Annotated in this window: 57 protein-coding genes, 3 tRNA genes and 1 riboswitch (1 of these 61 running past the window's edge); of the genes, 54 read left to right on the top strand and 6 right to left on the bottom strand. The window is 41.8% G+C overall.

Annotated elements, in window-relative coordinates:
- Positions 1–311 carry the 5' end (the start) of a CTP synthase gene (locus DWY37_RS07260; RefSeq protein ID WP_118172853.1) on the bottom strand. The gene continues 1,300 nt to the left of window position 1, outside the view, so only the first 311 of its 1,611 coding nucleotides appear in the window; its start codon is at positions 309–311; its stop codon lies beyond the left edge, outside the window.
- 251 nt (positions 312–562) lie between these two features.
- On the opposite strand from DWY37_RS07260, the gene ftsH reads away from it, so the two are divergent.
- From ftsH to fba, 11 genes are all read left to right on the top strand, one after another.
- Positions 563–2,527, top strand: coding sequence for an ATP-dependent zinc metalloprotease FtsH (gene ftsH / locus DWY37_RS07255; protein ID WP_117696656.1), 1,965 nt, complete (start codon positions 563–565; stop codon positions 2,525–2,527).
- Entirely contained in the window at positions 2,517–4,391 is a 1,875-nt protein-coding gene (uvrC, locus tag DWY37_RS07250; protein ID WP_243089447.1) for an excinuclease ABC subunit UvrC, read from the top strand. Before ftsH ends, uvrC begins: the two co-directional genes overlap by 11 nt.
- Before the next feature lie 20 nt (positions 4,392–4,411).
- On the top strand, positions 4,412–5,707 hold the full coding sequence (locus tag DWY37_RS07245) for a methyl-accepting chemotaxis protein (RefSeq protein WP_117696659.1): 1,296 nt from the start codon (positions 4,412–4,414) through the stop codon (positions 5,705–5,707).
- Between the two features lie 45 nt (positions 5,708–5,752).
- Positions 5,753–6,694 carry an HPr(Ser) kinase/phosphatase gene (gene hprK, locus DWY37_RS07240; protein WP_022243584.1) on the top strand — a complete coding sequence of 314 codons (942 nt, stop codon included), beginning with the start codon at positions 5,753–5,755 and terminating at the stop codon, positions 6,692–6,694.
- A gap of 16 nt (positions 6,695–6,710) precedes the next feature.
- Entirely contained in the window at positions 6,711–8,102 is a 1,392-nt protein-coding gene (locus tag DWY37_RS07235; RefSeq protein WP_118541984.1) for an aminopeptidase, read from the top strand.
- A 27-nt stretch (positions 8,103–8,129) separates the two neighbouring features.
- Entirely contained in the window at positions 8,130–9,041 is a 912-nt protein-coding gene (murB, locus tag DWY37_RS07230; protein ID WP_118172849.1) for a UDP-N-acetylmuramate dehydrogenase, read from the top strand.
- Complete coding sequence (gene rapZ / locus DWY37_RS07225) at positions 9,038–9,910, top strand: RNase adapter RapZ (protein WP_117696668.1); 873 nt, start codon at positions 9,038–9,040, stop codon at positions 9,908–9,910. The genes murB and rapZ overlap by 4 nt, the downstream gene beginning before the upstream one ends.
- 13 nt (positions 9,911–9,923) lie before the next feature.
- Entirely contained in the window at positions 9,924–10,841 is a 918-nt protein-coding gene (whiA, locus tag DWY37_RS07220) for a DNA-binding protein WhiA (RefSeq protein ID WP_022243580.1), read from the top strand.
- A gap of 21 nt (positions 10,842–10,862) precedes the next feature.
- Positions 10,863–11,117 (top strand): HPr family phosphocarrier protein, encoded by a 255-nt coding sequence (locus DWY37_RS07215; protein WP_022243579.1) that lies wholly within the window; start codon positions 10,863–10,865, stop codon positions 11,115–11,117.
- A 25-nt stretch (positions 11,118–11,142) separates the two neighbouring features.
- Positions 11,143–12,051 (top strand): diacylglycerol/lipid kinase family protein, encoded by a 909-nt coding sequence (locus DWY37_RS07210; protein ID WP_118541986.1) that lies wholly within the window; start codon positions 11,143–11,145, stop codon positions 12,049–12,051.
- A gap of 70 nt (positions 12,052–12,121) precedes the next feature.
- Positions 12,122–12,988 carry a class II fructose-1,6-bisphosphate aldolase gene (gene fba, locus DWY37_RS07205; RefSeq protein WP_022243577.1) on the top strand — a complete coding sequence of 289 codons (867 nt, stop codon included), beginning with the start codon at positions 12,122–12,124 and terminating at the stop codon, positions 12,986–12,988.
- A gap of 49 nt (positions 12,989–13,037) precedes the next feature.
- Here fba and DWY37_RS16480 read toward each other — a convergent pair whose 3' ends face one another.
- The gene (locus DWY37_RS16480) at positions 13,038–13,319 is read right to left on the bottom strand and encodes a DUF4368 domain-containing protein (RefSeq protein WP_242994275.1); all 282 of its coding nucleotides are present in this window, start codon (positions 13,317–13,319) and stop codon (positions 13,038–13,040) included.
- 435 nt (positions 13,320–13,754) lie between these two features.
- Here DWY37_RS16480 and DWY37_RS07195 point away from each other — a divergent pair, with 435 nt between their 5' ends.
- From DWY37_RS07195 to DWY37_RS07185, 3 genes are all read left to right on the top strand, one after another.
- Positions 13,755–15,875: a glutamine synthetase III family protein gene (locus DWY37_RS07195; protein WP_117842224.1), complete on the top strand. Its 2,121-nt coding sequence runs from the start codon at positions 13,755–13,757 to the stop codon at positions 15,873–15,875.
- Positions 15,876–16,120: 245 nt separating this feature from the next.
- On the top strand, positions 16,121–16,459 hold the full coding sequence (locus DWY37_RS07190; RefSeq protein ID WP_022243575.1) for a P-II family nitrogen regulator: 339 nt from the start codon (positions 16,121–16,123) through the stop codon (positions 16,457–16,459).
- A gap of 169 nt (positions 16,460–16,628) precedes the next feature.
- A complete protein-coding gene (locus DWY37_RS07185; protein ID WP_117842248.1) occupies positions 16,629–17,825 on the top strand; it encodes an ammonium transporter in 1,197 nt (398 codons plus the stop codon).
- A gap of 187 nt (positions 17,826–18,012) precedes the next feature.
- Here DWY37_RS07185 and DWY37_RS07180 read toward each other — a convergent pair whose 3' ends face one another.
- Positions 18,013–20,829, bottom strand: a complete 2,817-nt coding sequence (locus DWY37_RS07180; RefSeq protein WP_117842225.1) for a transglycosylase domain-containing protein — start codon at positions 20,827–20,829, stop codon at positions 18,013–18,015.
- 177 nt (positions 20,830–21,006) lie between these two features.
- Here DWY37_RS07180 and DWY37_RS07175 point away from each other — a divergent pair, with 177 nt between their 5' ends.
- The 5 genes from DWY37_RS07175 (at position 21,007) to DWY37_RS07155 (ending at position 24,051) form a co-directional block, all read left to right on the top strand.
- A complete protein-coding gene (locus DWY37_RS07175; RefSeq protein WP_022243572.1) occupies positions 21,007–21,663 on the top strand; it encodes a YigZ family protein in 657 nt (218 codons plus the stop codon).
- Between the two features lie 99 nt (positions 21,664–21,762).
- Positions 21,763–21,834: transfer RNA gene (locus DWY37_RS07170), tRNA-Gln, on the top strand.
- 192 nt (positions 21,835–22,026) lie between these two features.
- Positions 22,027–22,731 (top strand): acyl-[acyl-carrier-protein] thioesterase, encoded by a 705-nt coding sequence (locus tag DWY37_RS07165; RefSeq protein WP_117842227.1) that lies wholly within the window; start codon positions 22,027–22,029, stop codon positions 22,729–22,731.
- Between the two features lie 13 nt (positions 22,732–22,744).
- On the top strand, positions 22,745–23,581 hold the full coding sequence (locus DWY37_RS07160; protein WP_118541988.1) for a CvfB family protein: 837 nt from the start codon (positions 22,745–22,747) through the stop codon (positions 23,579–23,581).
- A 95-nt stretch (positions 23,582–23,676) separates the two neighbouring features.
- The gene (locus DWY37_RS07155; protein ID WP_022243569.1) at positions 23,677–24,051 is read left to right on the top strand and encodes a RidA family protein; all 375 of its coding nucleotides are present in this window, start codon (positions 23,677–23,679) and stop codon (positions 24,049–24,051) included.
- Positions 24,052–24,161: 110 nt separating this feature from the next.
- Here the strand turns inward: DWY37_RS07155 and DWY37_RS07150 are convergent, their stop codons facing one another.
- Positions 24,162–24,356: a YjfB family protein gene (locus DWY37_RS07150; RefSeq protein ID WP_022243568.1), complete on the bottom strand. Its 195-nt coding sequence runs from the start codon at positions 24,354–24,356 to the stop codon at positions 24,162–24,164.
- Positions 24,357–24,395: 39 nt separating this feature from the next.
- Between DWY37_RS07150 and trxB the strand changes: the two genes are divergently transcribed.
- The 20 genes from trxB to glpK all read left to right on the top strand — a co-directional run bounded on the left by trxB (position 24,396) and on the right by glpK (position 45,523).
- The gene (gene trxB, locus DWY37_RS07145) at positions 24,396–25,400 is read left to right on the top strand and encodes a thioredoxin-disulfide reductase (RefSeq protein WP_117696690.1); all 1,005 of its coding nucleotides are present in this window, start codon (positions 24,396–24,398) and stop codon (positions 25,398–25,400) included.
- Positions 25,401–25,525: 125 nt separating this feature from the next.
- Positions 25,526–26,767, top strand: coding sequence for a C40 family peptidase (locus DWY37_RS07140; protein WP_117696693.1), 1,242 nt, complete (start codon positions 25,526–25,528; stop codon positions 26,765–26,767).
- A 399-nt stretch (positions 26,768–27,166) separates the two neighbouring features.
- Complete coding sequence (locus tag DWY37_RS07135; RefSeq protein WP_117696696.1) at positions 27,167–28,162, top strand: aldo/keto reductase; 996 nt, start codon at positions 27,167–27,169, stop codon at positions 28,160–28,162.
- A gap of 641 nt (positions 28,163–28,803) precedes the next feature.
- Positions 28,804–29,475: a WecB/TagA/CpsF family glycosyltransferase gene (locus tag DWY37_RS07130; protein WP_117696699.1), complete on the top strand. Its 672-nt coding sequence runs from the start codon at positions 28,804–28,806 to the stop codon at positions 29,473–29,475.
- Positions 29,476–29,484: 9 nt separating this feature from the next.
- Entirely contained in the window at positions 29,485–30,357 is an 873-nt protein-coding gene (locus tag DWY37_RS07125) for a YitT family protein (protein ID WP_330417570.1), read from the top strand.
- Positions 30,358–30,507: 150 nt separating this feature from the next.
- Positions 30,508–31,596, top strand: coding sequence for a PucR family transcriptional regulator (locus DWY37_RS07120; protein WP_117696702.1), 1,089 nt, complete (start codon positions 30,508–30,510; stop codon positions 31,594–31,596).
- Positions 31,597–31,618: 22 nt separating this feature from the next.
- Positions 31,619–32,302: a cell division ATP-binding protein FtsE gene (ftsE, locus tag DWY37_RS07115; RefSeq protein ID WP_022243561.1), complete on the top strand. Its 684-nt coding sequence runs from the start codon at positions 31,619–31,621 to the stop codon at positions 32,300–32,302.
- The gene (gene ftsX / locus DWY37_RS07110) at positions 32,292–33,197 is read left to right on the top strand and encodes a permease-like cell division protein FtsX (RefSeq protein WP_117842235.1); all 906 of its coding nucleotides are present in this window, start codon (positions 32,292–32,294) and stop codon (positions 33,195–33,197) included. The genes ftsE and ftsX overlap by 11 nt, the downstream gene beginning before the upstream one ends.
- Before the next feature lie 79 nt (positions 33,198–33,276).
- A complete protein-coding gene (locus tag DWY37_RS07105) occupies positions 33,277–34,494 on the top strand; it encodes a murein hydrolase activator EnvC family protein (protein ID WP_117842236.1) in 1,218 nt (405 codons plus the stop codon).
- Positions 34,495–34,510: 16 nt separating this feature from the next.
- On the top strand, positions 34,511–35,809 hold the full coding sequence (locus DWY37_RS07100; RefSeq protein ID WP_117947719.1) for a S41 family peptidase: 1,299 nt from the start codon (positions 34,511–34,513) through the stop codon (positions 35,807–35,809).
- Positions 35,809–35,973: a hypothetical protein gene (locus tag DWY37_RS15800; RefSeq protein ID WP_022243557.1), complete on the top strand. Its 165-nt coding sequence runs from the start codon at positions 35,809–35,811 to the stop codon at positions 35,971–35,973. Before DWY37_RS07100 ends, DWY37_RS15800 begins: the two co-directional genes overlap by 1 nt.
- Entirely contained in the window at positions 35,966–36,667 is a 702-nt protein-coding gene (locus tag DWY37_RS07095; RefSeq protein ID WP_118541398.1) for a DNA alkylation repair protein, read from the top strand. Before DWY37_RS15800 ends, DWY37_RS07095 begins: the two co-directional genes overlap by 8 nt.
- A gap of 243 nt (positions 36,668–36,910) precedes the next feature.
- Positions 36,911–38,039, top strand: a protein-coding gene (prfB, locus tag DWY37_RS07090; protein WP_416906631.1) for a peptide chain release factor 2 whose coding sequence is annotated in 2 segments (ribosomal slippage) — positions 36,911–36,973 and positions 36,975–38,039 — 1,128 coding nt in all. Because the reading frame shifts where the segments join, the coding sequence is not laid out codon by codon here.
- A 1-nt stretch (position 38,040) separates the two neighbouring features.
- Positions 38,041–38,799 (top strand): TIM44-like domain-containing protein, encoded by a 759-nt coding sequence (locus DWY37_RS07085; RefSeq protein WP_117696722.1) that lies wholly within the window; start codon positions 38,041–38,043, stop codon positions 38,797–38,799.
- Positions 38,800–38,835: 36 nt separating this feature from the next.
- Positions 38,836–40,173 carry an SPFH domain-containing protein gene (locus DWY37_RS07080; RefSeq protein WP_118541396.1) on the top strand — a complete coding sequence of 446 codons (1,338 nt, stop codon included), beginning with the start codon at positions 38,836–38,838 and terminating at the stop codon, positions 40,171–40,173.
- An 18-nt stretch (positions 40,174–40,191) separates the two neighbouring features.
- Complete coding sequence (locus DWY37_RS07075) at positions 40,192–41,286, top strand: TFIIB-type zinc ribbon-containing protein (RefSeq protein ID WP_118541394.1); 1,095 nt, start codon at positions 40,192–40,194, stop codon at positions 41,284–41,286.
- The gene (locus DWY37_RS07070) at positions 41,280–42,104 is read left to right on the top strand and encodes a TPM domain-containing protein (protein ID WP_117696730.1); all 825 of its coding nucleotides are present in this window, start codon (positions 41,280–41,282) and stop codon (positions 42,102–42,104) included. Before DWY37_RS07075 ends, DWY37_RS07070 begins: the two co-directional genes overlap by 7 nt.
- A gap of 184 nt (positions 42,105–42,288) precedes the next feature.
- Positions 42,289–42,732 carry an ACT domain-containing protein gene (locus DWY37_RS07065; RefSeq protein WP_117947715.1) on the top strand — a complete coding sequence of 148 codons (444 nt, stop codon included), beginning with the start codon at positions 42,289–42,291 and terminating at the stop codon, positions 42,730–42,732.
- Positions 42,733–42,739: 7 nt separating this feature from the next.
- On the top strand, positions 42,740–43,939 hold the full coding sequence (locus DWY37_RS07060; protein WP_118541392.1) for a homoserine dehydrogenase: 1,200 nt from the start codon (positions 42,740–42,742) through the stop codon (positions 43,937–43,939).
- A gap of 69 nt (positions 43,940–44,008) precedes the next feature.
- Positions 44,009–45,523 carry a glycerol kinase GlpK gene (gene glpK / locus DWY37_RS07055; RefSeq protein WP_118541390.1) on the top strand — a complete coding sequence of 505 codons (1,515 nt, stop codon included), beginning with the start codon at positions 44,009–44,011 and terminating at the stop codon, positions 45,521–45,523.
- Between the two features lie 206 nt (positions 45,524–45,729).
- Here the strand turns inward: glpK and DWY37_RS07050 are convergent, their stop codons facing one another.
- Entirely contained in the window at positions 45,730–46,182 is a 453-nt protein-coding gene (locus DWY37_RS07050) for a DUF2752 domain-containing protein (RefSeq protein WP_118542326.1), read from the bottom strand.
- Between the two features lie 154 nt (positions 46,183–46,336).
- On the opposite strand from DWY37_RS07050, the gene DWY37_RS07045 reads away from it, so the two are divergent.
- Positions 46,337–46,807 (top strand): hypothetical protein, encoded by a 471-nt coding sequence (locus DWY37_RS07045; RefSeq protein WP_242995117.1) that lies wholly within the window; start codon positions 46,337–46,339, stop codon positions 46,805–46,807.
- Between the two features lie 18 nt (positions 46,808–46,825).
- Positions 46,826–47,647 carry a DUF975 family protein gene (locus tag DWY37_RS07040; RefSeq protein ID WP_117698933.1) on the top strand — a complete coding sequence of 274 codons (822 nt, stop codon included), beginning with the start codon at positions 46,826–46,828 and terminating at the stop codon, positions 47,645–47,647.
- Positions 47,648–47,712: 65 nt separating this feature from the next.
- Here the strand turns inward: DWY37_RS07040 and DWY37_RS07035 are convergent, their stop codons facing one another.
- Positions 47,713–48,135, bottom strand: coding sequence for a DUF4190 domain-containing protein (locus DWY37_RS07035; RefSeq protein WP_118542328.1), 423 nt, complete (start codon positions 48,133–48,135; stop codon positions 47,713–47,715).
- 142 nt (positions 48,136–48,277) lie between these two features.
- On the opposite strand from DWY37_RS07035, the gene DWY37_RS07030 reads away from it, so the two are divergent.
- From DWY37_RS07030 to DWY37_RS06970, 13 genes are all read left to right on the top strand, one after another.
- Entirely contained in the window at positions 48,278–50,419 is a 2,142-nt protein-coding gene (locus DWY37_RS07030; RefSeq protein WP_118542330.1) for a Tex family protein, read from the top strand.
- Positions 50,420–50,495: 76 nt separating this feature from the next.
- A riboswitch (FMN riboswitch) is annotated at positions 50,496–50,644 on the top strand.
- A gap of 119 nt (positions 50,645–50,763) precedes the next feature.
- Complete coding sequence (locus DWY37_RS07025) at positions 50,764–51,408, top strand: ECF transporter S component (RefSeq protein WP_022243542.1); 645 nt, start codon at positions 50,764–50,766, stop codon at positions 51,406–51,408.
- 98 nt (positions 51,409–51,506) lie between these two features.
- Positions 51,507–52,010 (top strand): YcxB family protein, encoded by a 504-nt coding sequence (locus tag DWY37_RS07020; protein ID WP_117947710.1) that lies wholly within the window; start codon positions 51,507–51,509, stop codon positions 52,008–52,010.
- Between the two features lie 12 nt (positions 52,011–52,022).
- Positions 52,023–52,454 (top strand): tRNA (adenosine(37)-N6)-threonylcarbamoyltransferase complex ATPase subunit type 1 TsaE, encoded by a 432-nt coding sequence (tsaE, locus tag DWY37_RS07015; protein ID WP_022243540.1) that lies wholly within the window; start codon positions 52,023–52,025, stop codon positions 52,452–52,454.
- Complete coding sequence (gene tsaB, locus DWY37_RS07010) at positions 52,451–53,158, top strand: tRNA (adenosine(37)-N6)-threonylcarbamoyltransferase complex dimerization subunit type 1 TsaB (protein WP_118542332.1); 708 nt, start codon at positions 52,451–52,453, stop codon at positions 53,156–53,158. The genes tsaE and tsaB overlap by 4 nt, the downstream gene beginning before the upstream one ends.
- Positions 53,145–53,579: a ribosomal protein S18-alanine N-acetyltransferase gene (gene rimI / locus DWY37_RS07005; RefSeq protein WP_117947709.1), complete on the top strand. Its 435-nt coding sequence runs from the start codon at positions 53,145–53,147 to the stop codon at positions 53,577–53,579. Before tsaB ends, rimI begins: the two co-directional genes overlap by 14 nt.
- A 72-nt stretch (positions 53,580–53,651) precedes the next feature.
- Positions 53,652–53,846 carry a hypothetical protein gene (locus DWY37_RS07000; protein ID WP_117698929.1) on the top strand — a complete coding sequence of 65 codons (195 nt, stop codon included), beginning with the start codon at positions 53,652–53,654 and terminating at the stop codon, positions 53,844–53,846.
- A 17-nt stretch (positions 53,847–53,863) separates the two neighbouring features.
- Positions 53,864–54,775, top strand: coding sequence for a ribonuclease Z (locus DWY37_RS06995; RefSeq protein ID WP_118542334.1), 912 nt, complete (start codon positions 53,864–53,866; stop codon positions 54,773–54,775).
- 2 nt (positions 54,776–54,777) lie between these two features.
- Complete coding sequence (locus DWY37_RS06990; protein ID WP_118542336.1) at positions 54,778–55,374, top strand: DUF6715 family protein; 597 nt, start codon at positions 54,778–54,780, stop codon at positions 55,372–55,374.
- The gene (gene tsaD, locus DWY37_RS06985) at positions 55,361–56,392 is read left to right on the top strand and encodes a tRNA (adenosine(37)-N6)-threonylcarbamoyltransferase complex transferase subunit TsaD (RefSeq protein ID WP_022243534.1); all 1,032 of its coding nucleotides are present in this window, start codon (positions 55,361–55,363) and stop codon (positions 56,390–56,392) included. The genes DWY37_RS06990 and tsaD overlap by 14 nt, the downstream gene beginning before the upstream one ends.
- Positions 56,392–57,105, top strand: a complete 714-nt coding sequence (gene ispD / locus DWY37_RS06980) for a 2-C-methyl-D-erythritol 4-phosphate cytidylyltransferase (protein WP_117842247.1) — start codon at positions 56,392–56,394, stop codon at positions 57,103–57,105. Before tsaD ends, ispD begins: the two co-directional genes overlap by 1 nt.
- 147 nt (positions 57,106–57,252) lie before the next feature.
- Positions 57,253–57,338, top strand: a tRNA-Ser gene (locus DWY37_RS06975).
- 29 nt (positions 57,339–57,367) lie between these two features.
- Positions 57,368–57,457 (top strand) — tRNA-Ser (locus DWY37_RS06970).
- The last annotated feature ends 214 nt before the right edge of the window (positions 57,458–57,671 follow it).

Here is a 57,671-nt window from a genome sequence, read left to right as displayed (position 1 = left end):
CGTTCTTTCTGAAGTACAGACCAGTAAACCTTTCCGGTAGTAACGTTAGAATTCTTGGTAAGACTTTCGTCAATGAAACGTTCATAATGGCCTAAATCCAGGTCGGTTTCTGCTCCATCATCGGTAACGAAAACTTCACCGTGCTGGATTGGGTTCATGGTACCCGGGTCAATATTGATATACGGGTCAAATTTCTGCATGGTAACCTTGTAGCCTCTGGCTTTTAACAGACGGCCAAGTGATGCAGCAGTAATGCCTTTTCCGAGACCGGAAACAACTCCACCGGTGACAAAGACGTATTTTACAGGCATGGTAGTTCCTCCTTAAATGTGTGTATATGGTTAAAACTTAGATAGACCGACAGTGAATGCGCCGTCGGTCTCATTTTTTCTCAAACTTAGTCTATTATACAACGACAGTAAAAATAAATCCACAAAAATTTATAAAATATTTAGAAAAGAAAGGAAAACTTAACAGAGTTATTATTGATTTATCCGGGCAGATTACATATAATAAGAACTATATTTTGGGAGAGTTTCGAGAATCATATACGGAGGATACAATGGATAACCTGTTTAATAATGGAAATAATAATCAGAATGGTGGAAATAATAACCAGAATAATGGGAATAATAATCAGAACGGCGATAAAAAGGGCGGTAATGGCCAGATGATACTGGCATTTGTTATCATTACTCTTGTGACGCTGTTCTTTATGAGTCTTTTAAACCGCTGCAGTGCAGATATGACTTCCCAGCGGATTACCTATACGGAATTTGTCCAGATGGTAAAGGATGACAAGGTAGAAAAGGTCGAAGTAGGTGCAAACCAGTATAATATCACACCAAAGTCAGATGATAAGACGTTGGTAAAGATGACCTATTATACCGGATTTATTAAAGATGAAAATTTATTAGACCTCTTAAATAAACACAATGTAGAAATTGACGGATATATTCCGAATAATACATCGACATGGGTATTTAATATTTTAAGTATTGTATTGCCTTTAATTATTATCTGGATTATTTTTGGCGCAGTCATGAAGAAGGCCGGCGGCGGAATGATGGGAGTCGGCAAGAGCAATGCCAAAGTATATGTAGAAAAGACAACCGGTGTAACCTTTAAGGATGTTGCCGGACAGGATGAAGCAAAAGAATCTTTACAGGAAGTGGTAGATTTCCTGCATAATCCGAAAAAATACCGTGAAATCGGAGCAAAACTTCCGAAGGGAGCATTGCTTGTAGGACCTCCTGGAACCGGTAAAACTCTGCTTGCCAAGGCAGTTGCCGGAGAAGCGAATGTTCCGTTCTTCTCACTGGCTGGTTCTGACTTTGTAGAGATGTTTGTAGGTGTCGGTGCATCCAGGGTAAGAGATTTGTTTAAGGATGCCCAGAAACAGGCACCATGTATCATATTTATTGATGAGATTGATGCCATCGGTAAGAGCCGTGACAGCAGATTCGGCGGTGGGAATGACGAGCGCGAGCAGACCTTAAACCAGCTGCTGGCAGAGATGGATGGATTTGATACTTCAAAGGGACTTTTAGTCCTGGCAGCAACAAACCGTCCGGAAGTACTGGATAAAGCGTTACTTCGCCCGGGCCGGTTTGACCGTAGAATTATTGTAGACAAACCGGATTTGAAGGGCCGTCTTGAGACGCTGAAGGTACACTCCAAAGATGTGCATATGGATGAATCCGTAGATTTGGAAGCAATTGCTCTGGCAAGTGCAGGACTGGTTGGCTCCGATCTTGCAAATATGATTAATGAAGCTGCTATTAATGCAGTAAAACATAACCGTAAATTTGTAAATCAGAGTGATTTGTTTGAAGCCTTTGAAATCGTGGCAGTTGGTGGAAAAGAGAAGAAAGACCGTGCCATGAGTAATCATGAGAAGAAGATTGTTTCTTATCATGAAGTAGGTCATGCAATGGTTACCGCATTACAGAAGAATACAGAACCGGTACAGAAAATTACTATCGTACCAAGAACCATGGGGGCATTGGGATACACCTTGCAGACACCGGAAGAAGAGAAATTTCTTGAGACCAAGGATGAATTAATTGCCAAGATAACGACTTATATGGCAGGCCGTGCAGCAGAAGAACTGGTATTCCATTCTGCAACCAGTGGAGCAGCAAATGATATTGAAAATGCGACCAAGATTGCAAGGGCAATGATTACACAGTTTGGTATGTCAGATAAATTTGGCATGATGAGTTTGGCTTCTGTAGATAATGCATATCTGGATGGTGCAGCACATTTGAATTGCGGCGATGAGACAGCGGCACAGATTGATGAAGAAGTCCGTACCATGATTCATAACTGCTATCAGGAGGCATATCAGCTCTTAGAAGAGAATCGCGAGGTATTAGACCATATTGCGGATTATTTATATGAACATGAAACCATTACGGGTAAAGAATTTATGAAGATATTCCGTGAGTTAAAAGGGCTGCCGGATCCGGATGAGGAAAAGAAGGAAGAAGAGGACCAAAAAGAAGAGAACGGGAATGACGTTTAATATTAAAGAAGAATTAAAGAAGCTTCCGGATCAGCCGGGGGTCTATATCATGCATGATGCCAGTGATGCCATTATCTATGTAGGTAAGGCAGTAAGCCTTCGAAACCGGGTACGTCAGTATTTTCAGGCGTGTCATGACGAAGGAATCAAGAAAGACCAGATGGTAAAGAAGATTACCCGGTTTGAATATATTATCACTGATTCGGAATTAGAAGCGCTGGTATTAGAATGCAATTTAATAAAAGAGTACAGGCCGAAGTATAATACCATGCTCCGGGATGATAAGACTTATCCCTATATAAAGGTGACTCTGGGGGAAGAATTCCCCAGGGTTCTCTTTTGCCGTCAGCTGAAAAAAGACAAATCCAGATATTTTGGTCCATATACCAGTGCCGGTGCGGTGAAAGATACGATAGATTTGTTGAAAAAAATTTATCATTTAAGAACCTGCAACCGGGTATTGCCAAGAGATATTGGAAAAGAACGTCCGTGCCTTAATTACCATATTCATCAGTGTCAGGCACCCTGTCAGGGTTATATTTCCAAAGAGGAGTACCGGGAGAAAATCAATCAGGCAGTAGATTTCTTAAATGGCAATTATCAGCCGGTTTTAAAAGAATTAGAAGAGCGGATGATGCAGGCATCGGAAAATATGGATTTTGAGAGGGCAATTGAGTACCGGGAACTTTTAAACAGTGTAAAACAGGTGGCACAGAAGCAGAAAATCACTAGTTCCGACGGAGAGGATAAAGATATAATAGCTCTTGCAGCCGATGACCGGGATGCGGTAGTTCAGGTATTCTTTATCCGGAGTGGCAGGCTTATAGGAAGAGAACACTTTTATGTAACTATTGCCAATGAAGACAGTAAGGAACAGATACTGACGACATTTTTAAAGCAGTTCTATTCCGGAACACCATATATCCCGAAGGAAATCATGCTGCAATATGCAGTTGAGGATGCAGCAGTTATTGAAGACTGGCTGACTAAGAAGCGTGGTCAGAAGGTAGTACTCCGGGTACCGCAGAAAGGAATGAAGGAAAAACTGGTGGAGCTGGCTGAGAAAAATGCCGCACTGGTATTGTCCCAGGACAGGGAAAAACTAAAGCGTGAAGAAGGCAGGACAATCGGTGCAATGAAAGAAATTGCATCCTGGCTGGATTTAGAAAAGTTAGAACGCGTGGAAGCCTATGATATTTCCAATATCAATGGATTTGAAACGGTAGGTTCCATGGTGGTTTATGAAAAGGGAAAACCACAGCGTAGTGATTACCGGAAATTTAAGTTAAGAACTATCACGGGACCGGATGATTATGCATCCATGCACGAGGTTCTGACCCGCAGATTTACCCATGGACAGGAAGAAAGGAAAATTTTACAAAAAAAAGGGCTGGATGACCAATATGGGGGATTTACAAAGTTCCCGGATTTGATTATGATGGATGGTGGAAGAGGTCAGGTAAATATTGCTCTTCAGGTGCTGGATGAACTGCATCTTTCCATACCGGTCTGTGGAATGGTAAAAGATGATCATCACAGGACGAGAGGATTATATTATCAGAATATAGAGATACCGATAGACACTTCCGGTGAAGGATTTCATTTGATTACAAGAATACAGGATGAAGCACATCGGTTTGCTATAGAATATCATCGTTCTTTACGAAGTAAGGAACAGGTGCATTCTGTGCTGGATGATATCCCGGGAATCGGGCCGGCACGAAGAAAGGCGCTGATGAGAAGGTTCCAGTCCTTAGACGCAATTCGCAGTGCATCCATAGAAGAATTGTCTGGGACAGAAGCGATGAACGAAAAAGCAGCGGAAGAAGTATTCCGCTTTTTCCACAGGGGAGAGGAAAAATAAAAAGAAAAAGGAGAATCACTATGACCAAAGAAGAAAAATTCAAAAACAAAAGTATCAAGAAAAAAGTTAATGATGCATTTAACATGATATTCAGGCTGTATTTTGCAACAGTAGCACTAGCCAGTCTGGGATTGATTCTGCTGGCAGTGGTGCCGGATGCGTTCCGTATTCCGGTTCTGGTTATCTGCATTGTGATTATGCTGACAATTGTAGTAGTAAGTGTTACTTTAACCGGCCGGGAATCCAAGTGGTTAATTTATTATATTGTAAAACCAATCCGGGAATTAGAAGATGTAGCAGAGCATCTTTCCCATGGAGAATTGCATGAGAAAGTAACTTATCAGTCTGAAGATGAAATCGGAGAACTGGCAAACCGGTTCCGTAATATGGAAGATACTTTACAGAAAATTGTTGGCGATTTACAGAATATTTTAAAAGAATTTGCACAGGGTAATTATACCGTACGTTCTTCATGCAAAGAAGCATATGTGGGAGAATTTGAAACGGTGATGGAAGAACTGGTAAGCACCATCCAGAACGTAAGCAGTACATTATGCCTGATTAAGGAATCTTCTAATCAGGTAGCCGCCGGTTCTGAACAGCTTGCAATCAGCTCCCAGGATCTGGCAAAGGGTGCAACAGACCAGTCTATTGCAGTAGATAATCTGGTGGAGAATGTTTCAAAGGTTACAGAACAGGTTGTTGCAAACAGCAAGTCAACAGATATTGTACATGACCGTGCAAAGAGCGTAGGAATGGAAGCAAATGTCAGCCAGAACAAGATGCGGGAACTTATGGAGGCAATGGAACGTATCTCGACAACATCCAAAGAGCTGGAAAGAGTTATTACTGAAATTGATGGTATTGCAAGCCAGACCAACCTTCTTTCCCTGAATGCATCCATTGAGGCTGCAAGAGCCGGAGAAGCAGGAAAGGGATTTGCAGTTGTTGCGGAGCAGATTCGTATGCTGGCTGAAAGCAGTGCAGAATCTGCAGAGACATCCAAGCATTTACTGGAGACAAACCAGGTAGAAGTAGAACATGGAAACGAAGTAACACAGCAGACATCGGAATCATTAAATAAGGTTATTACAGAACTGGATGCTATTATTACAGAAGTTGCTAATATCAGAATTGCTTCTGACCGTCAGGCAGTGTCAGTAAAAGAAATTGAAGATGGTGTAAAACAGATTGATGATGTTATTCAGACCAATTCTGCAGCATCCCAGGAGGCATCAGCAACCAGTGAAGAATTGTCTGCAGAGGCAACTTCTTTAGATGAACTGGTAGAACGTTTCAAATTATTAGAACAGTAAAGAATTATAAAAATACAGGGGTGAAGATAAGGAAGGAGTCATGCCATGGAAGGTGTAGGAATTGAGAAAATTGTAAAAAAACTGCAGTTAAAGAAATATATTGAGGATATGGAATTAAAGGGACACCGCATCAGACTTGCGGATGTAAACCGTCCGGCGTTACAGCTGAGCGGATATTTTGAACATTTCGAGCAGTCCCGTGTACAGATTATCGGTATGGTAGAATATACATACCTGCAGCATTTGAATGATTCAGAAAAGGACAGCATTTACAGCCGGTTCTTAAAATATGATATACCATGTGTTATTTTCTGCAGGGATTTACAGCCGGATGACCTGTTCTTACAGAGGGCAAAGGAAAATAATGTTCCGGTATTCGGAACAGGCAGAAGCACATCAGAATTCATGGCGGAGCTGATTTATCTTTTGAGTGAAGAGCTTGCCCCGTGTATTACCATCCATGGTGTGCTGGTAGACGTTTACGGTGAGGGACTTCTGATTACCGGTGAAAGCGGAATCGGTAAGAGTGAAGCAGCACTGGAACTGATTAAGCGGGGACATCGTCTGGTAACAGATGATGTGGTAGAAATCCGTAAAATCAATGAGCATACCTTAACCGGCACATCACCGGATATCACCAGATACTTCATTGAGTTAAGAGGTATCGGAATCATTGATGTAAAGACTTTGTTCGGTGTTGAGTGTGTAAAAGAGAAACAGAATATCGACCTTGTAATTAAACTGGAAGACTGGAAGAAAGATAATGAGTATGACCGCCTTGGCCTTGAGGAAGAATATACAGAGTTACTTGGAAATAAAGTAGTATGTCATTCCCTTCCAATCCGTCCAGGCCGAAATCTGGCAGTTATCTGCGAGGCTGCAGCCGTTAACCACAGACAGAAGAAGATGGGTTACAATGCAGCTCAGGAATTGTATCGTCGTGTACAGGCAAATCTGAACAAGAAGGACGACGAGGAAGAAGAGTAAAAGGAGATTCATTCATATGGAACGAGAAGTAGCATGGAATCATTACAGTGAAGAAGAGAAGAAGAAAGTTTTTGAATTTGCAGAAGAGTATCGTAAATTTATATCAGCATGTAAGACAGAAAGAGAATGTGTACGCACTTTTGTAGAGCGGGCAGAGGCAGCAGGATATCTTGATATAAAGAAAGTGATTGCAGAAGGAATAAAACTGGAATCCGGTGCAAGAGTGTATGCAGATAATAATGGAAAAGCACTTGCTATGTTCATTGTAGGAAAGAAACCAATGGAAGAGGGCATGCGGATTCTCGGCGCACATGTGGATTCTCCGAGAATGGATTTAAAACAGAATCCATTCTATGAAGATACCGGGCTTGCTATGTTAGATACCCATTATTATGGTGGTGTGAAGAAATACCAGTGGGTAACACTTCCGCTGGCATTGCATGGTGTAGTGGCAAAGAAAGACGGAAGTGTAGTAGAGGTAAATATTGGAGATAAGCCGGGAGATCCGGTATTTGGTGTCAGTGATTTACTGATTCATCTTGCCGGTGAGCAGATGGAAAAGAAAGCAGCAAAGGTTATTGAAGGAGAAAACTTAGACCTTCTGATTGGAAGTATTCCGCTTGCAGGTGAAGAAAAAGAAAATGCCAAGGATACGGTAAAAGAAAATATCCTTGGAATCTTAAAAGAGGAATATGAAATTGGGGAAGAAGATTTCCTGTCCGCAGAGATTGAAGTGGTACCAGCCGGAGAAGCAAGAGATTATGGACTTGACCGGAGCATGATTATGGGGTACGGACATGATGACAGAGTCTGTGCGTATCCATCCTTTGAGGCAATGCTGGCAAAAAATGAAACACCGGAATATACCAGTGTATGTCTCCTGGTAGATAAAGAAGAAATCGGCAGCGTGGGAGCAACCGGGATGCAGTCGAGATTTTTTGAAAATATGACAGCAGAAGTGATGGCAGCAGCAGGACAGTATACAGAACTTGCACTGCGTCGTGCATTGCAGAATTCCCATGTATTATCCTCTGATGTCAGTGCGGCATTTGACCCCAATTATCCGTCCGTTATGGATAAGAAAAATGCAGCATATTTTGGAAAAGGAATGGTATTTAATAAATATACCGGTTCCAGAGGAAAGTCAGGTTCTAATGATGCCAGTGCAGAATATGTTGGAAAATTGCGTGCAGTGATGGACGATGGTAATGTATTTTATCAGACTGCAGAATTAGGTAAAGTAGACCAGGGTGGCGGCGGAACCATCGCGTATATTCTGGCAAATTATGGAATGCAGGTAATTGACAGTGGTGTGGCAGTTTTAAATATGCATGCACCATGGGAGATTATCAGTAAAGCAGATTTATATGAAGCATATAAAGGATATGTAGCATTTTTGGCTTCATAGAGAAATAAAAAATGGGAGAAGCAAATTGTGAGAGAAGACTGGATAGAAGCCATTAAGACAATTGTAGATGAAAGCAGAATACGCTTGCAGGAGCCGATGAGCCGTCATACCACATTCCGGATTGGGGGCATGGCAGAGATTTTTCTGATGCCGACCATAAAAGAGGCAGTGGATGTTATCACATTGTGCAGAGCAAAGAAGATTCCGTATACGATTATTGGAAACGGAAGTAATCTTCTGGTGGGCGATAAGGGAATTCCCGGAGTGGTCATTGAATTTGGCGCAAATGCTTCTTCCATTGAAGTAAAGGAAAATATGATTCATGCCGAAGCGGGAGCATTGCTGTCGAAGGTTGCGCACAAGGCACTGGAAGCATCCTTAGGCGGAATGGAATTTGCAGCAGGAATTCCGGGAAGCATCGGAGGTGCAGTTGTGATGAACGCCGGTGCTTATGGCGGAGAGATGAAGGATATTTTAGTATCTGCGGATCTTTTGACCAAAGATGGTGAAGTGGTAGAAGTTCCGGTAGAAGAGATTTCCTTAAGTTACAGACACAGCCGTGTTATGGAGACCGGGGAAGTAGTGCTGGGTGTAACGTTAAAATTAGTATCCGGAGAAAAAGAGAAAATTGAAGCTGTCATGCAGGAACTCCGCCAGAAACGGCAGGAGAAGCAGCCGTTGGAATTCCCAAGTGCAGGAAGTACCTTTAAGCGGCCGGAAGGCTATTTTGCCGGAAAGCTGATTATGGATGCCGGGTTAAGAGGCTATCGTGTGGGAGATGCCCAGGTATCCGAGAAACATTGTGGCTTTGTTATAAACCGTGGGCAGGCAACTGCAGCAGAAGTGGAAGAGCTGATGCGCAGGGTGCAGGAAAAAGTAGAACAGGAGTTTCAGGTAAGACTGGAGCCGGAAGTAAGAAGGTTAGGAGAATTTTCATGAAACTGGTAATTCTGACAGGAATGTCCGGGGCGGGAAAGAGTACAGCACTTAAGATGATGGAGGATATCGGATTTTATTGTGTCGATAATCTGCCGATTCCGCTGATTGAAAAGTTTATAGAGTTAGCAGATTTGAGAAATACCGAGCTTCAGAAGGTTGCTGTGGGTGTGGATATCCGAAGCGGACAGGCATTGGAAGATTTGCAGGATATTCTTGACCACCTGAGAGGTGAAGGAAAAGAATTTGATGTACTGTTTTTGGATGCAGAGGATGGTGTGCTGGTAAAACGTTATAAAGAAACCAGAAGAAGTCATCCACTGGCAGGAAGCGATCGTGTCGATAAAGGCATCGAAGAAGAAAGAAGAAGATTGGAATTCTTAAAGAAACAGGCAAATTACATTATAGATACCAGTCATCTTCTGACCAGAGAATTAAAAACAGAATTAAATAAAATATTTGTAGAGAATCAGGAGTTTAAGAATTTATTTATCACAATTTTATCCTTTGGATTCAAGTATGGAATTCCGGCAGATGCAGATCTGGTGTTTGATGTACGTTTTCTGCCAAATCCGTATTATGTGGAAGGATTACGCCCAAAGAATGGTAATGATAAAGAGATTCAGGATTTTGTGATGCAATATAAGGAAGCCCACGTATTTCTGGATAAATTAGAAGATATGATAAAATTCCTGATACCGAATTACATAACAGAGGGGAAGAGCCAGCTGGTAATTGCAATTGGCTGTACCGGAGGCAAGCATCGTTCCGTAACCCTTGCCAATGAATTGTTTAAACGGTTGGAGAAACAGAAACAGTTTGGAATTAAGATAGAGCATCGTGACATTGAAAAGGATACGATGCGGCATTAGATGGAGATATGAGATGTCTTTTTCGGGAGAAGTAAAGGCGGAACTGGAGAAGCATATAAGTAAAAGCAGACACTGCCAGTTAGCAGAACTTGCAGCAATTATAAGTTTTTCCGGAAGAATGATATTGACGGGAGCAGATCCCAGATTGGAAATTGCAACAGAACATGCCGGATTGGCAAAAAAGTGCTATACGCTTTTGAAGCGGGCATTTGACATCAGTGCAGAGTTATCTGAACAGAATCCGGGTGTGTTATATATAGAAGAACAGGATGCCATGCGCAGGGTATTAATGGCACTTAAATTTTTGGAAGAGGACGGTTCACTGCATCCGTTCCGACAGGCAGTAAATGGAATGTTGCTGCAGAAGTCCTGCTGTAGAAGGACGTTTGTAAGAGGAGCATTTCTGGCTTCGGGTTCCATGAGTGACCCGCATAAATCCTATCATTTTGAAATTGTATGTGCAACGCCACAACAGGCAGAACAGCTCAGGACGGTAATCAGTGACTTTGGCATGGATGCGAAAGTGGTGGAACGTAAGAAGCACCATGTGGTATACTTAAAAGAAGGTGCACAGATTGTGGATATGTTAAATATCATGGAAGCACATGTGGCACTGATGAACCTTGAAAATGTACGCATTTTGAAAGAGATGCGTAACAGTGTAAACCGGCAGGTAAATTGTGAAACTGCCAATATTAATAAGACTGTGAATGCTGCAGTAAAGCAGATTGAAGATATTAAGTTTATCCAGGAAAAGGGACGACTGCAGGAATTGCCGGATAATCTTTACGAGATGGCACAGGTACGTTTGGAACACCCGGAAGCGCCTCTTAAGGAACTGGGGGCATACTTAAATCCACCGGTGGGAAAATCCGGTGTGAATCACAGGTTAAGAAAGATAAGTGAAATTGCTGAAAACATGAGAGTATGAAAAGGATGAGGAGGAATACATATGATGAAGAAAGAGGTGACCATTAAATTTGTCAATGGTGTCGAAGCAAGTCCCATTGCATTGCTTGTTCAGACTGCAAATCGTTTTTCCAGCAGTATTTATATTGAATCCGGAGATAAAAAAGTAAATGTGAAGAGCATTATGGGTATGATGTCACTGGCAATGAATTATGAGGATATGGTAACAGTTGTTACTGAGGGTGAGGACGAGAAGGAAGCCTTGGATACATTGGAACAGTTCCTGTCTGAGGGCTAGAAGGAAAAGAGAGGTTATGTAAAAAATGAAAAAGAAATTACTTTTTATATTTAATCCACATTCCGGCAAGGGACTGATTAAGAATAAACTGTTAGAAATTGTAGACATTATGGTAAAGGCAGATTATGAAGTAACCATATATCCGACACAGAGCAAAGGGGATACGCAGAACCATGTCAGAGAAGAAGCGAAGAATTATGATCTGATTGTCTGTAGTGGTGGAGACGGTACTTTGGATGAAGCAGTCAGCGGAATGATGGAAAGTGAAGAAAAGACACTGCTTGGCTATATTCCGGCAGGAAGTACCAACGACTTTGCCAATTCTTTAAGAATACCTAAAAGCATGCTAAAGGCAGCAAATGTAGCGGTAAAGGGAAGACGGTTTCCGGTAGATATAGGATATTTTAATGGAGATTCATTCGTATATGTGGCAGCATTTGGACTGTTTACTGCAGTATCTTATCAGACCAGCCAGCAGTTAAAGAATGTATTAGGACACGCAGCTTATATTTTAGAAGGAATGAAACAGCTTTTAGATATTCCGGTCTATAAGATGCGGGTAGAATATGATGATGAGGTATTAGAGGACGAATTTATCTATGGTATGATTACCAATTCTATTTCTGTGGGGGGATTTAAGAACCTGACAGGTAAAAATGTACTCCTGGATGACGGTGTTTTTGAGGTGACACTGATTAAAGCACCGAAGAATCCACTGGAGTTAAATGAGATTATTGCAGCATTAACCAGCCGCAAGGATGATACCGACCTGGTATACTCATTTAAGAGCAGCAATATTAAGTTTTATCCGGAAGAAATTATTCCATGGACTTTAGATGGTGAGTTTGGGGGAGACCATAAGGAAGTGGAAATAAGAAATATGCACCAGGCTTTGGAGATTATGGTCAAGAATAAAGAAACATCTGTAAAATGATTGTTATATTTTTAACTTTATTTTTGGGAAAAGCCATGGTACAATGAAAAAAAACAATGGAGGAATCAAAATGTTAGTATCAGCAACAGAAATGTTAAAAAAAGCAAAAGCTGGTCATTATGCAGTAGGCCAGTTCAATATCAACAACCTTGAGTGGACAAAATCAATACTGTTAACTGCAGAAGAATTAAAATCCCCTGTAATTCTTGGTGTATCTGAAGGTGCAGGAAAATATATGACAGGTTTTAAGACCGTTGCAGCTATGGTAAAAGCTATGGATGAAGAACTTGGAATCACAGTTCCTGTAGCACTTCACTTAGATCATGGAACATATGAAGGATGTTATAAATGTATCAAAGCTGGATTTACATCTATCATGTTTGATGGTTCTCATTATCCATTTGAAGAGAACCTTGCTAAGTCTACAGAGCTTGTAAATGTAGCTCATCAGCTTGGACTTTCTATCGAGTGTGAGGTTGGTTCCATCGGTGGAGAAGAAGACGGAGTAGTTGGAATGGGCGAGTGCGCAGATCCTAACGAGTGTAAGACAATCGCTGATCTTGGTGTAGATATGCTTGCAGCAGGTATCGGTAATATCCACGGAAAATATCCGGCAAACTGGAAAGGACTTTCTTTCGAGACTCTGGACGCTATCCAGCAGAAGACAGGAACTATGCCATTAGTACTTCACGGTGGTACAGGAATTCCTGCAGATATGATTAAGAAAGCTATCTCTCTTGGCGTATCTAAGATTAATGTAAATACAGAGTGTCAGTTATCTTTCGCAGATGCTACACGTAAATATATTGAAGCTGGTAAGGACTTAGAGGGCAAAGGATTTGACCCACGTAAATTATTAGCTCCGGGTGCAGAAGCAATCAAAGCTACTGTAAAAGAAAAAATGGAATTATTTGGTTCTGTTGGAAAAGCAGAATAAGAATGATTTTTATAAGGGCCGCCCATTAGAGGGTGCAAGTAAGGGATTTTTATCCTTTGAAAAATTGGCATAGTTTCGGAGAAATCCGGCTATGCCATTTTTTTCTTTTGCTTGCAGGAAGATTAACTGCACTAATGCAGTTGTAGATAATTTGGATTTCCTGCTGTCTGCGACCATCCATTTTCTCTGCTTTGAATACAATAATCTTGTCATCGAATTCTCGTATAATCTCAGCATTTAATTCTGTAAATTCAGCATATTTCTTTACTAATGATAAGAAGTACTGTGCATTGAGGTTTTCTTCCTTAGCCTTTGATAAGAATAATTTCAGTTCAGAGACTCTTTATATTCTTTCTTGCCTGAAATGCTGGAAACCACGGAATGCGTACATTAAAAAGTACAGAAGAGGGCACGGAAAAAGTAGTTGCAGATGAGAATGGGTATGCAGTACCGCCTGGCAGCAACTGATTTCGAAACCGGCGATTGATAAAATCGACAAAAAATGTATATTATTTTGCACAAATTTGTAGAATGTATCAAAAATAAAAAAAATATAAACTTTGACTTGATTTTTTAGAAAGTTTCATGTATTTTAGATATAGCAGATGAAATGTGCGTGACGAACAAGGGTGTTCCAAAAGAATTGGAATGCCCTTTTTTCTATATCTGGGGAATTACCGGAGGAGAGAAGTCATACATTGATTGCAGAAAATAAAAATCATATTTCTCAGGGGATTTATGGTGAGAGGCAGAAAGGATGTATAGTATGAGTGAGACAGAATATTTCAATGTAGCAGATATTTTCGGCGAGAACGTATTCAATGATGCAGTAATGCAGGAACGTCTTCCGAAAAAGACCTACAAAAAGTTAAGAGAAGTAATCGAAGAGGGAAAAGAATTAGACCTTGAGACAGCAGACGTAGTGGCACATGAGATGAAAGAGTGGGCAATCGAAAAAGGAGCTACCCATTATACACACTGGTTCCAGCCATTAACAGGAGTAACTGCTGAGAAACATGATTCCTTTATTACAGCACCAATGCCAAACGGTAAAGTTTTGATGAGCTTTTCCGGTAAGGAATTAATCAAAGGTGAGCCGGATGCATCTTCTTTTCCATCCGGTGGATTAAGAGCAACCTTTGAGGCAAGAGGATATACAGCATGGGATTGTACTTCGCCGGCATTCGTAAGACAGGATGCAGCAGGAGCAACTCTTTGTATTCCTACCGCTTTCTGCTCCTACACAGGAGAAGCATTGGACCAGAAGACACCGTTACTTCGTTCCATGGAAGCAATTAATACCCAGTCTCTCCGGCTTTTAAGATTATTTGGAAATACAACATCTAAGAAAGTAACTCCTTCCGTTGGACCGGAGCAGGAATATTTCATCGTAGACAGAGAAAAATATTTAAAGAGAAAAGATTTAATCTTTACCGGACGTACCTTATTTGGAGCAATGCCTCCAAAAGGACAGGAAATGGATGACCATTACTTCGGAATCATCCGTGAGAGAATTGCAGCATACATGAGAGATGTAAATAAAGAATTATGGAAACTTGGTGTATCTGCAAAGACACAGCATAACGAAGTTGCTCCTGCACAGCATGAGTTAGCTCCAATCTACTCCGAAGCAAACGTAGCAGTAGACCACAACCAGTTAGTAATGGAAACCTTAAAGAAGGTTGCCGGCCGTCATGGCTTACAGTGTCTGCTTCATGAGAAGCCATTTGCAGGTGTCAATGGTTCTGGAAAACATAACAACTGGTCTATCACAACAGATGATGGAATTAACTTATTAGAGCCGGGCAAAACACCTCATGAGAACGTACAGTTCTTATTAGTGCTTACCTGTATCTTAAAAGCAGTAGATAAACATGCAGACCTGCTTCGTGAATCTGCAGCAGACGTTGGAAACGACCACAGATTAGGAGCAAACGAGGCACCGCCAGCAATCGTTTCTATCTATCTTGGAGAACAGTTACAGGATGTATTATCACAGCTTATCTGCACCGGAGAAGCTACACACAGTTTAGCTGGTTCTAAATTAGAGACTGGTGTTAAGACATTGCCTGACTTCATGAAAGATGCAACAGACCGTAACAGAACTTCACCGTTTGCATTTACCGGAAACAAATTCGAGTTCCGTATGGTTGGTTCCCAGGATTCCATCGCACAGCCAAACGTTGTATTGAATACAATTGTAGCAGAAGCATTTTCTGAGGCGTGTGATGAACTGGAAAAAGCAGACGATTTTGATATGGCAGTACATGATCTGATTAAGAAATATGCAACTGAGCATCAGAGAATCGTATTCAACGGAAACGGATATTCTGATGAATGGGTAGAGGAAGCAGAGCGTCGTGGACTTCCAAACATCAAGTCCATGGTAGATGCAATCCCGGCACTGAATACAGAAAAAGCAGTTTCTTTATTCGAGCGTTTTGGTGTATTTACCAAAGCGGAGCTGGATTCCCGTGTAGAAATCGAATATGAGACTTACGCAAAAGAGATTAACATCGAAGCAAAAGCTATGATTGATATTGCAGGAAAACAGATTATCCCGGCAGTTATCAAATATACAACAGAGCTTGCAACTTCTGCAGCAGCTGTAAAATCTGTATGTGATGCAGACATCAGTGTTCAGACAGAATTACTGGCAGAAGTATCTGACCTCTTATCTGAGACCAAGGTTGCTTTGGCAAAACTGGAAGAAGTAACAGAAAAAGGTGGAACAATGGAAGAGGGAAGAGATCAGGCTGTATATTACAGAGATGTTGTAAAAACAACAATGGATGCATTAAGAGCTCCGGTTGACAAGTTAGAGATGCTTGTTGACAAAGATATATGGCCAATGCCATCTTATGGAGATTTAATCTTCGAAGTATAAAAAAGAACTTTAATTGCAGGGCATTCTCCTTAGAACAGACGGAAAAAGAGGCATAAAAGGGAGGATGCCAGGCAACTTAAGTTACCTGGCAGATTATGAAAAAGAATATTTAAAGTTATGTTTTTCTTTTGCTTATGACTATACTATATCAGCCTAATTTGAAAAAAGCGTGTTGATAAAGTGAATCATCTTTGAATGCCAGGTGAATAAATTGTGAACAATAATAAGAAGGAGGACGAGATGATATGAAAAAGCTGGAAATTATTATTAAACCGGAAAAGCTTGAAGACTTGAAAGCAGTCTTAGAAAGCAGTGAAGTCAATGGTTTAAACATTGTAAATAGCATGGGATATGGTAATCAGAAGGGTATTATCAAGAATTACCGTGGAGCATCTTATAATGTAACATTACTTCCGAAAATCAAAGTAGAGACCGTTGTCTCAGATGAAGTTGCGCCAGGATTAATTGATAAGGTAGTAGATGAGATTAATACCGGTAACTTTGGTGATGGTAAAATCTTTGTGTATGATGTAGAAGATGCCGTTCGTATCCGTACCGGTGAACATGGTGACAAAGCATTATAAAAGATGCAAAGAGGAGTAAGGCGCAGATAGGAATCTGTCTTGTGGATATTGAAAAATGAATATCGCAAATAAATATTATCGAAGGAGATAAGCAGACAAGGAGAGAGCCTTGTTTGATATCTCTATTTTTTTTACTTTAATATTTATTTTAGTAAAGGAGGAAATGATTATGGATATGAGTGTTTGGTTCCTGATGGGAGCAGCGTTAGTATTTTTTATGCAATGTGGATTTGCAATGGTAGAGGCTGGTTTTACCAGATCAAAAAATACAGGTAATATTACAATGAAGAACCTGATGGACTTCTGTATTGGTACCGTTGCATTTTATTTATTAGGATATAATATTCTTTGTGGTGATGGAAAATTTGTAGGATGGGGTTTAAATCCATTGAAGAATTTTGGAACAACAGACTGGTCCAATTTCGTATTTAACCTGGTATTCTGTGCAACAGCTGCAACAATTGTATCTGGAGCAATGGCAGAGCGTACCAAATTCATTACATATTGTATTTACAGTTTTGTAATCAGCCTGATTGTATATCCGGTAGAAGCACACTGGGTATGGGGCGGAACTCCATGGCTTACAGACCTTGGATTTACAGATTTCGCAGGTTCTGCATGTATTCATATGGTAGGTGGAATTACCGCATTTATTGGAGCCGCTTTATTAGGACCTCGTATTGGTAAATATGACAAAGATGGTAAATCAAGACCTATTATGGGTCACAACATTTTAATTGGTGCGTTAGGAGTATTTATTCTCTGGTTTGGCTGGTATGGATTTAATGGTGCAGCAGCAACTGATACCTTACAGCTTTCGCAGATTTTTGCAACAACAACCATTGCACCGGCAGCAGCAACTGTTACAGCAATGATTTATACCTGGATTAAGAATGGTAAACCGGATGTGTCCATGTCCTTAAATGGTTCCCTGGCAGGTCTGGTAGCAATTACAGCAGGATGTGCAAATGTTGATGCAGTAGGAGCATTCATTATCGGTGGTTTAGCTGGTATCCTTTGTACCATGTCAGTATACTTTGTAGAAGACAAATTAAAAGTAGATGATCCGGTTGGTGCTGTATCCGTACACGGTGTCTGTGGTCTTTTTGGAACATTGATGGTAGGTCTTTTCGATTATACAGATGGTCTTTTCTATGGTGGAGGAATTCATCATCTGGCTATTCAGGCACTTGGTGTCGTATGTATCGCAGGCTGGGTAATTGTAACCATGAGCATTATATTTATCGTATTAAAGAAGACAATTGGTCTTAGAGTATCAAAAGAAGAAGAGTTAGAAGGTCTGGATTCTACTGAGCATGGCTTAGAGTCAGCTTACCCGGATTTTGTAACAAGAGAACTTCACTAATCATGTACTAATCTAATTGTGATTAGGTTAGTAATTATCTAATCCCCTTAGTAGTATATACATCAACAACGAAAGTCCTGGCGTATGTCAGGGCTTTTGTTGTTGTCTGTGCCCGGCATCAGATAGAAAAAATAGAAGCTGCCTTTGGCAGCTTCTATAGGTGTCTGATTATAGAATAATGATTTGGTTAATTCGTAGTGTTTCCATCAGAGCCGGTACCGGAACTTCCACCGCCGGTTCCTGTACCACCACCGGTTCCTGTACTGCCGCCGGTTCCTGTACCACCACCGGTTCCTGTACCACCACCGGTTCCTGTATTGCCGCCGGTTCCTGTACCACCATTGGTTCCGGTATCACCACCGGTATTTGTGCTGGTTCCGGTATTACCATGATCTGGTGTAGTATTATCCCCACCACCGGTAAGACTTCCACTGGTTGGATTAGAGGTATCTGTTGTATTAGTAGATGGGGTGGAAGGCTGTGTAACGGAACTTGAAGTGTGTACGTTACAGGTGCTGTTGGATAATTCATCTGTCATAAGATATGGAGAATCATCCGTACCTTCAGAACCGCCAACGATATAGATACCAGTCTGTCTTGTTTCTTCCGGACAATATTCATTTGCAAGCATTCCGGAGGAAGTACAGATTGTTGCACTGACATGATGGTCACATACTTCTGTTGGAACTGTGCCGGTTGCAAAATATTCTGTTTCAACCATGCTGCCACGCGGATCACAGTCACATAAACCTTCTACGGCAAGTTTCCCGGATTTCTTACATACGACAGCAGAAGTAATTCCGCTTGGCATAGTAAAGTCTTTATATTCCAGATTTTCATGAACACGGGACATAACTGCTTTCCAGATTAACTTTGGATATCTGGTGCTGGAAAGTTCGCTGTTATCATCATATCCGCCCCATACACCACAGGTATAATATGGTGTGTATCCTACGAAAAGAGCATCGCGGTCAGAGGTTGTAGTACCTGTTTTACCGGCAATCGGCATAGAACCGAAGTTAACGATTGTACCGGTACCGGAGGTAACAACATCTTCCATGGCATTGGTTAAGAGCCATGCAGTGGTGTCCTTTAATACAGTATGGGTCTGCGGAGTATTGTCAATTAAAACATTTCCGTCATGGTCTAAAATCTTGGTATAGAATCTTGGTTTGGTATAAGTACCGCCATTTGCAACGGTCGCATAGGCGGCAGTTAATTCTAAGTTGGTAACACCTTTATAGATACCTCCAAGGCAGAGAGCCTGATTATTATCGTGTTCAGCATCTAAGGTGGTAAATCCGAAGCTCTGTAAGTAACTGTAACCTAAATCGGTACTGATATCAGTGAGGGTCTTAACGGTTACAATATTGATGGAGTGGCAGATTGCTTCTCTTAAAGTAGTAAATCCACGATACTGGTCATCGTAGTTACGAAGAGAACGTCCATTGGTATAAGAATAAGGAGCATCATCTTCTACAGAGGCTAAGGTCATTCCACCACTGTCAAGAGCAGGTGCATAAGCAGCTAAAATCTTGAAGGTGGAACCCGGCTGTCTGGTGGTATCAGAAGCCCGGTTTAAGGTTTTGTTTGCGGTTTTATCACCACGGCCACCAACTAATGCTTTCACTTCACCGGTAGCCTGATCCATCAGCGTAAGGGAAGCCTGTGGCTGAATCGTAAAGGTAACGGATTCGCCGCTGCCCGGGATGGTATCTCCCTCTTCCATAATATCTGCTTTATACTGGTCAATGGCAGCCTGGGCATCTTCTTTGGAACTGAAGTTGATGTTGTAGCTGTTATTACCGGTTTTTTCACGATAGTAGGTGAGCATGGTCTGTTCACTGTAATTCTGCAGTGTACCATCGGCTTTCTGGATGGAAAGACGATAGGAGAAAGAATATTCCACCTGACCGTTGTAGTTATCTAAGTTATTGACTTCCTCATCACAAATCTGCTGGAGATTAGCATTCTGGGTGGAGTAAATGGTAAGACCACCACCATAGAGTGCATTGAAAGCCTGTGTCTCGGTATAACCTAATTCGTTGATTAAGTCATCCATTACCTGGTCGGTAAGGGTATCCACAAAGTAGGAGTTGACATTTGCAGTAGAAGAAGTGCTGTTATCTACAATCTGAATACGGTCGTAGACATTATCTGCTAATGCTTCGTCGTGTTCTTCCTGCGAAATATAACCCTGGTCTAACATATTGTCTAAGACATCTTTACGACGGGATGCGTTGTTGTCCGGGTTAGTAATCGGATTATACTTTGTCGGACTCTTGGTAATCGCTGCAATTACTGCACACTCAGAAAGTGTTAAGTCAGATACATCTTTGTTAAAATATCGTTTGGATGCAGCCTGGACACCAAGGGTATTCTGACCAAGGTTAATGGTGTTTAAGTAATTTTCCAGAATCCAGTTCTTGGATTCTCTTTTTTCAAGCTGTACAGCCAGATACTGTTCCTGTATTTTACGCTCAAACTTGTCAGCCATACTGTCTTCGCTTGTCCAGTCAGTGAAAACGTTGTTTTTCAGAAGCTGCTGTGTAATTGTGCTGGCTCCCTGATTAAAATGAAAACCGGATGCAATGCCTTTGAAGCCGGCACGGATGATTCCTTTGATATCAATTCCGTTGTGATCGTAAAAACGTTCATCTTCGATGGCTACGAATGCATGTTGAAGATTAATCGGCATCTTATCAATGGTTACCGGGTCACGATTTGTACCGGAAGTAACCAGAGTGGCAATTTCATTACCCTCATCGTCAAGAACGGTAGAGAGCTGTCCGGTAGGACTTGCATCAATATCATCTATATCTGGTGCAGAATCAATGATTCCTTTGAAGATTCCGATTCCTGCACAAATACCGACGACAGCTACTAAGAAAAAGCAGATCAGTAGAGTCTTGCAGAAAATTACGGAAAACTTCTTACGGACCATAGTACCTTTGGAAGTGAGCTCTTTTTCCTTCCTGGCGGTACTCTTCTTTCCATAATTCATAATGTGCCTCCTTTGGATTAATAACATTATTTTCTTATTATAGCAAAAAGATACCATATAATAAAGAAAAAAGTAAAAACGCAAGGTTTTGATAAGAAATTCTTAAGGTTTCCTTGCAGGAAAAATGGAAATCATGCTACAATAAGGAAACGAAAAAAGAGGCAGGAGCAATGCAATATGTCAGAAGTTTCAAACGGAAAAGTAATATATGAAGGCGGCAGTGGTGAGATTGAAGAGAAAAAATCGCGGTTTATTGCAAATATTGCACCAGTTACCACAGAAGAGGAAGCGGTAGCATATATCAATGCTATGAAGAAAAAATACTGGGATGCAAGACATAACTGCTCCGCATTTATAATAGGAAGAAATCAGGAGCTGACCCGCTGCTCGGATGACGGAGAACCTTCCGGCACAGCAGGCCGTCCGATGTTAGACGTACTTTTACGGGAGGGCATCCGGGATGTAGTGGTAGTAGTAACCCGGTATTTTGGTGGAACACTTCTGGGAACCGGTGGACTGGTGCGTGCTTATCAGGGTGCTGTACAGGAGGGCTTAAAGAATTGTACCATCATTGAAAAGAGACCGGGAAAGCGTCTTAAGATAAGTACGGATTATACAGGACTTGGCAAGATACAGTATCTTCTGGCAGAACAGGGCGTTACGATTATGGATACCGAATATGCAGAAGGTGTGGAACTGGATGCAGCAGTACCGTTAGAACAGTGTCTGGAATTAGAAAAGAAACTTACGGATTCCACCAGTGGAAAGGCAAAGCTGATGTGGGAAGAGACCATTGAATTTGCAGATTTGAACGGTACAATCAAAGTTTTTTGATGACCTGTAAAAACTTTTTGCAAAAAATCGAAAAAAAATCGAAAAAGTGCTTGACGAATGGAATGTTTTCATGTAGAATACCCATTGTTGACACAACAAAGGGCTATCGCCAAACGGTAAGGCAACGGACTCTGACTCCGTCATTTCAAGGTTCGAATCCTTGTAGCCCTGCTCATGAAAACACCACAGCAGCGTGGTGTTTTTTTACTTTACAGGAAATTGCTTTCCCGCAAAGTAAAAACGATCCGCGAGGATGCGCACTGCGACGTATAAGGTAGATGCCGCAAGCGGCCGCCGCAGGCGCGAGAATGTGCCCAGGCACATTCTTTTTAATAGCCAGGCATTTACAAGGAGGACACATCTATGTATTCCATGAAAAGCAGAGTAAGATATAGTGAAGCAGACAGCGGACAGAAGATGACATTTCAGGCATTGACTAATTATCTGCAGGATTGTTGTATATTCCAGTCAGAGGATCTTGGAATTGGCGTGGACTATTTGAAGGAGCATGCACAGGCATGGTTTTTGGCATCCTGGCAGATTGTGGTAGAACGGCTGCCGGTTCTTGGAGAAAAAATAACAGTAAAGACCTGGCCATATAACTTTAAAGGTTTTTATGGTTATCGTAATTTTACCATAGAGGATGCTGAGGGAAAAATCTGTGCTTATGCGGATTCCCAGTGGATTTTTATGGATTTAAAGAGGGAAAGACCGGCACGGATTTCTGATAAGATGTTAGAAGAATATCAGATGGAAGAGCCTTTCAAAATGGACTATGCGGACAGAAAGATAAAACTTCCGGAGAAAATGCAGGAACAGGAAAGCTTTCAGATTCGCCCGGAGCAGATTGATACCAATCATCATGTAAATAATGAACAGTATATTGCCATGGCAAAGAATTATCTGCCTGAGAATTTTAATATCCATAAAATGCGGGCAGAATACCGGAAAGCAGCAGTATTAGGAGACAAGGTATTCCCATTTGTATATGCAGATGATAAAATGTATCTGGTATCACTGGCGGATGAAGAGCAGAAACCATATGCCATTGTAGAATTTGAACAATAGAAAGCAGGAAAATATGAATCTTGGAGAAAAACAGGAACTAACAGCAGTAAAGAAAGTTGAATTTGGAATGTATCTGGCAGAAAATCCGAAGGATGAGACCAGAGTGCTTTTGCCGGCAAAACAGGTGCCGGAGGGACTTTGCATTGGAGATAAAGTAGAAATCTTTTTATACCGGGATTCCAAAGACCGCCTGATTGCAACCACCTATGAACCGAAATTGGTACTGGGACAGCTTGCAGTGCTTCCGGTATTGGAAGTTGGTAAAATAGGAGCATTTTTAGACTGGGGACTGGAAAAGGATTTATTCCTTCCTTATAAGGAGATGACCCGCAAGGTAAATGCCGGGGATGAAGTCATGGTAACTTTATATATTGATAAGAGCCGCAGACTTTGTGCCAGCATGAAGAATCTTTATGACCTTTTAAGCAAAGATTCTCCATATAAAGCAGGGGATGAAGTAGAAGCAAGAATCTATGAATTCAGTGATAATTTTGGAACCTTTGCAGCGGTGGATGATAAATATTCTGCAATGATTTCCAAGCATGAGGACAGCAGCCATCTTCGGATAGGGGATGTAATTGCTGCCAGGGTAGTCAATGTAAAACCGGATGGCAAACTGGATATTACCCTTCGGGAAAAAGCTTACCTTCAGATGGACAGCGATGCACAGAAGGTAATGGAAGTGATAGATTCCTATGCCGGCGTACTGCCATTTACAGAAAAGGCATCACCGGAAGTAATCATGAGGGAAACCGGACTCAGCAAGGCAGCATTCAAGCGCGCTATAGGCAGACTCTATAAGGAGAGAAAGATAACCCTCAGCGAGCATGCAATCCGTAAAAACAGTTAATTTACGCGAGCAGCCAGAAAAACTGCATGTTTGCATGCAGATTTGGCGAGCACCGCGAATAGTTATTATTTAAATAAAGAAAGAAGGAACGAGACATGAAGAAAGTAATCGCAACAGAAAAAGCACCGGCAGCAATCGGACCATATTCACAGGCAATTGAAGTAAATGGAATGGTATATACTTCTGGTATTATTCCCGTTGTACCGGCAACCGGCGAAATTCCGGAAGGCTCTGTAGCACAGGCAAAACAGGCACTGACCAATCTTTCCAATCTTTTAGAAGCAGCAGGCACAAATATGGACAAAGTGGTTAAGACGACGGTGTTCATCAAAGAGATGAATGATTTCGCAGCAATTAATGAGGTTTATAAGACATTCTTTACCACCGATTTCCCAGCAAGAAGCTGCGTAGAAGTAGCACGTCTGCCAAAAGACGTTATGCTTGAAATCGAAGCAATCGCAATGAAATAGGACAAGGAAACATAGAAAAAGACCGGAAATCTTAAAGTCTCCCTGAAGGAAGAAAAAGGTTCCGGTCTTTTGCGTTGCAATGTATTGTCTTGCAAAACCATACAGTGGATTTAAACGGAGACATCAAAGTTCCCGCCAACAGCAGGATTTACAGACAATTCCATGGCACGAATCAGGCTGTCACTCATACTCTGACTGACATCCAGCTGGTTACTCAGCATTGCAACTCCAATCGCTTCGCTGGTTGGAGTAGAGGCACTGTTGAGTGCGCTTAAAGCAGTATTGTTTAATGCTGCAATATCCATATCAGTCACATCCTTTCTGCTTTGATATGTACTTTCATTATGGCATGGCAGATTAGAAAAAGCAAGGAAACATTCATATATTTTGGAAAAGGTGGTATACTTATCCTACTGAAGAAATGGAGGAGCCACAACATGTATGATGTGATTATAATAGGAAGCGGCCCTGCAGGGCTGTCGGCGGCAATTTATGCAGGAAGAGCAAAATTTGATACACTTATAATAGAAGAAAAGCCAATGAGCGGAGGTCAGATTGTCAATACCAGTGAAGTGGACAACTATCCGGGACTGCCAGGAGTGGGTGGATTTGAACTGGCACAGAAGATGCGGGAGCATGCCCAAAAGAGCGGCGTGACTTTTGTAAAAGAACAGGTCGTATCGGTAGAGGATAAGCAGGAAAAGAAGTTAGTAACAACCAATCAGAACCAGTACGAAGCAAAAGCAGTAATCATTGCATCAGGAGCATCTTACCGGAAGCTTGGGGTACCGGGGGAGGAAAGACTTACCGGTATGGGAGTTTCATATTGTGCTACCTGCGATGGAGCATTTTTCCGGAATCGGACTGTTGCGGTGGCAGGCGGTGGTGATGTCGCGTTAGAGGATGCACTCTTTTTGGCAAGAGGTTGTGAAAAAGTATACCTCATTCACCGGAGAGACAGTTTCCGTGGCGCAAAAGTGTTAGCGGAGCAGGTGCAGACAAATGAAAAAATTGAAATTTTATATGATACCGTAGTAGAGGAAATCTGCGGTGAAGGAATGGTAGAGAAAATCAAAATATTAAATAAGAAGGCACAGGAAGAAAAAATGCTTCCGGTAAATGGCATTTTTGTTGCTGTGGGAATGGTGCCGAATACCGTAAAAGTAATACCGCATCTGGCATTGGATGATACAGGATATATCAAAGCCGGAGAGGATGGAAGGAGCAGTGTGCCTGGCATATATGCAGTGGGGGATGTCAGAACCAAACAGCTGCGCCAGGTCGTAACGGCAGTAGCAGATGGCGCCAATGCCATTGCTTCTATGGAAAGTGATGGAATGATTTCGTAAAAGAAAGGAAAGAATGTTGTAAAAAAAGCGGGAATTTTAGGTTGACATGACAGGTTAGCTGCGCTATAATGACTCTGTAATAAATGTAATAAATTTGTAACAAATCGTTAGGTTTGGAGGTTTTTATGTATAAGAAAGCGTTAAGATTAACAGCCTGCGGACTCGCAAGCGCATTATTAATCACTGGAAGCAATGCAACAACATATGCAGCACCAGTCGCAGGTGTTACTTCAGCAATGGAAGTGGGGGCTTCCAATGACACATTAGTAGCAGGTTTTTCTTTGACATTCAGCAATTATATGGCAAGCAGTGAGCTTGTAGCAAAGGCGAATGTGGCAACTGCACAGAATAATGATACACCTGTTGTTACAGAAGGGGATGCAGCACAGCAGGATACAGCAGAAGAGGCACAGCCGGCAGAAGAAGATCCGTTCGCAAATGTGGCAATTGCACAGGTTGATAACTATGTAAATATCAGAAGCGAAGCATCAGAAGACAGTGAGGTGCTTGGTAAGCTTTATAATAATTCAGCAGCAACCGTCCAGCAGACCGTAGATGGATGGTATCAGATTACTTCTGGCACCGTTACCGGTTATGTTAAGAGTGAATATGTAGTAGTCGGCAATGAAGAGCTGGCCCGTTCCGTCGGACGTCGTGTAGCAACTGTAAATGAAGATGCAGTTACTTTATTTGTGAGAACAGAGCCTTCTACCGATTCTAAGAAACTTGGAATGGTTGCAGGACTGGATGATTTGACAGTTACAGATGAGTCTGTAGATGGATGGGTAAAAGTTTCCATCGAAGAGGGCGAGGGATATGTATCCGCTGATTATGTAACATTATCTACTGAATTCGTTCAGGCAGAATCCAAAGAAGAAGAAGCCGCAAGACTTGCAAAAGAAGAGGCTGAAAGAAAAGCAGCAGAAGAAGCAGCAAAGAAAGCAGCAGAAAAATCTTCTAAGAGCAGCAGCTCATCCTCCAGTACATCTGGTGGTACATCTACATACAATGCACCATCCGGATCTGATGGAGCAGCAGTTGCAAACTTCGCAAGCCAGTTCGTTGGTAATCCATATGTAGCAGGTGGAACAAGCTTAACAAACGGAGCAGACTGTTCCGGATTTGTAATGAGTGTGTATGCACAGTTTGGAGTATCATTACCACATTCTTCAGGAGCAATGAGAGGCTGCGGATATGAAGTTGGTACAGACCAGATGCAGCCGGGCGATATCGTATGCTACAGTGGACATGTTGCAATTTATGTTGGTAACAACACAATCGTACATGCCAGCACACCGTCATCAGGAATCAAATTTACATCACCGATTGACTATAAGCCAGTTCTTTCTGTAAGACGTATTTTCTAGGATGTCCGGATTTGATTTACGCGAGTAGCGAGAAAAATCGCATGCTTGCATGCAGATTTGGCGAGCGCCGCGATAACTCGAGAAACTCGCAAAGCGTGTTTCTTGTAGTTTATGGTAAAATTAAGGATGAAATAATATTGAAAAGGATAAACAGGGACTGTTGCGGTTGCAACAGTCCTTTTTTTGCTTTACAGGAAATTGCTTTCCTGTAAAGTAAAAAACGTTCCGCGAGGATGCACACTGCAGGTAGACATTTGGAAAAAAGCAGATATAAAAATTTGATACGTTATTAAAAGATATTCTATTTTTATCTGGAAAAACTGCAATTATAATAAAATCAGCCAATAAAGTGGCGGAGGCGCATTATTATAGAATGAAAGGAAAGGCAGGTTACCACAGATGGAATATACAGCATCAGAACAAAGATATGAAACCATGAAATACAGAAGAGTAGGAAAGAGCGGATTGTTGTTTCCTGTGTTGTCCCTTGGTTTCTGGCATAATTTTGGAACCAATGATAATTATGAGAACATGAAGGCGATGTGTTTTACGGCATTTGACCATGGAGTCACACAGTTTGACCTGGCAAATAATTATGGCCCGGAATATGGCAGTGCAGAGAGTAATCTTGGCAGAATCATGCGGGAAGAATTGCGTGCCTACCGCGATGAATTATTGATTACAACGAAAGCAGGTTATGATATGTGGCCGGGACCTTATGGGGACCATGGCAGCAGGAAGTATCTGATTGCGAGCTTAGACCAGAGCTTAAAACGTATGGGACTTGAATACGTGGACATTTTTTATCATCACAGAATGGATCCGGATACGCCATTGGAAGAAACCATGCTGGCATTAGACCAGATTGTAAGAAGCGGAAAAGCATTATATGTAGGAATATCCAATTATGATGGCGTGCATATGAAACAGGCAGCTGAAATCTTGGAAGATTTAAAGTGTCCGTTTGTGATAAACCAGAACCGCTATAATATCTTTGACCGTACGGTAGAGAATAATGGCTTGCTAGAAGCTGCAAAAGAGAAGGGGAAAGGTGTGATCGCATTTTCTCCACTTGCACAGGGAATGCTGACAGATAAGTATATCGGTGGAATTCCGGAGGACAGCCGGATTAAAAGAGATGGCAGATTCCTTCATGCATCCGACCTTACGGAAACAAGAATGCAGCAGATTAAGAGCCTGAATGAAATTGCAAAGCGCCGTGGACAGACACTGGCACAGATGGCATTAAGCTGGATATTAAAGGATGAGACGGTAGCAAGTGTTCTGATTGGCGCATCCCGTCCGCAGCAGATATTAGATAATTTAAAGATTGTAGATGCACCGGCACTTACCACGGAAGAGTTAGAAGAAATCGAAGCTGTCTGCAGAGCCTGAAGCCTGGACGCAGATGCAGTTTTGAAAAAAAGAATAGAAGGAATTGTTCATACAATTTTCTAATCAAAATAGTTATGTGAACGAATATGATATTATGTAAATATACATATGGGGAAGAGGTACTATTTTGAAAAGTGGAAAAGAAATTCATTTGACGGAAAAGAAGTGTAAATTGCAATCAGACAATTTTGCACTTCTTTTTTGAAAATATACAATATGCACAAAAAAGAAAAGAACGTCGAAAAAAAGTGCTGGAAATCATAAAAAAGTCCCAAAAGTTATCCACATCGAAAAATGTGGAAATATCGAAAAAAAGGAGTTATACACCAAGTTATACACATTATCCACAGAAAAAAGGAGAAAAATATAGGTTTACATAGCAAAAAATAAGAACGGATGTTTTGTGAACAAATGATAAAGTTGATAACTTTTCAAAAAAATACACAAAATCTATTGACATTGCAATATTGAAAAAATCATATAAAATTGTCTGAAAATGTCAGTTTATTTACAAAGGTGTAAAAAGGCAATCTGAGAAAATTATTACAGAAAATTTGCACAATGGTTGAAAAAAACTGGAGCTTTTGCTATACTACTTGCATAAAAGCGCATGGAAATGCACAGAATAAGACAGGTGTAAGATGTTAAAGAAAATCGATATACTGGGAATAGAAGTAGATAATTATACAGTCCGTGAAGCAATGATGCAGGTGGAAAATTATCTGGATAACACGATAATGAATACCATAGAGACCATAGATATGAAGATGTTAGAACTGGCAGGACAGGATGAAACGGTGCGGGCGTGCATTGAACAGCTGGATCTTGCGGTAATCGGAGAGAAGGAGATTCTGATTGCGGCAGATGTTCATTCCAGCCAGCGGCTCAGTGAGACCATTAATCATGATTTCTTCCGGGAATTCATCAAGCGGATTATCCGTAACCATAAGAGAGTTTTTTTGTTGGCAGAAACCATTGCTCAGGAAGAACAGCTGGAGCATTTCCTTGTAGGAAAATACGAACAGATTGAGGTGGCGGGTCATTGTGCGATTGAGGAAAAGTCCAATGACTTTGAAAGTGTGGTAAATGAGATTAACAGTGCCAGTGCAGATGTTATTTTTTCCATTCTGCCGTCTCCGTTACAGGAACAGTTTTTGACAGAAAATAAAAGCAAACTGGATGCTAAAATATGGTATGGGTTGAGCAGTGATTATGCACCGCGTTCCCGTATCAGCAGAATATCCCAGATAGCGGGCAGATTGATTTATAAGAAGAAACTGCAGAGCAAATTACACAAATATAATAAAGATTAAAGGAAACGGATGGTTATGGGTCTGGGATATAAAAGACCGGCCATAGTGGATTATTTGTGTATGACAGCAGGAACCTGCCTTATGGGTATAGCAATTCAGTCCATCTATGACCCGGTAGGAATGGTTGTTGGTGGATTTACCGGAGTTGCAATTCTTATCAGACAACTGACAGTAAAATGGATTCCCGGAGGAATTCCGTTATGGTTTACGAACCTGGCGTTGAATCTTCCGGTTTTTTTATGCGCATGGAGAAGAAAGGGAAAGAAATTTTTGTGGCGGGCATTATATGGAATGGTAATGCTGTCTTTCTGGCTTCTGGTACTGCCTCACTGGAATATAGCCCAGGATGATTATATGCTGGCAGCTATTTATGGCGGATGCATCTCCGGAGCGGGAATCGGTCTGGTTCTGGTGACGAAGTCCTCTACTGGAGGGACAGATATGGTAGCCACTTTATTACAGCGTTTTCTTAAACAATATACCATTGCACAGACTATGCTGGTGTTAGATGGTATTATTGTGTTAAGCGGAATGTTTTTCTTTGGAGTAAAGCCGGCGTTATATGCTGTGGTGGCAATTTTTATAACAACGGAAGTATCGGATGCAATTATGGAAGGTATCAAATATTCCAAGGCGGCGTATATCATTACGGAAGATGCCGCTGAAGTGGCAGATGCACTGATGCACCGGATGAACCGCGGTGTTACGGCGATTCATGCAAAGGGAATGTATTCCGGAAATGAGAAGGACATACTCTTTTGTGCAGTGCCGAAAAAGGAAATTGTAGAGTTAAAAGAGATAGTAATGGAACTTGACGCGAAAGCTTTTGTAATTGTGACGGATGCCCGGGAAGTGCTGGGAGAAGGTTTTTTGGAATATTAGCATAAAAATATTCACATTTCCTCTTTATTTTTTTGACGTTTTGCATTAAAATAAGATTCAAAGAGTTTTATCTTTCACAAAAGGATGCGAATTTTTTGTGAAAGTTGTCCAGTAACTGGGGCGATATTGATAAGAGAAGGAGAAAAAAGTATGATTTCAAATCAGATACTTCAAAACACAATTGACGGTTTGAAAGGGATTACAAGAGTGGATATGTGCATTATCGATACTGAGGGGAAAGTATTGGCAACCACATTTCCCGATGCAGATAATTATATCAATCCTGCATTGGCATTTGTAGAATCTCCGGCAGACAGTCAGGTGATTCAGGGATGCCAGTTCTTTAAAGTTTTTGATGATCATCAGATAGAATATGTTTTACTGGCAAATGGTGACAGTGATGATGTGTATATGGTGGGAAAAATTGCCGGTTTCCAGATTCAGAATCTTCTGGTAGCATATAAGGAACGGTTTGATAAGGACAACTTTATTAAGAATCTTTTATTGGATAATCTTCTTTTAGTAGATATTTATAACCGTGCGAAGAAGCTTCATATTGAGACGGAAGTACGCCGCGTGGTATATGTTGTAGAAACCAACCGGGAAAAGGACGGAAATGAACTGGAAAAAGTACGCAGTATCTTTGGTGGCAAGTCCAAGGATTTTGTGACAGCGGTAGATGAGAAAAATATCATTGTGGTAAAAGAACTTGCAGAAAATGAGACCTATGAGGATTTGGAGAAAACGGCAGAAGTTATCTTAAATCTGTTCAAGGCAGATGAAGACTGCGAGGCTTATATCGCATATGGTACCGTAGTAAATGAGATTAAGGAAGTATCCCGTTCTTATAAAGAAGCCCGAATGGCATTGGATGTAGGAAAGATATTCTTTGAAGAGAAGAATATTATTGCGTATTCTGCACTGGGAATTGGACGTCTGATTTATCAGCTCCCGATTCCACTTTGCAAAATGTTTATCAAAGAGATTTTCGATGGAAAATCTCCGGATGATTTTGATGAAGAAACACTTACTACCATCAATAAATTCTTTGAAAACAGCCTGAACGTTTCAGAAACATCCAGACAGTTATACATACACAGAAATACACTGGTATACCGTCTGGATAAACTGCAGAAAAGCACAGGCTTAGACCTTCGGGTATTTGAAGATGCCATTACATTTAAAATTGCGTTAATGGTAGTAAAATACATGAAATATATGGAGACATTGGATTACTAAGCAGTAGTTTTAGGAGGAACACATGATTAAGCTTGAACATGTAAGCAAGTCATATTCGGCAGGAATACCGGCATTAAATGATATCAGTCTTAATATAGAAGAAGGGGAATTTGTTTTTATCGTTGGAAACAGCGGCTCCGGAAAGTCAACACTGATTAAATTATTGTTAAAAGAATTAGAGCCGACCAAAGGGGTTATTACGATTAACAACCGTAATTTAAATGCGATCCGGAGAAAACAGATACCGAAATATCGTCGTAATGTAGGTGTTGTGTTCCAGGATTTCCGCCTTTTAAAAGACAGAAATGTATATGAGAATGTAGCATTTGCCCAGAAGGTAATAGGTACTCCGGCAAGGCTCATAAGAAGCAGTGTACCGACCATGTTATCCATGGTAGGGCTGGCTGCCAAATATAAATCTTATCCAAAACAGTTGTCCGGTGGAGAACAGCAGAGGGTTGCCATTGCAAGAGCACTGGTAAATCAGCCGAAGATTCTTCTGGCAGATGAGCCGACCGGTAATCTTGATAACCATAATGCATGGGAAATCATGAAACTCTTAGAGGAGATTAACCAGAAGGGAACGACAGTAGTCGTTGTTACACATAATCTTGAGATTGTCAAGGCAATGAAGAAACGTGTAATCACAATGAAGAAAGGCGTCATTATCAGTGACGAGAAAGGTGATTGCAGCGATGAGGATTAGTTCGTTTTTCTATTCAATAAAACAGGGTATCAAGAATATCTGGCGTAACAAAATGTTTTCAGTAGCATCTATTGCGACCATGTGTGCCTGTATCTTTTTGTTTGGACTTTTCTATTCGATTGTAGAAAACTTCCAGTCAATGGTAAAAGAGGCAGAGGAAGGCGTTGCAGTATCTGTTTTCTTTAATGAGGGAATCTCGCAGGAACAGATAGATGAGATTGGTAATAAAATTAGTAAGCGTGTGGAAGTTGCCAGCTATGAATTTATTTCCGCAGATGAAGCGTGGGAAAGATGTAAAGAGACATATTTTGGTGGCTCAGAAGAAGCAGCAGAGGGATTTGCGGAGAATCCACTTGCTAATTCTGCCAGTTATGAAATTTATATGAAAGATGTTTCTATGCAGGATGCACTGGTTACATATTTAGAGTCCTTAGATGGCGTAAGGGAAGTGCATCATTCTGCAGTGGTGGCAAATACATTGTCTGATTTTAATAAACTGATTGCGTATGTTTCCGGAGGCATTATCTTAATTCTGCTTGCGGTTGCTATCTTCTTAATCAGTAATACCGTTACAGTTGGCATCTCGGTACGAAGAGAAGAGATTGCGATTATGAAGCTGATTGGAGCTACGGATTCTTTTGTGCGGGCACCATTTGTAGTAGAGGGTGTGCTGATTGGACTTCTGGGTTCTGCATTGCCACTGATTCTGCTTTACTTCATGTATGGCAAGATTATAGTATATGTAGCGGACAAATTCAGCTTTTTAGATAATATTATGAATTTTATTCCGGTTGCAGAACTGTTTCACAGTCTGGTTCCAATTTCACTGCTGTTGGGAGTGGGAATTGGATTTGTTGGCAGCCGGCTGACTATTAAGAAGCATTTGAAAGTATAAGGACAAAGGGTATCGCCTGTGTACTGGGGCAGTCACGGGGATACCCTGTTTTGAATATATAAAAGGTGATGAGAATAAGATGAAGATACGAAGAAAAGTAACAACCGCAATACTGACAGCTGTGATGTTACTTTCTCCGGTGATGGAGATATCTGCCAGCAGCCTGTCTGATGCACAGAAGGAAAAAGAAAATTTAGAGAAGCAGTTAGAGGAGGCCCAAAGTGTCATTGATGGGCTGAAAGATTCCAAGGCTGATATTCAGACGAAGGTAAAGGAATTAGATCAGCAGCTTACAAGCATTTCTCTTGAAATTACCAATACACAGGCACAGTTAGAGGAAAAGAGTGCCGAGATTACAGACACCCAGAGCGAATTAGAGGATGCCCAGGCGGATGTGGCAAGCCAGGCAGAAGCTATGAGCAAAAGGATTCAGTTCATGTATGAAAATAGTGGAAAAATGTCATATCTGGAAGCATTTTTTCAATCCGGCAGTATGGCAGAATTTTTGAATCAGGCAGAATATATCCGGCAGATTTCAGAATATGATAGAGATATGCTGCAGCAGTACAATGACAGTGTACAGACCGTGGCAGATGCCAAGGAACAGTTAGAACAGGAATATACAGAGCTGGAAGAATTAAAGGCACAGGTAGAATCCCAGCAGCAGACCGTGCAGGCTCTGATGGATGCCAAGGAAGACGAACTGGATAAGGTAAAGAGTGACATTACGGTGGCACAGTCGGATGCAGATGCAGTACAGGCAGAGATTGATGCACAGAATGAAATTATTGCGCAGATTCAGGCAGAGGAAGCCAGAAAAAAAGCGGAAGAAGAGAAACGAAGACAGGAAGCAGAGGAAAATGGAACTACTCCGGATACGACTCCTGGAGATGTATACAGTGGCGGGGCTTTTGTATGGCCGTGTCCGAGCAGTACCAGGGTAACCAGTGATTACGGAACGCGATTATCTCCGACCCAGGGAGCATCCTCTAATCATAAGGGACTGGATATTGGGGCAAGCTATGGTGCGAGTATTGTGGCGGCGGCAGATGGAACGGTTTCCTATGCAGGCTATAATAATGGAATGGGCAACTATGTAATGATCAGCCACGGCAGCGGGCTATATACAGTATATGGGCATGCTTCGGCACTTTTGGTATCCACCGGTGATAAAGTCACGGCGGGACAGACGATAGCCCAGGTAGGAAGTACCGGTATATCTACTGGAAATCATTTACATTTTGGCGTATCCTTAAATGGAAGCTATGTAAGCCCATGGAATTATCTGAGTAAATAGTAAAAGAGGAAGAAAGATGGACGAAATAAGGGAAGAGACAAATTCAGCAGAAGCAATCAGGCAGGAAATAAAGGAAAAGAAAAGAACTTACTGGCGTGGTGCGATTACCGGTGCTGCTTCGGTCATGGCGGTATTGCTGATTGTATTATTGATTGGTATTTACAGTGGTACTGTGGTAATTGGTGGAAAAGGCGTAACAGGAGGCAGCCAGACGGTAGCAGCATCAGATGGTGATCTGCTTTCAAAGGATGTCATCAATAAGCTTGATAATCTGGCAGACCAGATTAATGCAGATTATTATGAAGATGTGGATCAGGAAGACTTGATTAACGGTATGTATAAAGGCTTGTTTGAGGGAATCGGAGACCCGTACAGTGAGTATTATACCCCGGAAGAATATGAAGATATCATGATATCCACCCATGCAAATTATTATGGAATCGGAGCAGGACTTACCCAGGATAAGAATACCATGGAAGTATCCGTTACCCATATTTATGATAATTCTCCGGCACAGGAAGCAGGATTAAAAGAAGGCGATAAGATAGTCAAGGTAGATGATATTGAAGCCACTTCTATGGAATTGTCGGAATTGGTAACCAACATCCGTGGCGAAGAGGGAACCACCGTTCATCTGGTAATTGAAAGAGAAGGGGAATCAGAAAATCTGGAATTTGATGTGTCCCGTGCCAAAGTAGATATTCCAACAGTAGCTTATAAAATGTTAGAAAACAATATCGGATATATACAGGTATCTGAATTTGCAGAGAATACACCAACCCAGTTTTCGGATGCAATTACAGATTTACAGGGTCAGGGTATGGAGAAGCTGGTTATTGATTTACGTGATAATGGCGGCGGAATGGTAGTATCCTGTCAGCAGATGTTGGATATGATTCTTCCGGAAGGAACTGTTGTTTATACGGAAGATAAATATGGCAACCGTCAGGATTATACTTCTGATGCAGAGCATTATCTTGATATGCCGATTGCAGTATTAGTCAATGGCAATTCCGCCAGTGCATCCGAGATATTTGCAGGAGCCATCCGGGATTTTGATTATGGAACACTGATTGGAACCACAACCTTTGGAAAAGGCATTGTGCAGAATATCATGCAGTTAAAGGACGGCAGTGCCATTAAGCTTACGGTAGCAAAATATTATACACCAAACGGTGATAACATCCATGGAACCGGAATTACACCGGATGTTGAAATTGAATATGAGTACACCGGAGATACCGAGGGTACTTATGATGAGATGCAGGATAATCAGATATTAAAAGCCATTGAAGTGTTGAACGGAGAAGAATAATGAAGATGAATAACGAAGAAAAGAAAAAACTTATCATTCGCTATGTGGTGGCAGTAATTCTTCTGGTAGTTACCATTCTCGTACTTAAGGGGATGTATCAGGATGCGGAAGAGCATGATAATGCGCAGAATACAGAAATTACAACAGAGATAAATCATGAGTGAATTAAATAAGAAAATTCGTTTACAGCTGATGGAATGGGCAGAACCGGATTTCGGCACCTTTTCCGCAGGATTGATTCCAGGGGAAGAGCATGTGCTTGGAGTAAGGCTGCCCTTACTTCGCTCTTATGCAAAGAAATTAGCAAAAGGTGACTGGCAGACTTATCTTTCACAGGCATCGGATGATTCCATGGAAGAAACCATGCTGCAGGGTATGACTTTAGGTTATGTAAAAAGTAATTTTGCAGGAATCCGTCCGTATCTTGATGCCTTTCTTCCAAAGATTAAGAACTGGTCGGTATGTGACAGCACCTGTGCAAGTTTAAAAATTGCCAGAAAAGAGCCGGAGGCAGTTTTAGAATATTTACTGCCTTATCTTCGCAGTGATGAAGAATTTTTCATCCGGTTTGGTGTTGTGATGTTATTAGATCATTTTATTACGGAAGACTATATCGACCTTGTCTTAGAAGAGATGGATAAGATTCATCAGGATGCCTATTATGTGAAAATGGCAGTAGCCTGGAATTTGTCCGTGTGTTTTGTGAAGTTCCGGGATAAAACACTTTCCTATCTCAGGACAAATCATCTGGATGACTGGACTTACAATAAGACGATACAGAAAATCAGGGAATCCTATCGCGTGACCAAAGAGGATAAGAAAATGCTCTTAAAAATGAAACGGAAAGCAGAAAAATAGACTTTTCAACCAATATTAAGGAAAATATAATTGATTCGAAGCCGGGAAACCACTATAATGTTTATAGTGGTTTTTCTTACTTTACAGGAAATTGCTTTCCTGCAAAGAAAAAACGCTCCGCGGGGATGCGCACTGCGGCGTATAAGGTAGATGTCGCAAGCGACTGCGCAGGCGCGAGAATGTGCCAAGGCACATTCTTTGTTATACAGAAAATCATAAGAATATAAGAAAGTTGGTGATACTGTGGTTGAATTGGACGCATACCGATACAAATTGGGAACCTATAAGGCTCCACTGCAGGAAGTGAGGGATTCACTTTGACTTAGCAGATAAGTCAAAAAAAATCGAAGAATTGGAACGGGAGATGGAAGCACCAGATTTCTGGAATGATGCAGAAGTGTCCCAGCAGAAGATGAAAGAGTTAAAAAGCTATAAGGATGACGTGGCAGTCTGTGCACAGCTGGAAGAGAAACTTTCTGACATTGAAACACTGATTGCGATGGGAGATGAAGAGAATGATGTTTCCCTGATTCCGGAGATCGAAGAAGAGATAAAGGAATACGAAGAAGCGTTTGAAAAGATTCGGATCAAAACCCTGTTATCCGGAGAATATGATAAAGACAATGCAATTGTATCCTTGCATGCAGGAGCAGGTGGAACAGAATCCTGTGACTGGGCATCCATGCTATACCGCATGTATACAAGATGGGCATCCGATAAAGGATTTGCCATTGAAGTACTGGATTCCTTAGATGGAGATGAAGCAGGAATCAAATCCATTACCTTTCAGGTAAACGGAGAAAATGCTTACGGTTATCTGAAATCAGAAAAAGGCGTACACCGTCTGGTGCGGATTTCACCGTTTAATGCGGCAGGAAAGCGTCAGACCTCCTTTGTATCATGTGATGTGATGCCGGATATTGAAGAAGACATTGATATTGAAGTAAAGGATGAAGATATAAGGATTGATACCTACCGTTCCAGCGGAGCCGGTGGACAGCATATCAATAAGACATCTTCAGCAATCCGGATTACCCATTTTCCGACGGGAATTGTAGTAACCTGCCAGAATGAGCGTTCCCAGCACATGAATAAAGACAAGGCAATGCAGATGTTAAAATCCAAGCTGTATTTATTGAAACAGCAGGAAAATGCAGATAAAGCAGCAGATATCCGTGGTGAAGTCACAGAAATTGGCTGGGGAAATCAGATACGCTCCTACGTATTGCAGCCGTATACTATGGTAAAGGATACCAGAACCGGCGTAGAGACGGGAAATACAGATGCAGTATTAGATGGAGATATTGATATTTTCATCAATGGATATTTAAAGTGGCTGTCACTGGGTTGTCCGGAGAAGATGGGAGAGTAAGATGGAAAAAGTAATCATACCACTGGTCATTATTCTTGTCATTGTGGGAGTGATAGCAGGCGTGGTTTTCTATGTGAAAAATAAAGTAAGGAAATTCTCACAGGATCTCTTTGGAACAGATTCTTTAGTGGAAGGCTGGAAGAAACAGGAAGAGGAACTGTCTGTCACACCATGTTCCGTATCCGGAATGACAAGATTATTAGAACCACAGATACAGCGGGATTTCCCGGAATTTAACTGGGTGCAGTTTAAAAATAAGGCAGAAGATGCATTGAAATTGTCATTGATGGCAATTTCCGCACATAGTATAGGAAGGGCAGAGAGCCTGTCGGAAGCACTTAAAGAAGAAGTGGCAGCAAGAATTGAGCAGAATCAGACAGCAGGTGTAAATGAGGTATATGAACGTATCCGTGTTCATCAGACTGAGATTGCCAGATATGAAAAACAAAAGGGAAAATGCATTATTACACTACAGAGTGCAGTGGAGCATATTCACTATAAAGAAAAAGACGGAAAACTGATTTCCGGTAAAAAAGATTTGTTAGAACAGACCAAGTACAACATGGAACTGATGTATATCCAAGATGAGAGCAAAGTCAGTGCTGATAAAGGGGTAGGACTTACCTGCCCGCACTGCGGTGCTCCGGTTACATCCCTTGGAGCGAAATACTGTGAGTTCTGTGGCAGTGAAGTAATACCAATCAATATGCAGGTTTGGTCTCTGCAGCATTTTTACGAAGTTACATACCAAAAGGTGTAATGAAAATATATAACATAAGAAAACAGGAGGTTTGTTATGGGTTTAATTAAAGCAGTAGCACAGGCAGTTGGAGGAAGTTTTGCAGATCAGTGGTTAGAGGTAATCGAGCCGGATGATATGGGAGATCAGACCGTCTTTACCAGAGGTGTGTTGATTCGCCGCGGACAGAATACAAAGGGAACGGATGATACCGTATCTAATGGTTCTATCATCCATGTATATGATAATCAGTTTATGATGTTAGTAGATGGTGGAAAAATCGTAGACTATACTGCAGAACCGGGATATTACAAAGTAGATAATTCTTCTTTGCCATCCCTGTTTAACGGACAGTTAAAGGATACTTTAAAAGATTCCTTCGCACGTATCAAATTTGGTGGTCAGACACCGGATAAACAGAAGGTATTCTTTATAAATCTTCAGGAAATCAAGGGAATCAAATTTGGAACAAGAAATCCGATTAACTATTTTGATAATTTCTACAATGCAGAATTGTTCCTGCGTGCACACGGAACTTATTCCATTAAGATTGTAGACCCGATTCGTTTCTATGCAGAAGCAATTCCAAGAAACAAAGACAGGGTAGAAATCACAGATATCAATGAACAGTATATCTCTGAATTCTTAGAAGCATTACAGACATCCATCAATCAGTTATCTGCAGATGGTGTCCGCATTTCCTATGTATCATCCAAGGGACGCGAGCTGAGTAAATACATGTCAGAAACTCTTGATGAGGAATGGAACCAGATGCGTGGTATGGAGATTCAGGCAGTAGGTATTGCAAGCATCTCTTACGACGAGGAATCCACTAACCTTATCAATCTGCGCAATAAAGGTGCAATGATGGGTAGTGACCCGAATGTAATGCGTGGTATTGCTGTTGGAAATATTACGGAAGGTATCCGTGATGCAGGTTCTAATGCAGCCGGTGCAATGACCGGATTTATGGGTGTTGGAATGGGAATGAATGCATTCAACAGCAGCATGGACAGCTTAAATCAGATGACTGCAGGCATGCAGCAGAACCAGCAGATGAATAATGGAACACAGATGGCAGGCGGAGTAGCAGGCGTGCAGCAGGCAGCACCGGCTCAACAGGCAGCTCCGGCACAGCAGGCAGCAGCACCGGCAGGCAATGAGTGGACCTGTGAATGCGGAACAACAAATACCGGAAAATTCTGCTGTAACTGTGGAAAACCGGCTCCTGCACCGGCAGTAAAGTCAGACTGGACCTGTGAGTGTGGAGCAACAAATACCGGAAAATTCTGTACTAACTGCGGAAAACCGGCTCCGGTAGCAGACTGGACCTGCGAATGTGGAGCAGTAAATACCGGAAAATTCTGCAGCAATTGTGGAAAACAGAGACCATAATGGAGGAAGGAGCACTGCATGTCAGTAATTAGTTTTAAGTGCCCGAATTGTGATGGCGAACTGATTTTTGACCCTGCTTCCGGCGCATATAAATGCGAATATTGTGGCTCAAAATTTACACAGGAAGAACTGGATGCCATGAAGCCGGCGGAGGAAAAGGAAAAAACTGCCGGTAGCATGGATGGAAGCCAGGCTTCTGAGAATACAGACGGAACACAGGAAGAGAAGAAGACAGAGGAAGAAGCAGTCATTTATACCTGCCCGAGCTGTGGTGCACAGATTGTAACAGATGCAACCACGGCGGCAACCTTCTGCTATTATTGCCACAATCCGGTAGTGCTTTCCGGAAGATTATCTGGAAACTATATGCCGAATAAGGTAATTCCGTTTGCAATTGACCGTAAAGAAGCAGAAAAACGTTTTATGGAATATGTAGGCAGGAAAAAGTTTGTTCCAAAGGCATTTTTCAATAAGAAACAAATTGATAAATTATCTGGTGTATACTTCCCATTCTGGATTTATGATACCAGGGTGAATGGTAATCTTTCGGCAGAGGCAACCCGTGTCCGGGTATGGCGTTCCGGAGATGAAGAATATACCGAGACAAAATTCTATGAAGTAGAACGTGGCGGAGATGTATCTCTTTCCAATCTGGAATTGAATGCATTACAGAAAGCCAACAAAGAGCTGGTAGAGGGTGTACTGCCATATCAGTTTGACAAGATGAAGGATTTCTCCATGGGGTATCTTTCCGGCTTCCAGGCAGAGAAGCGTGATATTGAAAAAGAAGGCGTAGCAGAGGAAGCTAGACGAGAGACAAAGGATTATGCAACCAGGCTCTTGCGGGAAAGTGTATCCGGCTATGACGGTGTGAAGGTACATAACTGCGGATTTTCTAATGGCAGTGAGAACTGGAATTATGTGCTTCTTCCAATCTGGACCATCACCTATCGCGCCAATAATGGCAAGATGTATTACTATTCCATGAATGGTCAGACTGGAAAAGTATGTGGAGAACTTCCGGTAGATTATAAGAAACTGACTCTGGTTAGTGGAATCATATCAGCAGCAGTGCTGGTACTTGGATTGTTAGGAGGGCTGCTGATATGGTAAAGAAAAAGATAATTGTACCGTTACTGCTTTTATGCAGTATGTTATTTGTTGTTCCTGTTATGGCATCAGAGCCAAAGGCAGACTTCGTCTATGATGACGCAGAGCTTTTTACCCAGAGTGAAGCAGATTCCATCAGTGAAAAAATCGGCGATTTTTCCAGTGAGACCGGCTGGGAAATCTATGCATTTACCACAGAGGATGCGCAGGGGTATACTTCCCAGGAGTATGGAGAGAATACCTTTGACCAGTATGCCACCGGCATGGATGGCGTTGCTTTTGTCATTGACATGGATAACCGTGAAATCGCAGTGGTTCATTTTGGAGAAGCAAACCGTTATTATACGGATGAAAGAGTAGAAAGTATTCTGGATGAAGGCTTCAATTATATGGGAGATGCAGAGTATGCAGATGCCATGGAGGCAATGATTGATGAGGCAGAATATTATTATGGACAGGGCGTGCCAACCGGTCAGTATAATTACGATGAAGAAACCGGGGAGTATGATTACTACGAGAAAAATACGCTGACCTGGTTTGAAATTCTGATTACCTTACTGGTGGCATTGGGTATCGGTGGTGCATTTTGTGGAATCACCATTGGAAAATACCGCCTGCATTTTGATAAGTACAAATATGATTACCACAAGAACAGCCATGTAAATCTTACAAACCGTACTGACCGCTTTGTAAATCAGGTAGTAACCCATCGTCATATCCAGAGGGAATCTTCTGGTGGAGGCGGAAGCAGTTCAGGCAGAACAACAGTACATACCGGAGCAGGAGGACGAAGCACCGGAGGCGGAAGCCGTAAATTCTAAGAGCTTTCGGATAAGGAAAGCAAATATAAAAATTCGTCAATTTACCCATATGGAATCCGAAAAAGGTTCCATATGGGTACTTTTGTATAAAAAAGAGAAATTTACTTGTAATGGCTGTGTATATGTGCTATCATCTTTCTGGTGAGAACAGTTGTATTTGTACCACAAACAGTCGGAGGGGAATATGGCAGAGAATACGAAGTATTTTGTGTTGAAAGAGAAGGCTGTACCGGAGGTATTGCTGAAAGTAGTGGAAGCGAAACGTCTTTTAGAATCTGGCCGCGTAACATCCGTACAGGAAGCAGCCGAGCAGGTGGATATCAGCCGGAGTTCATTTTATAAGTATAAAGATGATATTTTTCCATTTCACGACAATGCGAAGGGGAGAACAATTACGATGGTAATCCAGCTGGATGATACGCCGGGATTATTATCAACCGTTTTGAATATCGTGGCAGAATTTCATGCCAACATATTAACTATCCACCAGTCCATACCGGTAAACGGGATTGCATCCCTGACACTGAGTATTGATATTCTGCCGGAGACAGGAGATTTGTCACAGATGGTAGATAAGATTGAAGGACAGGCTGGAATACATTATCTGAAAATATTAGCCAGGGAGTGAAACAACAATGAAAGCAGCAGTAATGGGATATGGAACAATTGGTTCCGGAGTAGTAGAAGTATTAAACATTAATCATGACAGCATTGCAAAACGTGCAGGCGAAGCAATCGAAGTAAAATATGTTCTGGATTTACGGGATTTCCCGGGAGACCCGATTCAGGATAAAATTGTGCATGATTACAAAGTAATTGCAGAAGACCCTGAAATTGGCATGGTAGTTGAGACAATGGGCGGTGTAGAGCCGGCATATACTTTTGTCCGTGCCATGTTAGAGGCAGGAAAGCATGTAACAACTTCAAATAAGGCATTAGTAGCAGAGAAAGGTGCAGAACTGATTGCACTTGCCAAAGAGAAAAATGTGAATTTCCTGTTTGAAGCCAGCGTAGGAGGCGGAATCCCGATTATCCGCCCGTTAAATTCCTGCCTGACTGCAGATGTAATTGAAGAGATTACTGGTATTTTAAATGGAACGACCAACTATATGCTTACCAAGATGAGCGTAGAGGGTTCTGAATTTGCAGATGTATTAAAGGATGCACAGGATAAAGGATATGCAGAGAAAGATCCGACTGCCGATGTAGAAGGCTTTGATGCATGCCGTAAGATTGCAATCTTAACTTCTTTAGTATGCGGACAACAGGTAGACTTCAATGACATTCATACGGAAGGAATTACCAAAATCAGTGCAACAGATATCAAATATGCAAAAGCAATGGGTAAAGCCATTAAATTACTGGCAACCAGCCGTAAAGTAGGAGACAGCTACTGTGCAATGGTATCTCCATGTATGCTTCCACAGGAGCATCCATTGTATCCGGTAAATGATGTATTTAATGCAATTTTTGTACATGGTAATGTATTAGGAGATGCAATGTTCTACGGAAGTGGAGCAGGAAAACTTCCAACCGCCAGTGCTGTTGTGGCTGATATGGTTGAAATTGCAAAATTCAAAGACACCAACCTTCCAATGGAATGGAGACCGGAGAAATTAGAGCTTGCAGATTATAAGATGGTAACCAACCGTTTCTTTGTCCGTACCAAAGCAGACGAAACAGCAGTAAAGAATGCATTCGGAGCAGTTGAGTTTGTTGCAGCAGAAGGTGTAAACGGCGAACTTGGATTTGTAACAGAAGAAATGACAGAAGCAGCATATGAAGAGAAAGCAGCAAAACTTGCTGATATTCTTCAGATGATTCGTGTAAAATAGTTGCGAAAAACCCTCTTCGAAATTATAATTGTACTAAGGGTATAAATATAATTTCAGGAGGGTATTTTTATGTCAAAATTTATTATGGCGTTAGACGCCGGAACCACCAGCAACCGGTGTATTCTCTTTAATGAAGCCGGTGAAATCTGCAGTATGGCACAAAAAGAATTTCGTCAGATGTTTCCGAATCCAGGATGGGTAGAACATGATGCCAATGAGATATGGTCGACGCAGCTTGGGGTAGCAGTAGAGGCAATGTCTAAGATTGGTGCTACGGCAGCAGATATTGCAGCCATTGGAATCACCAACCAGAGAGAGACGGCAATTGTATGGAACAAAGAGACCGGAGAACCGGTTTATAATGCGATAGTCTGGCAGTGCCGCCGGACCTCTGATATTGCAGATGCATTAAAGAAAAAGGGGTTGGAAGATTCCTATCGTAAGAAAACAGGATTGATTATTGATGCCTATTTCTCGGCAACGAAAATCAAGTGGATTTTAGATAATGTGAAGGGTGCAAGGAAATTAGCGGAAGAAGGAAAGCTGCTCTTTGGAACGGTAGAGACCTGGCTGATCTGGAAACTGACGAAAGGGGAAGCACATGTAACCGATTATTCCAATGCATCAAGAACCATGCTTTTTAATATAAACACATTAACCTGGGATAAAGATATTCTGGCAGAACTTGATATTCCGGAGAGCATGCTGCCAAAGCCGATGCCATCAAGCTGTGTTTATGGTTATACAGACCCGGCATATTTCGGAAGTGCGATACCGATTGCCGGTGCAGCAGGCGACCAGCAGGCAGCTTTATTCGGACAGACCTGCTTTTCCGAAGGAGAAGCGAAGAATACATATGGTACAGGCTGTTTCCTTTTGATGAATACAGGAGAACGTCCGGTATTTTCAGAAAACGGACTGGTCACCACCATTGCCTGGGGGCTGGATGGAAAAGTAAATTATGCACTGGAAGGCTCTATCTTTGTGGCAGGTGCGGCAATCCAGTGGCTGCGTGATGGTATGCGTCTCATTGACTCCGCATCGGATTCAGAGTATATGGCGACCAAAGTAAAAGGAACACATGGCTGTTATGTGGTTCCGGCATTTACCGGACTGGGTGCTCCGTACTGGGATCAGTATGCAAGAGGAACAATTGTAGGAATTACCAGAGGAACCAATAAGAATCATATCATCCGGGCAACTCTGGAATCTATTGCTTATCAGGTGGAAGGAGTTATCTCTGCCATGGAAGCGGATGCTGGAATCGAAATCCGTTCCTTAAATGTAGATGGCGGAGCCAGTGCCAATAATTTCCTGATGCAGTTCCAGTCAGACATGATACAGGCGCCGGTAAACCGTCCGGCATGTGTAGAGACAACAGCAAAAGGTGCGGCGTATCTGGCAGGACTTGCAGTAGGCTACTGGAAGACAAAAGAAGATGTGATAAAGAACCAGCAGATAGAGCGGGTATTTCATCCACAGATGGAAGAAGAAGAGAGACAGAAAAAATTAAAAGGCTGGAAGAAAGCAGTAAAATATGCCTTCGGATGGGCAAAAGATACAGAAGAAGAGGAAGAGGCGTAAGCCGCTTCCTCTTCTTCACTTTACAGGAAATTGCTTTCCTGTAAAGTAAAAAACGCTCCGCGAGGATGCGCACTGCGGCGTATAAGGTAGATGTCGCAAGCGACCGCCGCAGGCGCGAGAATGTGCCAAGGCACATTCTTTTTTCTCGTTAAGCGTTCGAAAAAGCTGTCGGTGGCAGCTCCTTATAGGTTTTGATATATAATACCTTATGATATATGCGTCAGCGGCATAAAATCAATCTGAAAGAATAGAAGAGCCGCATTTTTCACAATGAAATTTATAATAATAATAGCCAGTGCAATCCAAAGAAATACTTCCCGGAAATGCATGCCAATACGAAGCCTTCCCTTAGAGAGCCGCTCAATAGTCTGGGAAATCATAAACCAGGTGCAGAGCACAAAGGTATATGGCACAAAGGGATGATAAACCAGTGAGTGCAGGAAATCCCCATGCAGTAAAAAAGCTATCGCTCTGGTGCCACCGCAGCCGGGACAGTATAGTCCGGTCAGGCTGTGAAGCACACAGGGGAAAAGATATTTTGAAAGCTGGATATTCGTTGCTTTTATAAAAAGCACCAGCAGAAGAAGAGTGCCTATGATGCACCAGCCGGTGATATATAATCCGTTGTCCATAGCAGTGGACGTTTTTTTCTTTTCCATATAAACCCTCGCAAATCAGTATTCAAACAAAATATAGAATCTGTTGGTAGTATACAATTGTCATAAGGGAAAGTCAAAGTTATTGTGTTTCACCCAAGATATGTGTATAATAAAAAGAGGCACTTTTTTCAGACTTTGGAAGGAGGAGTGGTTTATGCAGATTGATGGATGGAATCCGAAAGATATAGGATATGATACCGGGTACAATCATACATATGGGGTCGGAACTGACACAGATGCGAAGAGTACCGGGGTGGCAGAGGGCAGCAAAGGCGAATGCCAGACCTGTAAGAACCGGAAATATCAGGATGGTTCCAACGAGAATGTTTCTTTTAAATCAGCTTCCCACATCTCTCCGGAGGCGGCGGGAATCCGTGTGGCAGCCCATGAGGCAGAACATGTTTCCAATGCTTATACCAAAGCAGCAGAAGGAAATGGTCAGGTGGTATCTGCAAGCGTAACACTTCGTACCGGCGTATGCCCGGAGTGCGGAAGAGTATATGTGGCAGGCGGAGAGACCAATACCACCATTAAGTATCCGAACGAAGCGAACCCATATCAGCAGGAGCGGAAGAGCCAGGATGCGGCAGATCTGACCGGAGCCAGAATCGACACAAGAAAATAAAACAGGAGCATGAGATAGATGAAAAGAAAATCAGCAGAAATAAAACGTATAGCAAGAGAAAATCTTACCGGACATTATGGATTGCCAATGGGAGCCATGGTAGTATCGCAGTTAATCGTAACTTTGCCGACCATGTTCTTTTCCTGGAATTTGACTCCGTATTCCGGAAAAATGGAGTGGGCAATTTATTATGTGGCAGCATTTGTACTGGCATTGCTGGGGGTTGTTTTAAATATAGGAATTCTCCAGATTGCCCTGCGAATGGGAAGAAAGCAGCCATATAAGTTTACCGATATGTTCTATGGATTCAATCATCATCCGGATAAATACATTCTGGCATACCTTTTATTTATGGTTGTGGTATTAATTCCGATGCTTCCGGCAATCGCAGTCTCTGTTGGAATGTATGTAACTGCCATTTCCGGCAGCATGAAAATCACAGAGGGGATTTTTATTGGCTATGTAGTAGCTATGTGTGTACTTGGAATTGGAGGAGAAGTGATCGCATTTATTCTTTCCTTAAAATATTCCATGCTGTTTTTGATATTGCTTGAGGATAATACCAAAGGAATCCGGCAGGCAATGAGGGAAAGTAAAGCACTGATGCAGGGCAACAAGGGAAGATACTTCTATATCATGTTAAGCTTCCTTGGCTGGTCTTTCCTTGGCCTCCTTTCATTTGGAATTGGCTTCCTGTGGATTGGACCATACTATACGCAGACACAGGTGACATTCTATCGTGACATTACAGGAGAATTAGACCGGACAGAAAACCAGACAGACCCATACGGAACAAAACAGCAGAATCCGCAGTACAGTACGTGGAGTGCTTCGGTATAAAAATAAGAAAAGAAAAATGCCGGGAAATCAGAATTGGTTTCCTGGCATTTTTCTTTTGCATATATTTACTGGTACATTTGATTCATTTCATTAAACTGCCGCATCAGTTCGTTATAATCAGCGGTATTTCCATTGGACATCTGGTTGATGAAATCGGCGTTGGTAAACATCATGACAATGACGAAAGTATAAAGTGCAATAGTAAGTACAAGACCGATAATTCCAAGGACGATACCGATTTTGCCGGTGGTGGAAAAAGTCATCTCGCCGCCACGGGAAAGAAGTCCTAAAATAATGGCAAGTGCCCCACAAGGCAGTGCTGCATACAGGCAGCAGAAAGTTACAATGGAGACAATGCCAAGAGCAATGGATGCGGTGGCAAGTCCGGTGGAACGTTTGTCCATGTAATTACGTTGTGGTGCCTGGTTCATATTATATGAATAATTGGGATTTGGTTGATAGCCGTTTGACTGCTGTTGAAAATCCATAAAAAACCTCCTCAAATCGTGAATAAATACAGTATACCATTTTCTGCTGGAAAAAACAATAAAACCCAAAATCTTCCCTTTTGCAGAAATGCCTGATGTGCTATAATGAGCGCAAACGCATCAACAGGAAAGGAAATACAAGATGGACATAACAGCAAAAATTGCCGAAGAACTTGGAATCAGAAAAAATCAGGCACAGGCAGCAATTCAGTTAATTGATGAAGGAAATACCATTCCTTTTATTGCCCGGTATCGAAAAGAAGCAACCGGCGCATTAAATGATGAAATATTACGTAACTTATTTGACCGGCTGACTTATCTTAGAAACCTAGAAGAGAAGAAAGAACAGGTTATTGCCAGCATTGAAGAACAGGGCAAGCTGACGGACGAACTGCGGAAACAGATAGAAGAAGCACAGACACTGGTAGTCGTAGATGATTTGTACCGTCCATACCGACCGAAGCGCAGAACCAGGGCAACCATCGCCAAAGAGAAGGGCTTAGAGCCGCTGGCAAATGTAATCAGTCTTCAGATGCTTAAGACTCCAATCTTAGAAGAAGCAGCAAAATATATCAACGAAGAAAAAGAAGTTCATACTGCAGAGGAAGCCTTAGAAGGTGCAAAAGATATTATTGCAGAGCGTATTTCCGATGAAGCAGATTATCGTATCCGCATCCGTGACCTTACCGTAAAACATGGTCGGATTGTATCTGCTGCCAAAGATCCGGAAACAGAATCTGTTTATGAAATGTATTATGATTTTGATGAGCCGATTACAAAAATGGCAGGACATCGTACGCTGGCATTGAACCGTGGAGAGGCAGAGAAAATACTGACAGTAAAAGTAGAAGTGCCGGAAGAACAGATTATTCCGTATTTACAGAAAAAGGTAATAACCAAAGATAATGCCATAACCAGACCTGTTTTGGAAGAAGTAATCGAAGACAGCTATAAGCGTCTGATTGCACCGGCAATCGAGCGTGAGATTCGAAGTGACCTTACGGAAAAGGCAGAAGACGGAGCAATCAAAGTTTTCGGAAAGAACTTAGAGCAGCTTCTGATGCAGCCGCCAATCGCAGGACAGGTTGTACTTGGCTGGGACCCGGCATTTCGTACCGGATGTAAACTTGCAGTGGTAGACCCGACCGGAAAAGTATTGGATACGACAGTCATTTACCCGACAGCACCACAGAATAAGGTAGAGGAAGCAAAAGTAGTATTAAAGAAACTGATTTCCAAGTATCATATTACACTGATTTCTCTTGGAAATGGAACAGCATCCCGTGAGTCGGAGCAGATTATTGTAGATTTATTAAAAGAGATTCCGGTAAAAGTACAGTATATTATCGTAAATGAAGCAGGGGCTTCCGTATATTCTGCAAGTAAACTTGCAACAGAGGAATTCCCAAACTTTGATGTGGGACAAAGAAGTGCCACTTCCATGGCAAGACGGTTGCAGGATCCGCTGGCAGAGCTGGTTAAAATTGATCCGAAATCCATCGGAGTCGGTCAGTATCAGCATGACATGAACCAGAAAAAATTAAGTGAAGCCTTAGGCGGCGTGGTAGAAGACTGCGTAAATAAAGTTGGTGTAGATTTAAACACCGCATCCGTATCCCTGTTGGAATACATTTCCGGTATCAGCAAAGTGATTGCGAAAAATATCGTGGCATACCGGGAAGAAAATGGAAAATTTGCATCCAGAAGCCAGCTTTTGAAAGTGGCAAAATTAGGACCGAAGGCATATGAACAGTGTGCCGGTTTTCTTCGTATTACTGGTGGAAAGAATCCGTTGGATGCAACCGGCGTGCATCCGGAAAGTTATGAAGCAACCAGAAAGCTTTTGGAAAAATTAGGATATTCAGAAGAAGAGATAAGCGGTGGCGGATTAACCGGGATTTCAAAGAAGATTTCAGATTATAAGAAACTGGCAGCAGAATTGGAAGTAGGAGAACTTACTTTACGGGATATTGTAAAGGAACTGGAAAAGCCGGCAAGAGATCCGAGGGAAGATATGCCAAAGCCGATTCTGCGGAGTGACGTACTGGAAATGAAGGATTTGACCCCGGGAATGGTATTAAAAGGAACCGTCCGTAATGTCATTGACTTCGGTGCCTTTGTGGACATCGGAGTACATCAGGATGGACTGGTACACATTTCCCAGATGAGCGAACGCTATATCAAACATCCGCTGGAAGTGGTCAGCGTGGGAGATATTGTAGAAGTAAAAGTAATGAGCGTAGACCTTAAGAAACAGAGAATCCAGCTTACTATGAAACTGTAAATAAAAGGTAACAGATAAAATTGGGTATTGACAAGGAAAAAGCGAAGTTCTACAATAAACCCATAGTAATTGAATAGGAAGTCTTCGGGGCAGGGTGATATGCGAAGCATAGATTCCCGACCGACGGTGATTGTGCATGACACATTAGTCCGTGAACTGCAGTATTGCAGTTGATTTGGTGAAAATCCAAAACCGACAGTATAGTCTGGATGGGAGAAGATAAGTGACCATTAAGGTGATTATTTTGCGTGCCCCGGATAGTTTTATCCGGGGCTTTTATGGTACACCAATACTCCGGACATCCCTTGCAAGAGCTAAAAGTAAAGAAAAAAGGAGTAAAAGAAATGAGTACAAACAGTGTAACAACAAACAGCAACGTAAAAACAGGTGTAAATGCAAGATATCTGACGATGACAGCAATGCTTTCAGCTATTGCGTTCATCCTGATGTTCCTTGATTTTGCAGTTCCGTTTATGCCAAACTTCATCAAACTGGATATTTCAGAACTTCCGGCATTGATTGGAGCATTTTCCATGGGACCGGTCAGCGGAATTGTAATCTGCCTGATTAAAAATCTGATTCATCTGACTATTACAACCACAAGTGGTGTTGGAGAATTGTCCAATTTCATTCTTGGAGTAGCGTTTGTGCTTCCGGCAGGACTGATTTACAAATTTAAGAAGAACCGCAAAGGTGCATTAATCGGTTCTTTAGCAGGAGCACTTTTCATGGCAGTATTCAGTGTGGTATCAAACTATTTCCTGGTATATCCGTTCTATACAGCATTTATGCCGGAAGATGCCATTATTGGTGCTTACAATGCAATCGCTTCTGCAGTAGGCGGACATATGGATAATTTATTGGAGTGTCTGGTAGTATTTAATATGCCATTCACCTTCTTAAAAGGTATGATTAGTGTTGGAATTACATTTTTGATTTATAAACATATTTCACCAATCATCAAAGGAACCAACAGCCGTAAGAATTAGACGTCCCTTTTTTGCCCGACACAAAATTGATAAAGAGTTTGTCTATTCCCGAAAATAATGCTATACTTCAATCAGAAAAGTAAGCAGGAGGAAAGACAATGCCAATTGAATTTGATGTAAAAATAACAGCGAACGATATGTACCGGTTTAATATGTATCATATATATACCAGTTTTACCGGAATCTTTTCCATCTTGGCAGCGGTGCTTGGATTTGTAGCCGCAGTGGGAACCTATGGAAAGGTAGATACCATGTATACGGTGCTTTACATCATATTTGGCATTGTCTTTCTTTTTTATTTTCCATTAACCTTGAAAATGCGGGCGGCAAGACAGATTTCCATGTCAGAGGCACTGAAAAGTACGCTGCATTATATGTTGGATGATGAAGGTGTCCATGTATCTCTGGGAGAAGAAAATGCCCTGCTGGAGTGGAAACAGATTTATAAAATGGTGTCAACAAAGCATAATGTTCTGATTTACAGCAGCCGCGTGAATGCATATATCCTGCCCATGGAAATTGTAGGCGGACAGTATGCGGCGTTGAAGGAACTGGCAGATAAGAATTTGAAGAAGCACCAGAATTGTATGAAGAAGAGATAGGAAGAAAAGTATATGGTATATGAAACATTTTCGGCAGAAGAAACAGAAAAGTTAGGCGAACAGATTGGACGGGAAGCAAAGCCGGGAGAAGTGTATACATTAATCGGAGATTTGGGAGTAGGAAAAACCGTTTTTACCCAGGGAATAGCCAAGGGTTTGGAGATAACAGAACCTATCTGCAGTCCGACTTTTACTATTGTGCAGGAGTATGAAGAAGGAAGAATGCCATTTTATCATTTTGATGTATACCGGATTGCGGATATTGAGGAAATGGATGAAATCGGCTATGAGGACTATTTTTATGGAAATGGTCTGACCATGATAGAATGGGCAAATCTGATTGAAGAAATTTTACCGGATCATTACCGGCAGATAACAATAGAGAAAGATTTGGAAAAAGGATTTGATTATCGCAGGATAACAATAGAAGAGGTGGAACGATGAAAATATTGGGATTGGATAGCTCCGGACTGGTAGCCAGCGTAGCAGTAGTAGAAGATGATGTGCTGTTGGGAGAATTTACTGTAAATTATAAGAAAACACATTCACAGACCTTGCTGCCAATGTTAGATGAACTTGCGAAAATGATAGAACTGGATTTGGATACATTAGATGCCATTGCAATTGCAGCGGGCCCGGGCTCATTTACCGGACTTCGGATTGGCTCTGCAACAGCAAAAGGATTGGGACTTGCACTGGATAAGCCGCTGATATCCGTACCGACCGTGGATGCACTGGCATACAACCTCTATGGGCATAGAGATATTATCTGTCCATTAATGGATGCCAGAAGAAACCAGACCTATACTGGTTTATATCAGTTTGAAGACAAAAAAATGCAGGTATTGTGCCCACAGTGCGTTGTGGGAATTGATGAGATTGTAGCAAAGATAAATGAAAACAATGCTCCGGTTGTATTTTTGGGAGATGGTGTCCCGGTATTTACCACTTATATAGAAGAAAACTGTAAAGTGCCATATTCCTTTGCACCGGCACATGTGAATAAGCAGCGTGCAGCAGCTGTTGCAGCTTTAGGAGAAGAATATTACAAAGCAGGTAAATTAGAATCTGCAGAAGAACACAAACCGGAATATCTGCGCCTTTCCCAGGCAGAACGCGAGAGGATGGAACAGCATGGAAATTCGTAGAATGTCAGAGGCAGATGTTTTTGATGTAGCAGCCATAGAGGCAAAAGTCTTTTCACAGCCATGGAGCGAGCAGGGATTTCGCGATGCTCTTGCCATGAACCATGTGATTTTTCTGGTGGCAGAAGAAGCGGGTTCCATCTTAGGATATTGTGGAATGTATATGGCATTAGATGAAGGTGAGATTACCAATGTGGCAATAAGTGAAGCCTGCAGAAACAGAGGTTATGGGGAACAACTAGTAACAGAACTAATGCAGCAGGGTAGAAAACATGGTATTAGCCGGTATGTTTTAGAGGTAAGGGTATCCAATGAGCCTGCCATTCGCCTGTATCAGAAACTTGGATTCTCTGTACTTGGAACTCGAAAGAATTTTTATGAAAAGCCCTCAGAGGATGCATATATCATGAGCAGGGTCCAGTAATTTCCACTGCAAATTTATTGGAATGGTTCTATAATGAAAGAGAACCACAAGATAAGAGACGGAGGATGAGAAATGGTTTGCAATTGTTGTGGAAAAGAAATCGAAGAACGAAAACAGGATTATATTTATATAGAAAAAGAATGGAATTATTTTTCTACTAAGGATGGTGTGAAAAGCAAACTGCGTGTATGCGAGTCCTGCTTTGATGAATGGACAAAACAGTTTGTGATACCGCCTTTAATGGAAGAAGTAACAGAAATTGTATAGAGAGCTGAGGAAATAGAATGTTAGATGTCTGTTTATTAGGAACCGGTGGAATGATGCCATTGCCATATCGCTGGCTGACTTCACTGATGACAAGATATAATGGCAGCAGTCTGATGGTTGACTGTGGCGAAGGAACCCAGATTGCAGTAAAAGAAAAAGGCTGGAGCTTTAAGCCGGTGGATATTATGTGCTTTACACATTACCATGCGGACCATATCAGCGGACTGCCTGGAATTCTTCTGACCATGGGAAATGCAGAACGAACTGAGCCACTGACGATGATTGGACCAAAGGGACTGGAACGTGTGGTAAATGCACTGCGTGTGATTGCACCGGAACTGCCTTTTGAGATTAAATTTATAGAACTGACGGAACCGGAAGAGACTATAGAATTAAAGGGATATACGATCCATGCTTTCCGGGTGAACCATAATGTTACCTGCTACGGCTATACCTTGGAGATCCCAAGGGCTGGAAGATTTTCGGTGGAACATGCATTAGAACGGCAGATACCGCAGAAATACTGGAGCCGCCTGCAAAAAGGTGAAATTATTGAAGAAGAGGACAAGACCTATCTGCCGGAAATGGTATTAGGCCCGCCAAGAAAAGGCATCAAGTTGACATATTGTACTGATACCCGCCCGACGGAGAGCATTGCAAAAAATGCCAAAGATTCCGATTTATTTATCTGTGAAGGTATGTATGCAGAAAAAGAGAAACTTGCAAAAGCGAAACAATATAAACATATGACTTTTTATGAAGCAGCACATCTTGCCAAGGATGCCGGGGTGAAAGAAATGTGGCTTACCCACTTCAGCCCGTCCCTTGTAAGGGGCGAAGACTATATGGATGCTGTAAGGAAGATATATTCGAATGCATATTTAGGCAAAGATGGAAAGAGTGTTACACTGGATTTTGAGGAGGCGTAAACATGAAGAAACGTACAGCAGGCATAATTAAGACAGTTATTATAGGTGTGATTTGCGTTGGAATTGTGGCCGGATTTTATTATTATCTGACAAACCGCTCACCAAGAAGTGTGGAAACAACAGGAGAAACAGATGAGATAACCTCTGTTTTAAGTAAAAATTTAGAGAAGGATTATCCGGCGTCACCTCGTGCTGTAATCAAATATTATAATAGGATTCTGCTCTGCCTTTATAATGAAACTTATGATGATGAGCAGTACCAGAAGCTGTTGGAGAAGATGCGTGCACTGATGGATGAAGAGTTATTGGAAAACAATCCGCAGGATACATTTTCAACCCAGATGCAGAATGATATTGCGGCTTATAAAGCAGAAAGTAAGATTATAGCAACAGCATCTGTCTGCGATACAGATGAAGTGGCTTATAAGAAAGTAGATGGAAGTGATTGTGCCTATGTGACGGCATCTTATTTCCTGCGCTCTACCAAGGCATATAACCGGGCTAACCAGGAATATGTGCTGCGTAAGGATGAGAATGGGGACTGGAAAATATTAGGATTTGTGGCACTGGAAGGAGACAATGGTGATGCAGAAAAATAAAGGAGATATTGCAATTCTTGCAATAGAAAGTTCCTGCGATGAGACTGCGGCAGCAGTTGTAGTAAATGGAAGGGATGTGAGATCGAATATCATTTCATCCCAGATTGCATTACATACCTTATATGGAGGTGTGGTTCCGGAAATTGCATCCCGTAAACATATTGAGAAAATTAATCAGGTAATAACAGAAGCAATGCAGGAAGCGCAGGCAGACTGGGCAGATATAGACGCAATCGGTGTAACTTATGGACCGGGATTAGTGGGTGCCCTCCTGGTTGGTGTGGCAGAAGCAAAAGCAATCAGTTATGCAAGAAATATTCCGCTGGTAGGTGTGCATCATATTGAGGGACACATCAGCGCAAATTATATTGAAAATAAAGAGTTAGAGCCACCATTTTTATGTCTTGTGGTATCCGGCGGTCATACACATCTGGTAAAAGTACTGGATTATGGAAAATATGAGATACTTGGAAGAACCAGGGATGATGCAGCAGGTGAAGCCTTTGATAAAGTGGCGAGAGCAATCGGATTAGGCTATCCGGGTGGACCAAAGATTGAAAAAGTAGCACATGAAGGAAATCCTCATGCTGTGGAATTCCCAAGACCGAAGATTGCAGATGGGGAGTATGACTTCAGCTTCAGTGGTTTAAAGTCTGCTGTTTTAAACCATCTGAACAGCTGTAAAATGAAAGGTATTGAGATTGTGCAGGCAGATATTGCAGCATCTTTCCAGAAAGCGGTTATTGATGTGCTGGTGGGAAATGCCATGCATGCCATTGAAAAATATCAGATTGATAAATTTGCTATTGCGGGAGGAGTGGCTTCTAATGGAACCTTAAGAGGAGCAATGGAAGAAGAGTGCCGGAAGAGAAATGTGGCATTTTATCATCCGTCGCCGATTCTCTGTACCGATAATGCAGCAATGATAGGTGCAGCAGCATATTATGATTACCGGGCGGGAATCCGTTCCGGACTTGATTTGAATGCAGTACCAAACTTAAAATTAGGAGAACGTTAATGGCAAAGTATACAGCAATCGTGCTTTCTGCGGGAAAAGGAAGCCGCATGGGAAGCTCTGTCCATAAGCAGTATCTGCTTCTTTGTGGGAGGCCGGTGATTTATTATACCCTTAAGGCATTTGAAGAAAGCCCGGTAGATGAAATCGTACTGGTAACCGGTGAAGGAGAAGAGGAATACTGCCGGAAAGAAATTGTAGAAAAATATAAATTGCATAAAGTAACGAAGATAGTAAAGGGTGGTAAGGAACGTTACCACTCTGTTTTTCAGGGCTTAAGTGCGTGTGAATATACGGATTATGTATTGATTCATGATGGGGCACGCCCGTTTATTGAACAGAAAGTCATCCGCCGCACGATGGATGAAGTACGGGAAAAGCGGGCGTGTATTGCAGCTGTGCCGGTAAAGGATACCATAAAAAAGGTAGATGAAAATGGAAAAGTGGAGGATACCCCACCAAGAAAAAGCCTTTATACGGTACAGACACCGCAGGCATTTTCTTATTCCCTGATTTATGATTCTTATCAGAAGATGATAGCGGATGGAAGAGAAGATGTTACAGATGATGCAATGGTAGTGGAGGCGTATGGAAAAGTTCCGGTATATGTAATAGATGGGAGCTATCGCAATTTTAAGATTACAACACCGGAAGATTTGGAAATGGCGGAGTTTATGCTGAATGCAGGAAATCCTGGTAAGGGTGTATGTTCATAGAAAATGAACCATCCGGCACCAATGGGAAATCAAATGAATATGTTTTGAAATTTTGAAAAATGATTTTGAAAAAATGAAAATAATTGTTGACATGCTATCTATTTGATGATAGAATCATTTTTGCGCTGATTTGAAGCGTATCAATATGGAGAGATATCGAAGTGGTCATAACGAGGCGGTCTTGAAAACCGTTTGTCCGCAAGGGCGCGTGGGTTCGAATCCCACTCTCTCCGCTTCCAACTTAATAATTGGAAACTGATTCGGAGAAGTACCCAAGCTGGCCGAAGGGACACCCCTGGAAAGGGTGCAGGTCGTTAACAGCGGCGCGAGGGTTCAAATCCCTCCTTCTCCGCTCGCTTGTGAGATGATTATGCGGACGTTCGACAATGGATTTTACGACTGCAAAAAATAAGTCAAAAAAAGTAAAAAAAGTTGTTGACAAAGAAAGAGTCCTGTGATAATATAAACAAGCTGACCGGTGAGAACGAAGCAAAAGAGCTCACAGAACTGGTCAAGAACCTTGATAACTGAACAGTGAAATAACCTTGAAAGATTTTGAGAAAAAC

This window comes from Roseburia sp. AF25-13LB (genome assembly GCF_003478915.1).
GTDB classification, from domain to species: Bacteria; Bacillota; Clostridia; order Lachnospirales; family Lachnospiraceae; genus Roseburia_C; species Roseburia_C amylophila.
This window is presented reverse-complemented; position numbering and strand designations above follow the sequence as displayed.

Coding starts and splice junctions, on each gene's coding strand:
- ftsH (WP_117696656.1), top strand. CDS start 563: ATGGATAACCTGTTTAATAATGGAAATAATAATCAGAATGGTGGAAAT.
- uvrC (WP_243089447.1), top strand. CDS start 2,517: ATGACGTTTAATATTAAAGAAGAATTAAAGAAGCTTCCGGATCAGCCG.
- DWY37_RS07245 (WP_117696659.1), top strand. CDS start 4,412: ATGACCAAAGAAGAAAAATTCAAAAACAAAAGTATCAAGAAAAAAGTT.
- hprK (WP_022243584.1), top strand. CDS start 5,753: ATGGAAGGTGTAGGAATTGAGAAAATTGTAAAAAAACTGCAGTTAAAG.
- DWY37_RS07235 (WP_118541984.1), top strand. CDS start 6,711: ATGGAACGAGAAGTAGCATGGAATCATTACAGTGAAGAAGAGAAGAAG.
- rapZ (WP_117696668.1), top strand. CDS start 9,038: ATGAAACTGGTAATTCTGACAGGAATGTCCGGGGCGGGAAAGAGTACA.
- whiA (WP_022243580.1), top strand. CDS start 9,924: ATGTCTTTTTCGGGAGAAGTAAAGGCGGAACTGGAGAAGCATATAAGT.
- DWY37_RS07215 (WP_022243579.1), top strand. CDS start 10,863: ATGATGAAGAAAGAGGTGACCATTAAATTTGTCAATGGTGTCGAAGCA.
- DWY37_RS07210 (WP_118541986.1), top strand. CDS start 11,143: ATGAAAAAGAAATTACTTTTTATATTTAATCCACATTCCGGCAAGGGA.
- fba (WP_022243577.1), top strand. CDS start 12,122: ATGTTAGTATCAGCAACAGAAATGTTAAAAAAAGCAAAAGCTGGTCAT.
- DWY37_RS07195 (WP_117842224.1), top strand. CDS start 13,755: ATGAGTGAGACAGAATATTTCAATGTAGCAGATATTTTCGGCGAGAAC.
- DWY37_RS07190 (WP_022243575.1), top strand. CDS start 16,121: ATGAAAAAGCTGGAAATTATTATTAAACCGGAAAAGCTTGAAGACTTG.
- DWY37_RS07185 (WP_117842248.1), top strand. CDS start 16,629: ATGGATATGAGTGTTTGGTTCCTGATGGGAGCAGCGTTAGTATTTTTT.
- DWY37_RS07180 (WP_117842225.1), bottom strand. CDS start 20,829: ATGAATTATGGAAAGAAGAGTACCGCCAGGAAGGAAAAAGAGCTCACT.
- DWY37_RS07175 (WP_022243572.1), top strand. CDS start 21,007: ATGTCAGAAGTTTCAAACGGAAAAGTAATATATGAAGGCGGCAGTGGT.
- DWY37_RS07165 (WP_117842227.1), top strand. CDS start 22,027: ATGTATTCCATGAAAAGCAGAGTAAGATATAGTGAAGCAGACAGCGGA.
- DWY37_RS07160 (WP_118541988.1), top strand. CDS start 22,745: ATGAATCTTGGAGAAAAACAGGAACTAACAGCAGTAAAGAAAGTTGAA.
- DWY37_RS07155 (WP_022243569.1), top strand. CDS start 23,677: ATGAAGAAAGTAATCGCAACAGAAAAAGCACCGGCAGCAATCGGACCA.
- DWY37_RS07150 (WP_022243568.1), bottom strand. CDS start 24,356: ATGGATATTGCAGCATTAAACAATACTGCTTTAAGCGCACTCAACAGT.
- trxB (WP_117696690.1), top strand. CDS start 24,396: ATGGCATGGCAGATTAGAAAAAGCAAGGAAACATTCATATATTTTGGA.
- DWY37_RS07140 (WP_117696693.1), top strand. CDS start 25,526: ATGTATAAGAAAGCGTTAAGATTAACAGCCTGCGGACTCGCAAGCGCA.
- DWY37_RS07135 (WP_117696696.1), top strand. CDS start 27,167: ATGGAATATACAGCATCAGAACAAAGATATGAAACCATGAAATACAGA.
- DWY37_RS07130 (WP_117696699.1), top strand. CDS start 28,804: ATGTTAAAGAAAATCGATATACTGGGAATAGAAGTAGATAATTATACA.
- DWY37_RS07125 (WP_330417570.1), top strand. CDS start 29,485: ATGGTTATGGGTCTGGGATATAAAAGACCGGCCATAGTGGATTATTTG.
- DWY37_RS07120 (WP_117696702.1), top strand. CDS start 30,508: ATGATTTCAAATCAGATACTTCAAAACACAATTGACGGTTTGAAAGGG.
- ftsE (WP_022243561.1), top strand. CDS start 31,619: ATGATTAAGCTTGAACATGTAAGCAAGTCATATTCGGCAGGAATACCG.
- ftsX (WP_117842235.1), top strand. CDS start 32,292: ATGAGGATTAGTTCGTTTTTCTATTCAATAAAACAGGGTATCAAGAAT.
- DWY37_RS07105 (WP_117842236.1), top strand. CDS start 33,277: ATGAAGATACGAAGAAAAGTAACAACCGCAATACTGACAGCTGTGATG.
- DWY37_RS07100 (WP_117947719.1), top strand. CDS start 34,511: ATGGACGAAATAAGGGAAGAGACAAATTCAGCAGAAGCAATCAGGCAG.
- DWY37_RS15800 (WP_022243557.1), top strand. CDS start 35,809: ATGAAGATGAATAACGAAGAAAAGAAAAAACTTATCATTCGCTATGTG.
- DWY37_RS07095 (WP_118541398.1), top strand. CDS start 35,966: ATGAGTGAATTAAATAAGAAAATTCGTTTACAGCTGATGGAATGGGCA.
- DWY37_RS07085 (WP_117696722.1), top strand. CDS start 38,041: ATGGAAAAAGTAATCATACCACTGGTCATTATTCTTGTCATTGTGGGA.
- DWY37_RS07080 (WP_118541396.1), top strand. CDS start 38,836: ATGGGTTTAATTAAAGCAGTAGCACAGGCAGTTGGAGGAAGTTTTGCA.
- DWY37_RS07075 (WP_118541394.1), top strand. CDS start 40,192: ATGTCAGTAATTAGTTTTAAGTGCCCGAATTGTGATGGCGAACTGATT.
- DWY37_RS07070 (WP_117696730.1), top strand. CDS start 41,280: ATGGTAAAGAAAAAGATAATTGTACCGTTACTGCTTTTATGCAGTATG.
- DWY37_RS07065 (WP_117947715.1), top strand. CDS start 42,289: ATGGCAGAGAATACGAAGTATTTTGTGTTGAAAGAGAAGGCTGTACCG.
- DWY37_RS07060 (WP_118541392.1), top strand. CDS start 42,740: ATGAAAGCAGCAGTAATGGGATATGGAACAATTGGTTCCGGAGTAGTA.
- glpK (WP_118541390.1), top strand. CDS start 44,009: ATGTCAAAATTTATTATGGCGTTAGACGCCGGAACCACCAGCAACCGG.
- DWY37_RS07050 (WP_118542326.1), bottom strand. CDS start 46,182: ATGGAAAAGAAAAAAACGTCCACTGCTATGGACAACGGATTATATATC.
- DWY37_RS07045 (WP_242995117.1), top strand. CDS start 46,337: ATGCAGATTGATGGATGGAATCCGAAAGATATAGGATATGATACCGGG.
- DWY37_RS07040 (WP_117698933.1), top strand. CDS start 46,826: ATGAAAAGAAAATCAGCAGAAATAAAACGTATAGCAAGAGAAAATCTT.
- DWY37_RS07035 (WP_118542328.1), bottom strand. CDS start 48,135: ATGGATTTTCAACAGCAGTCAAACGGCTATCAACCAAATCCCAATTAT.
- DWY37_RS07030 (WP_118542330.1), top strand. CDS start 48,278: ATGGACATAACAGCAAAAATTGCCGAAGAACTTGGAATCAGAAAAAAT.
- DWY37_RS07025 (WP_022243542.1), top strand. CDS start 50,764: ATGAGTACAAACAGTGTAACAACAAACAGCAACGTAAAAACAGGTGTA.
- DWY37_RS07020 (WP_117947710.1), top strand. CDS start 51,507: ATGCCAATTGAATTTGATGTAAAAATAACAGCGAACGATATGTACCGG.
- tsaE (WP_022243540.1), top strand. CDS start 52,023: ATGGTATATGAAACATTTTCGGCAGAAGAAACAGAAAAGTTAGGCGAA.
- tsaB (WP_118542332.1), top strand. CDS start 52,451: ATGAAAATATTGGGATTGGATAGCTCCGGACTGGTAGCCAGCGTAGCA.
- rimI (WP_117947709.1), top strand. CDS start 53,145: ATGGAAATTCGTAGAATGTCAGAGGCAGATGTTTTTGATGTAGCAGCC.
- DWY37_RS07000 (WP_117698929.1), top strand. CDS start 53,652: ATGGTTTGCAATTGTTGTGGAAAAGAAATCGAAGAACGAAAACAGGAT.
- DWY37_RS06995 (WP_118542334.1), top strand. CDS start 53,864: ATGTTAGATGTCTGTTTATTAGGAACCGGTGGAATGATGCCATTGCCA.
- DWY37_RS06990 (WP_118542336.1), top strand. CDS start 54,778: ATGAAGAAACGTACAGCAGGCATAATTAAGACAGTTATTATAGGTGTG.
- tsaD (WP_022243534.1), top strand. CDS start 55,361: ATGCAGAAAAATAAAGGAGATATTGCAATTCTTGCAATAGAAAGTTCC.
- ispD (WP_117842247.1), top strand. CDS start 56,392: ATGGCAAAGTATACAGCAATCGTGCTTTCTGCGGGAAAAGGAAGCCGC.